Origin of the sequence: Hathewaya proteolytica DSM 3090 (assembly GCF_900142225.1) — a bacterium.
Taxonomy (GTDB): domain Bacteria; phylum Bacillota; class Clostridia; order Clostridiales; family Clostridiaceae; genus Hathewaya; species Hathewaya proteolytica.
The window spans coordinates 1-57671 of sequence record NZ_FRAD01000018.1 but is presented as its reverse complement, the minus strand read 5'-3'; the positions used below and the strand labels follow the sequence as shown (position 1 = coordinate 57671).

51 protein-coding genes, 1 tRNA gene and 2 other annotated features (1 of these 54 running past the window's edge) are annotated in these 57671 nt (G+C 34.7%); of the genes, 6 read left to right on the top strand and 46 right to left on the bottom strand.

Features of this window, described 5'->3' with window-relative positions; all coding sequences use genetic code 11:
• The 19 genes from BUA73_RS10410 to BUA73_RS10320 form a co-directional block, all read right to left on the bottom strand.
• On the bottom strand, positions 1–654 hold the 5' portion of the coding sequence (locus BUA73_RS10410) for a CD0519/CD1768 family membrane protein (protein ID WP_072904067.1). 513 nt of this gene lie to the left of the window's left edge; only the first 654 of its 1167 coding nucleotides appear in the window; it begins with the start codon at positions 652–654; its stop codon lies beyond the left edge, outside the window.
• A gap of 80 nt (positions 655–734) precedes the next feature.
• Positions 735–1370 carry a cyclodeaminase/cyclohydrolase family protein gene (locus BUA73_RS10405; RefSeq protein WP_072904066.1) on the bottom strand — a complete coding sequence of 212 codons (636 nt, stop codon included), beginning with the start codon at positions 1368–1370 and terminating at the stop codon, positions 735–737.
• Between the two features lie 132 nt (positions 1371–1502).
• The gene (locus BUA73_RS10400) at positions 1503–2651 is read right to left on the bottom strand and encodes a glycosyltransferase (protein WP_072904065.1); all 1149 of its coding nucleotides are present in this window, start codon (positions 2649–2651) and stop codon (positions 1503–1505) included.
• Positions 2642–3949: a glycosyltransferase gene (locus tag BUA73_RS10395; protein WP_072904064.1), complete on the bottom strand. Its 1308-nt coding sequence runs from the start codon at positions 3947–3949 to the stop codon at positions 2642–2644. The genes BUA73_RS10400 and BUA73_RS10395 overlap by 10 nt, the downstream gene beginning before the upstream one ends.
• A gap of 18 nt (positions 3950–3967) precedes the next feature.
• Positions 3968–4681: a WecB/TagA/CpsF family glycosyltransferase gene (locus BUA73_RS10390; protein ID WP_072904063.1), complete on the bottom strand. Its 714-nt coding sequence runs from the start codon at positions 4679–4681 to the stop codon at positions 3968–3970.
• Between the two features lie 25 nt (positions 4682–4706).
• Positions 4707–5360, bottom strand: a complete 654-nt coding sequence (locus BUA73_RS10385) for a sugar transferase (protein ID WP_072904062.1) — start codon at positions 5358–5360, stop codon at positions 4707–4709.
• A 17-nt stretch (positions 5361–5377) separates the two neighbouring features.
• The gene (locus BUA73_RS10380) at positions 5378–6793 is read right to left on the bottom strand and encodes an oligosaccharide flippase family protein (protein ID WP_072904061.1); all 1416 of its coding nucleotides are present in this window, start codon (positions 6791–6793) and stop codon (positions 5378–5380) included.
• Between the two features lie 21 nt (positions 6794–6814).
• The gene (locus tag BUA73_RS10375) at positions 6815–7999 is read right to left on the bottom strand and encodes a glycosyltransferase (RefSeq protein WP_072904060.1); all 1185 of its coding nucleotides are present in this window, start codon (positions 7997–7999) and stop codon (positions 6815–6817) included.
• A gap of 35 nt (positions 8000–8034) precedes the next feature.
• Positions 8035–9255, bottom strand: a complete 1221-nt coding sequence (locus tag BUA73_RS10370) for a glycosyltransferase family 4 protein (RefSeq protein WP_072904059.1) — start codon at positions 9253–9255, stop codon at positions 8035–8037.
• A gap of 26 nt (positions 9256–9281) precedes the next feature.
• Positions 9282–10808 carry an O-antigen ligase family protein gene (locus BUA73_RS10365; protein ID WP_072904058.1) on the bottom strand — a complete coding sequence of 509 codons (1527 nt, stop codon included), beginning with the start codon at positions 10806–10808 and terminating at the stop codon, positions 9282–9284.
• A 36-nt stretch (positions 10809–10844) separates the two neighbouring features.
• The gene (gene wecB / locus BUA73_RS10360; protein ID WP_072904057.1) at positions 10845–11903 is read right to left on the bottom strand and encodes a non-hydrolyzing UDP-N-acetylglucosamine 2-epimerase; all 1059 of its coding nucleotides are present in this window, start codon (positions 11901–11903) and stop codon (positions 10845–10847) included.
• A gap of 95 nt (positions 11904–11998) precedes the next feature.
• Entirely contained in the window at positions 11999–13471 is a 1473-nt protein-coding gene (locus BUA73_RS10355) for an O-antigen ligase family protein (RefSeq protein ID WP_072904056.1), read from the bottom strand.
• 22 nt (positions 13472–13493) lie between these two features.
• Positions 13494–14603, bottom strand: a complete 1110-nt coding sequence (locus BUA73_RS10350) for a glycosyltransferase family 4 protein (protein WP_072904055.1) — start codon at positions 14601–14603, stop codon at positions 13494–13496.
• Between the two features lie 23 nt (positions 14604–14626).
• Entirely contained in the window at positions 14627–15373 is a 747-nt protein-coding gene (locus BUA73_RS10345) for an N-acetyltransferase (protein ID WP_072904054.1), read from the bottom strand.
• A gap of 11 nt (positions 15374–15384) precedes the next feature.
• On the bottom strand, positions 15385–16500 hold the full coding sequence (locus BUA73_RS10340) for a Gfo/Idh/MocA family protein (protein WP_072904071.1): 1116 nt from the start codon (positions 16498–16500) through the stop codon (positions 15385–15387).
• 85 nt (positions 16501–16585) lie between these two features.
• Positions 16586–17902, bottom strand: a complete 1317-nt coding sequence (locus BUA73_RS10335) for a nucleotide sugar dehydrogenase (protein ID WP_072904053.1) — start codon at positions 17900–17902, stop codon at positions 16586–16588.
• 64 nt (positions 17903–17966) lie between these two features.
• Positions 17967–19814 (bottom strand): polysaccharide biosynthesis protein, encoded by a 1848-nt coding sequence (locus BUA73_RS10330; RefSeq protein WP_072904052.1) that lies wholly within the window; start codon positions 19812–19814, stop codon positions 17967–17969.
• Between the two features lie 89 nt (positions 19815–19903).
• On the bottom strand, positions 19904–20803 hold the full coding sequence (gene galU / locus BUA73_RS10325) for a UTP--glucose-1-phosphate uridylyltransferase GalU (RefSeq protein WP_072904051.1): 900 nt from the start codon (positions 20801–20803) through the stop codon (positions 19904–19906).
• Between the two features lie 17 nt (positions 20804–20820).
• Positions 20821–21897 (bottom strand): tetratricopeptide repeat protein, encoded by a 1077-nt coding sequence (locus BUA73_RS10320; protein WP_072904050.1) that lies wholly within the window; start codon positions 21895–21897, stop codon positions 20821–20823.
• A gap of 405 nt (positions 21898–22302) precedes the next feature.
• Here BUA73_RS10320 and BUA73_RS10315 point away from each other — a divergent pair, with 405 nt between their 5' ends.
• Complete coding sequence (locus BUA73_RS10315) at positions 22303–23766, top strand: aminotransferase class I/II-fold pyridoxal phosphate-dependent enzyme (RefSeq protein WP_072904049.1); 1464 nt, start codon at positions 22303–22305, stop codon at positions 23764–23766.
• A gap of 67 nt (positions 23767–23833) precedes the next feature.
• Here the strand turns inward: BUA73_RS10315 and BUA73_RS10310 are convergent, their stop codons facing one another.
• The 15 genes from BUA73_RS10310 to ytxC form a co-directional block, all read right to left on the bottom strand.
• The gene (locus BUA73_RS10310; RefSeq protein WP_072904048.1) at positions 23834–24682 is read right to left on the bottom strand and encodes a hypothetical protein; all 849 of its coding nucleotides are present in this window, start codon (positions 24680–24682) and stop codon (positions 23834–23836) included.
• Between the two features lie 23 nt (positions 24683–24705).
• Positions 24706–25725: an alpha-hydroxy-acid oxidizing protein gene (locus tag BUA73_RS10305; protein WP_072904047.1), complete on the bottom strand. Its 1020-nt coding sequence runs from the start codon at positions 25723–25725 to the stop codon at positions 24706–24708.
• A gap of 2 nt (positions 25726–25727) precedes the next feature.
• Positions 25728–26195 (bottom strand): 2-thiouracil desulfurase family protein, encoded by a 468-nt coding sequence (locus BUA73_RS10300; protein WP_072904046.1) that lies wholly within the window; start codon positions 26193–26195, stop codon positions 25728–25730.
• 10 nt (positions 26196–26205) lie between these two features.
• Positions 26206–28563, bottom strand: coding sequence for an endonuclease MutS2 (locus tag BUA73_RS10295; RefSeq protein ID WP_072904045.1), 2358 nt, complete (start codon positions 28561–28563; stop codon positions 26206–26208).
• A 62-nt stretch (positions 28564–28625) separates the two neighbouring features.
• Entirely contained in the window at positions 28626–31004 is a 2379-nt protein-coding gene (locus tag BUA73_RS10290) for a U32 family peptidase (protein WP_072904044.1), read from the bottom strand.
• 51 nt (positions 31005–31055) lie between these two features.
• Positions 31056–31709 (bottom strand): cell division protein ZapA, encoded by a 654-nt coding sequence (locus tag BUA73_RS10285; protein WP_072904043.1) that lies wholly within the window; start codon positions 31707–31709, stop codon positions 31056–31058.
• 121 nt (positions 31710–31830) lie between these two features.
• The gene (pheT, locus tag BUA73_RS10280; RefSeq protein ID WP_072904042.1) at positions 31831–34209 is read right to left on the bottom strand and encodes a phenylalanine--tRNA ligase subunit beta; all 2379 of its coding nucleotides are present in this window, start codon (positions 34207–34209) and stop codon (positions 31831–31833) included.
• A gap of 59 nt (positions 34210–34268) precedes the next feature.
• The gene (gene pheS, locus BUA73_RS10275; RefSeq protein WP_072904041.1) at positions 34269–35288 is read right to left on the bottom strand and encodes a phenylalanine--tRNA ligase subunit alpha; all 1020 of its coding nucleotides are present in this window, start codon (positions 35286–35288) and stop codon (positions 34269–34271) included.
• 43 nt (positions 35289–35331) lie between these two features.
• Positions 35332–35557 (bottom strand) — a binding site (T-box leader).
• Between the two features lie 82 nt (positions 35558–35639).
• The gene (locus BUA73_RS10270; RefSeq protein ID WP_072904040.1) at positions 35640–36437 is read right to left on the bottom strand and encodes a TrmH family RNA methyltransferase; all 798 of its coding nucleotides are present in this window, start codon (positions 36435–36437) and stop codon (positions 35640–35642) included.
• 13 nt (positions 36438–36450) lie between these two features.
• A complete protein-coding gene (locus BUA73_RS10265) occupies positions 36451–37110 on the bottom strand; it encodes a potassium channel family protein (protein ID WP_072904039.1) in 660 nt (219 codons plus the stop codon).
• Positions 37111–37123: 13 nt separating this feature from the next.
• Positions 37124–38497, bottom strand: a complete 1374-nt coding sequence (locus BUA73_RS10260; RefSeq protein ID WP_072904038.1) for a TrkH family potassium uptake protein — start codon at positions 38495–38497, stop codon at positions 37124–37126.
• Positions 38498–38643: 146 nt separating this feature from the next.
• Complete coding sequence (gene rplT, locus BUA73_RS10255) at positions 38644–39006, bottom strand: 50S ribosomal protein L20 (RefSeq protein ID WP_072904037.1); 363 nt, start codon at positions 39004–39006, stop codon at positions 38644–38646.
• Positions 39007–39036: 30 nt separating this feature from the next.
• The gene (gene rpmI / locus BUA73_RS10250; RefSeq protein ID WP_072904036.1) at positions 39037–39234 is read right to left on the bottom strand and encodes a 50S ribosomal protein L35; all 198 of its coding nucleotides are present in this window, start codon (positions 39232–39234) and stop codon (positions 39037–39039) included.
• Between the two features lie 22 nt (positions 39235–39256).
• On the bottom strand, positions 39257–39778 hold the full coding sequence (infC, locus tag BUA73_RS10245; RefSeq protein WP_072904035.1) for a translation initiation factor IF-3: 522 nt from the start codon (positions 39776–39778) through the stop codon (positions 39257–39259).
• 63 nt (positions 39779–39841) lie between these two features.
• Positions 39842–39957: a sequence feature (ribosomal protein L20 leader region), on the bottom strand.
• Between the two features lie 82 nt (positions 39958–40039).
• A complete protein-coding gene (gene ytxC / locus BUA73_RS10240; RefSeq protein WP_072904034.1) occupies positions 40040–40945 on the bottom strand; it encodes a putative sporulation protein YtxC in 906 nt (301 codons plus the stop codon).
• A 172-nt stretch (positions 40946–41117) separates the two neighbouring features.
• Here ytxC and BUA73_RS10235 point away from each other — a divergent pair, with 172 nt between their 5' ends.
• On the top strand, positions 41118–41867 hold the full coding sequence (locus BUA73_RS10235; protein ID WP_072904033.1) for a DUF6873 family GME fold protein: 750 nt from the start codon (positions 41118–41120) through the stop codon (positions 41865–41867).
• Here BUA73_RS10235 and BUA73_RS10230 read toward each other — a convergent pair.
• The 12 genes from BUA73_RS10230 to BUA73_RS10175 form a co-directional block, all read right to left on the bottom strand.
• Positions 41846–41921, bottom strand: a tRNA-Cys gene (locus BUA73_RS10230). The genes BUA73_RS10235 and BUA73_RS10230 overlap by 22 nt on opposite strands.
• A 67-nt stretch (positions 41922–41988) precedes the next feature.
• Positions 41989–42870 carry an Hsp33 family molecular chaperone HslO gene (hslO, locus tag BUA73_RS10225; protein WP_072904032.1) on the bottom strand — a complete coding sequence of 294 codons (882 nt, stop codon included), beginning with the start codon at positions 42868–42870 and terminating at the stop codon, positions 41989–41991.
• Positions 42860–43612 carry a class I SAM-dependent DNA methyltransferase gene (locus BUA73_RS10220; RefSeq protein ID WP_072904031.1) on the bottom strand — a complete coding sequence of 251 codons (753 nt, stop codon included), beginning with the start codon at positions 43610–43612 and terminating at the stop codon, positions 42860–42862. Before BUA73_RS10220 ends, hslO begins: the two co-directional genes overlap by 11 nt.
• 52 nt (positions 43613–43664) lie before the next feature.
• Positions 43665–43910 (bottom strand): alpha/beta-type small acid-soluble spore protein, encoded by a 246-nt coding sequence (locus BUA73_RS10215; protein WP_072904030.1) that lies wholly within the window; start codon positions 43908–43910, stop codon positions 43665–43667.
• Positions 43911–43982: 72 nt separating this feature from the next.
• Positions 43983–44432: a hypothetical protein gene (locus tag BUA73_RS10210; protein ID WP_072904029.1), complete on the bottom strand. Its 450-nt coding sequence runs from the start codon at positions 44430–44432 to the stop codon at positions 43983–43985.
• 143 nt (positions 44433–44575) lie between these two features.
• Positions 44576–46279 carry a peptide ABC transporter substrate-binding protein gene (locus tag BUA73_RS10205; RefSeq protein WP_072904028.1) on the bottom strand — a complete coding sequence of 568 codons (1704 nt, stop codon included), beginning with the start codon at positions 46277–46279 and terminating at the stop codon, positions 44576–44578.
• 219 nt (positions 46280–46498) lie between these two features.
• A complete protein-coding gene (locus BUA73_RS10200; RefSeq protein WP_072904027.1) occupies positions 46499–48205 on the bottom strand; it encodes a peptide ABC transporter substrate-binding protein in 1707 nt (568 codons plus the stop codon).
• Positions 48206–48573: 368 nt separating this feature from the next.
• Positions 48574–50277, bottom strand: coding sequence for a peptide ABC transporter substrate-binding protein (locus BUA73_RS10195; RefSeq protein WP_072904026.1), 1704 nt, complete (start codon positions 50275–50277; stop codon positions 48574–48576).
• Positions 50278–50444: 167 nt separating this feature from the next.
• On the bottom strand, positions 50445–51404 hold the full coding sequence (locus BUA73_RS10190) for an ABC transporter ATP-binding protein (protein WP_072904025.1): 960 nt from the start codon (positions 51402–51404) through the stop codon (positions 50445–50447).
• Positions 51404–52429 carry an ABC transporter ATP-binding protein gene (locus tag BUA73_RS10185; RefSeq protein WP_072904024.1) on the bottom strand — a complete coding sequence of 342 codons (1026 nt, stop codon included), beginning with the start codon at positions 52427–52429 and terminating at the stop codon, positions 51404–51406. The genes BUA73_RS10190 and BUA73_RS10185 overlap by 1 nt, the downstream gene beginning before the upstream one ends.
• 17 nt (positions 52430–52446) lie before the next feature.
• A complete protein-coding gene (locus tag BUA73_RS10180) occupies positions 52447–53391 on the bottom strand; it encodes an ABC transporter permease (protein WP_072904023.1) in 945 nt (314 codons plus the stop codon).
• A gap of 16 nt (positions 53392–53407) precedes the next feature.
• Positions 53408–54331, bottom strand: a complete 924-nt coding sequence (locus BUA73_RS10175; protein WP_072904022.1) for an ABC transporter permease — start codon at positions 54329–54331, stop codon at positions 53408–53410.
• A gap of 310 nt (positions 54332–54641) precedes the next feature.
• Here BUA73_RS10175 and BUA73_RS10170 point away from each other — a divergent pair, with 310 nt between their 5' ends.
• The 4 genes from BUA73_RS10170 to BUA73_RS10155 form a co-directional block, all read left to right on the top strand.
• Positions 54642–55634 (top strand): aspartate-semialdehyde dehydrogenase, encoded by a 993-nt coding sequence (locus tag BUA73_RS10170; protein ID WP_072904021.1) that lies wholly within the window; start codon positions 54642–54644, stop codon positions 55632–55634.
• Between the two features lie 11 nt (positions 55635–55645).
• Positions 55646–56527, top strand: a complete 882-nt coding sequence (dapA, locus tag BUA73_RS10165; protein WP_072904020.1) for a 4-hydroxy-tetrahydrodipicolinate synthase — start codon at positions 55646–55648, stop codon at positions 56525–56527.
• A gap of 9 nt (positions 56528–56536) precedes the next feature.
• Positions 56537–57295, top strand: a complete 759-nt coding sequence (gene dapB / locus BUA73_RS10160) for a 4-hydroxy-tetrahydrodipicolinate reductase (protein ID WP_072904019.1) — start codon at positions 56537–56539, stop codon at positions 57293–57295.
• Positions 57296–57411: 116 nt separating this feature from the next.
• A partial coding sequence (locus BUA73_RS10155) for an HTH domain-containing protein (RefSeq protein WP_341465312.1) occupies positions 57412–57671 on the top strand: 260 nt, incomplete at its 3' end.

Sequence of the window (57671 nt, the reverse complement as noted above, 5' to 3'; positions counted from 1 at the left end):
ACTGCCTTCTCTAACTTCTCTATAATTAATTGTATCTATGTTGCTGTCTTCTTCTTGAACAGCTGGTAATTCGGTGCCATACTCTTTCTTTGTATGGTGAATCATAAGTCTACAGCTTATAACACTTCCTACCACGGCACCTACGTTACCGATAAGTGCTGATAAGATGTAAGTTTCGCCCTTTGGCCCAGTTTGTCCAATCATGAAAGCAGTTAATATTAGTCCCATACCAAAGCTTGTACCTAGGTTTGTCAAAGCTGGAACTTGATACTTTTTAAAATATCGAAGGAAAACCTTATTGTCTGCCAACGTTATTATAGCTGGATTATCTGACAAATAAGTTGTAAGTATACCAAGTGAAGCAACACCTGGCAGATCATATAGCGGCTTCATCAAAGGTGAAAGTAATTTGTTGATAAGACTTACTACACCAAATTCTGATAATATTGATGCTGCTGCCCCTGCAATAACAGCTAATGCAGTGATTTTTAATACAGTATTAACCAACAAGTCAAATCCTGTTTCCATAAGGGTATTGAACATATTTGGCGCACCCATAATACTTCCAAGTATTATAAAAAAGCCAAAGAATACCACAGTACAGATAAAACCTTCAAGCCCTATGGCTTTTTTATAATGTTTTTCTTTTTCCATAATAAATCCCTCTCATTTTTTTATCGTTGTTTAGTTTTGTCATATATATAAAGTTTACTTTATACCAATACTACACATAGCTATTTTAGTCGCTCTTCCACCATATTCATAATTCTGCTTTTTTTGATTTCTCCTACTTTTAGTACAGATTGGCACTTATTTAAAACTTCACTCTTTAACTTATCATCTTTTATACCAGATAAGTTGATTTTTATATTGATAATGGAGCTTTCCACCGCTGCATGAAGCATGATAACAGACACAGCCGCGTCGGATATAACTCCTTTGTTTCCAAACTCAGCGGCAACAGCTATAAGATCATAAACTTTTTCGCATTCACTTATGGTCTCCAAAGGTGCTTTTATAGCCTTTTCATAGCCTTTTTCTATGGCCTCATTTCGTTTTTGCTTCTCTTCCTCTGTTTCCTTTGGCATAGAAAATACCTTAATGAACTCGCTGAAAACGTTTGCGTCGTCATTCATAAGCTTTATGAACTTATCAACATATTTTCTACATTCACTATAACAAAAATCAAATTTATCTTTGTCATCTTCTGACAACTCTCGATAAATTTTTTTGCCCACAGTGAGAGAAAATACCATACTGCTAAGAGCACTACCTAGAGAAGCGGCTAAACCAGCTATGCTTCCTCCTCCTGGTATTGGTTCATTTGAGGCTAATTTTTCTACAAAAGATTTAACGCTTAAATTTTCCATAACTTTACCCCTGTCTCCTTAATTCAAATCCCATTATATAATAATATTAAATCGGGTTTTTTTCAATATGTAAAATTATTTTTTTTATAAATATCTAAATTTATTTCATACTTATAAAATAGTATCATACTTCTACATTTTTCTACACACCTTATTATATAGTGAGAAAATTATTTTTGCAACAGTATTAGAAGAGTATTTATTCATAGTTTCTTTACAAATTTTTTCTGAAGAATAATTTTGGATGTTATTTTTCATATAAATTAAGGCATCTCTAAGCAAAATTCCGTTGTTTTTTTCTATTATTATTCCATTATAGGATTTTATAATATTGTCGGCGCCACCATTATATAATCCGATAACTGGTTTTCCGCAAAACATGGCCTCAATATAAACTACACCAAAAGTTTCATAGGGAGAGGCTAGTACGAAAGCATCACATTTGTTCATCTCTTCAGCCACTTCCTGCCTGGAAAGAGCACCTATTAAGTGGATCTGGGACTCCATATGACTATCTCTTATAAGGTTTTGCAATGTTTCTTTTTCACTTCCATCTCCACCTATTACAAGGTGCTCACTTCCACCACGAAAAGCCTCTGTAAAAGCAATTATGAGCTCTTTCATTCCCTTATTTCCCTCTAAATAACCCAAGGAAAAAAAGGAAAATTCATATTCCTTCTCCACAGGAAAAGGAATAAACAACTTATTGTTCACTATATTGGGTACCACCTCTATGTCATTTCTTTTAGTGAAATCTTCCAATTCACTTTTTAGACCATTTCCCACAGCTATAAGGATATCCGCTCCCATATAGGCATTGTATACATGTTTCTTATAGCTATTTCTTAAATGCTTTGCCTTAATTAATGATGAATGTTCTGTTATAACAAGAGGAATATTGTATTTTTTGCTTATATACAATGCAGAAATACCTGCCCACATGGAAGATTGAGCGTGAATGACATCTACCTTTCCTTGCTTTCTCACCACTTCTTTGTATAGGCTATCCATTCTCCTATTGAACAATTGAAACATCAATGGATTCTTGGGTAAAAAATTGTACCCCTTATACCTGTAGGTATTTAGTCCATCCTCTACTTGAAAGGAAAGGCCTTTTTTTTCACCAATTCGCCCCAGCTTTGTTATAGGAAATATTTCATTATAAGCTACTGTAACCTTAATGCCCTCTCTTTGAAGAGCTAAGGCTTGCTCTTTAAAAAAACTTCCGTGTACCTCATTTGATTTACTAGAGTACCACGAGGGAATAAACATTACATGCATCTGGCCGCCTCCTGCAATATTCCATTAAGTTTGTAAGTCACATTTTTCCATTCATACTCCATAATTGGCTCACTATCTCTATTATCCTGAACTTTTTTAATAACTTGATTTAGTCCCCTAAGGATATCTTCACTGTTATTGTTTACCACAGTACACTTTTCTACACCCTGTGTTACAGATTTAACAGGATCTTTTTCATCACCTAATATGACAAATATATTGTTTCTAGTGCCGTAATAATCGTATATTTTTCCTGGAATTTGGTTTGAGTTTTTGTTGCCAAGTAATATTAACACTTCACTGTGAATCATATAGGCCAGAGCTTCTTTATATGGTACTCTTTTTTTTACTGTGATTTTATCTACAGACTCAAGTTGTGATTTTATGCTCTCATCATCAATATTTCCATAAAACATTATATTTAACTTGTTGTACAAACTTATATTTTTTTTCTGCAGTTCTTTTAATGCCATTATAAAGGGTCTTACATCTCTTAATTTTGTAAAGATTTCCCCTGTGTGCACCATATTTATGCAGTTTTTCTTTACTCCTTCTGGCGGATTATCCTTTAAAATTTCCTCATATTTATTAATATCAAATCCTCGTTGAACTAAGTATGTATTTTCCTTAGGTATATTGTATAGTTTTATAAATTCATCTCTATTTCCCTCTGAAACAAAGACAAATTTGTCACCCATAGATACTACTTCTTTCTCCATTTTCTCTTCTCTTAACTTCCTAAGATTTGGCATAGAAGACCTATTGGGGTCCCTAACCCAGGGATCGCTGTAGTACTGCACCCATGGAATATCCTTAAAACATTTTTTTATCCTAAGAGCGCAAAGATGGCTAGATGGGGGTTCGTGCATGGAGAATATAACTTGAAAATTTTCTTTTGCCATTAATTTCACCATATACTCTGACGCCCTCTTAGACCAACTATAATACATATCCGGAGACACTAAAGTATTTTTCATGCTCTTTATTATTCTCTTTATCTTTTCTCTATTGCTATTTTGAATCTTATTCCCGTTTATTTTTTCAACTACACCCTGAACTTTTCTAGGCATAACCTTGTTGAAAAGCTTTCCCCCAGAAATACTGTGAACCTTGACTCTCTTATCTAGCATACTTAAAATATACTCATCAAAGTAAACCGAATCTTTTGGGAAATCCACCGTAAGCAAAGTAACACTGTTTCCCTCAATATCCACCAGGTTATTGAGATAATACAGTGTTCTTATGGATGCAGAATTGTTTATAAAGGGAGAGTAACATGCTATAAATAATATATTCACACTTATACCTCCTTATTTTTACTTATATCGCTTTACAAGATACAAAAATTTTGGAATACTAGACAACCTTCCAATTCTCTTTGGATCCACAATTGTTCTGTATAACCATTCCATGCCCATATTTATCATAAACTTAGGAGCTCTCTTCACTTTTCCACTTATACCATCAAAGCTACCTCCAACTCCCATAAACACATTGGCAGGAATAACATCCATATATTTTTTTATGAACATTTCCTGCTTTGGACAACCCAAGGCTACGAAAACAGCATAAGGTTTACATCTTATTATTTCCTCTACAATCTCTTCTGCATCCTTGTCGGAAAAATAACCATCCCTATAGCCCGCCACCAAAATTCCCGGGTGCTGATGTTTTATCTTCTCTACACAACACTGAACCACGTCCCTAGAAGCTCCAAGAAGGTATACTGGCTTTTGAAGGCGTGCAGATTTCTCAAGAACTGCCTGCATAAATTCAATACCGGCGATTTTTTCCTTCACGGGGCACTTTATCATTTTGGATGCTAAAATTGTTCCCACTCCATCAGGTATTATAAAAGCTCTATTGGATGAGAATTCTTTACTTAATATCTCATCATTAAAACCAGCATACAATACTTCAGGATTTCCCGATATTATATTTACCTTTTCGTATTTATCTATCTCATCTAAAGCTTCATTAAAGCTTCCTCTAAAAACCTTGAAGCCCAATATGTTTGCATATTTATCCATCTTTTTTCACCTTTATGTTTCTCTTTTAAAAAGCGCCATCTTTTTTTAAAACTGAAGTCACTGTTTTAAATAATATTTTTACATCATTCCAAATTGAAAAATTTATAATATAAGTAACATCATAATATACTGTTTTACCTAATTCGATTTCTCCCCGCCCACTTATTTGGGCAAGGCCAGTTATGCCAGGAGTCACCAAAAGCCTTTGTTTGTATTCCTCTGGATAATACTTAACCACCTCTGGTATTTCAGGTCTAGGCCCCACCAAGCTCATATTGCCAATTAAAACATTAAATAATTGTGGTAGCTCATCAAGGCTTGTTTTTCTAAGAAAAGCACCTGCTTTTGTTATCCTGTCATCATTTTTGTTTTGAAAAACGAAATTGCTCAAATCCTTTTCATCGATTTTCAACTGAGACTTTTTCTCTGCGTCCGGCACCATTGTTCTAAACTTATATATGGTAAAAGCTTTTCCGTCTTTTCCTATTCTCCTCTGTTTAAAAACGGCATTGCCTTTGGAATCTATTTTTATCCATAACCACAATCCAAACAATAAAGGAGATAAAATTATTATTCCTATTAATGATAATAATATATCAAAAATTCGTTTTATCATAAATTGAATTTTTTTATTGTCTATATTCTTAACTTTTTCCACCTTTGGCACTTCAAATTCCATGTTTTACTCCTTTAATATTAATGATTTTTTCTCTTATTTATTATAGCTTTACCATAGGAAAGGATCATTACCAATTCTCTATAATTCACAATAATTATCAAAACTGACAATGCTATATTTAACCATACATTGTTAATGGTTATACTAGCAAATCCAAGGGCTACCATACACAAAATATCTAGGGCATACAAGGTAACCTTGAATTTAAACCAAAGCTTTCTAGATATAATGGTTCTCATCCAAAAGAAGACTATATAGGCAAATCCTGTTGCTATAGAAGCACCAACAGCTCCAACCTTTGGAACCAAAAGTATATTGCATAGGAAGTTCACCACCACAGCAGAAATTGATACTAATATATTATACCAAGTCTTCTTGGAAAATGATATTCCAAGACAGGTTGCCTCCGAAACTGTATACATTACCGGTAGTAAAACTAAAAATGGAACTACCTTTGCCGCAGCCATATACTCTGGTGATAAAATTTTTATTATAATATCCTTAAATAACACTATGCCAGTAAACATAAAGGTCATAATGCACATGAGCATATTGCTTACTTTTATGAACTTCTCTCCCGGTACTTTATCCTCATACCATTTAAAAGCAGTAGGTGTCCAAAAAGTACAAAACGCACTTTGCACTATGGCAACTACACTGACTATTTTCATAGCAGTTGAGTATATTCCAACCTCATGAAAATTGGACCAATGCTTTATGGCCACCTTATCCATAGAATTTAAAATGGCTATGACCACAGTGGCAGGTATTAGGGGCAATCCATACTTAAACATTTCGTGAAGAAGTTTTTTGTCTAAGGCGATTTTTTGAATCCAATAATCTTTTGTAAATAAAAATTCCACAATACATATTGCAAGTAAGGTTAAAAAAGTAACAATTATAATTGATTTATATGTACTTTCAATGCACATCAAATAAGGTATAAGCACCAAAGCATAAATTAACTTATTCATAATATTAAAAAATGAGTACAATTTAGCTTTTTCCTGCATTCTGATGAGCAATAGATTAAACCTATCTATTACTGTTAAAGGAAGGGATATAGCTAGTAAAGCCATAATAAACCCATCCACTTCACCAATTATCATGACAGACATCTTTTTATAGACTATCATTCCCATGGCGCCAATTATAATTGACACAGCTAAAGGAGGTAAGGCTGCATTTATAAATAATTTTCTTTTATCTTCTTCAGAGTTAAATTGTCTTGTAAAAGCCTGATCTAAGCCTAGAAAAATAAGCATACTGCTGACACTTAACACCATGGCATAAATTGACACCTTGCCACTTTCTGCTGGTGATATAAAATAAGTTGTAAGTGATACAGTAAAAAAGTTAATTACAGCCGATAAAACAGGCCCCATTGAAAAACCTATAAACCTCTTTATAAACTGTTTTGGACTATCACTCATATAAACCCTCCTACTCCCTCATTATGCCTTTAAGCTCTCGTATATACGCAATAACTCTTCAGCCGTCTTTTTCCACGTAAATTTCTCTATTACAGTTTTTCTAGCATTGTTTCCAATAGTATCTCTTAATTCCTCATGGCTGAGCAACAATTGCAAGGTTTCTAAAAGGTCTTGACTTTCCTTGGGCTTTACAAGAAAACCATTTTCTCCATGTATTATGGCATCTTGTATACCTTGCCCTTTTATGCCTATGACAGGCTTACCTTGTAGCATTGCTTCTATGTACACAACACCAAAGCCTTCTTGGTAGCTAGGCAAAGAGAACACACTGCATTTTTTCATCCACCTTAACACCTCTTCATGGCTCAATCTTCCTAAGAAAATCACATTGTTGTAAAGATCCAGTTCCTTCACCATTTCTTCAAGTTGCTGACCTTGATTTCCACTGCCAATTATGTAATATTTTATGTTGTCATAGGTTTTTTTTAGCTCTTTAACGGCCATGATGTTGTACTTTATTCCCTTGGTTTCCACCAAATTTGACGCGCTTAGTATGTGAACATCCCTTGGAATATGTTTCAGCTTTTCTACATCTTCACCCTCATTGTTTACATCGATACCGTTAAAAACAATATGGGTCTTACTGATAAATTTTTCATCACTAATTGTATTTCTAAGCTTGCTACTCACCACAATTATCTTATCTGCTTTATTTAGAACTTCATAAACCTTCTTCTTTAAGATTTCACTTTTTTTAATGGTATACTGAAAATCCTGACCATGTACAGTTACCATAAAGGGAAGCTGTAGCTCCTTGCTCAATCTCATTCCAGCATACCCATCTGGTAGGGCTACATGGCAGTGAATAAGGTCAAATTTCTTTGTTTTATGTAGATTATGTACAAGTTTCTTTATGGCATTATAAATCCTCTCTCCAGAGGAGGCAAAGGCTATGCCCTTTGGGTACTCTATGTACCTTGGATAATGAACTTCTATTCCCTCCGCCACCTCTTTGTGGGGTATATTATCATAAGCTTTCCACTTGTTGCTTATGATATTCAATGGGAAGCCTGCCCATGGTATAGGACAAATAACAGTAATATCACAGCCCATTTTTTTTAGCTCCTGTACCTGTTTTTTTACGAATATACCAGACATTTCATTGGCAGAGGATGGATACATATGTGATATAACTAAAACCTTCATGGACAAAATTCCCCTTTCTAAGTTTCCTGTGTTTATTATTTTAGATTTTTAATTATATTTTCTAACTTTCTAGCTATGTTGTCTCTAGAGTAGTGCTCTTTTACATAGGCTCTTCCATTTAAGCCTAATTCTTTTCTAAGATTTTCATCTTTGTAGAGTTTTATAATAGCCTGAGCCATGGCTTCAGGATTTTCAGGTTCTACAACAATTCCCGCTTTAGCGTTGTTTATGAGTTTTTCTGCCTCACCCTCTGCAGAAAGAATTATTGGAAGTTCTGCTGACAATGCCTCAAACATTTTTGAAGGCAGAGCACCCTTAAATATATCAAGCTTTTTAAGGGGTATTACTGTGGCATCCATGGAAGAAATAATTCGTGGCATCTGTGGTTTAAGCTGCATAGGAAGAAACATAACATTGTTCAATTGTTTTTCCTTTACCATACTTATTAGCTTATTTTTCTCGGGGCCCTCTCCTATGAATACTATCTCAATATCCTTGTATTCTTTCACTTTATCTGCCGCCTCTATTACAGTTTCTAACCCTTGAGCTAATCCGTGTATTCCCGCATAGCAAATAGCAAATTTATTCTCTAAGCCCAACTGGCGCCTAAAATTTTCATCTCTTTTATCAGCCCTAAAAAATTCCGTATCTATCCCGTTAGTTATAAGGTGAACCTTATCCTTTGAAAAGCCTCTGTTTACAATGTTATCCACTATACCTTGAGTCTGACCTGTAACGGCATTAGCTTTTCTGTAGCAAAACTCTTCTAACCACGTTGACGCTTTTATAAGCATCTTATTGTGTAAAACATCTAGCTTCACAGCAGACTCTGGCCATAAATCGGAAACATTAAATATGAATTTTGCCTTCATCTTTTTAGCTATTTTATATCCTGACCACCCTAGAAATAAAGGTGGTGACTCCGTTATAACCACGTCAGGCTTTTCGATGTGCTTCATCCCCGTAAAAACCGATGAAAAAGTAAATGATAGGTAGTTTCTAAGCCGTTTTGTAAAGGATTTTTCCTTTGTAGTATATATGCTAGTTCTATGTATTTTGATGCCTTCCATTTCTTCTTCCATATATTTTTTATTCTTATATCCTTCAAAAATTTCTCCCCTTGGGTAGTTTGGCATGGCAGTAAGTATGCTTACATTGTGTCCAAAACTTTTAAGATGCTTTGCAAGTTCAAATATCCTATTCTGAGGAGCTCCCACTTCTGGAGGACAGTATTGAGTCAAAAATAATATATTCACTTTTATTATCACCTCTAACATTTATGTTATGCTGTCTTTTTATCTGTATGTAACTTATGAGTTTTTTTCTTGTAGCAATCCAATATGGAATAGCTCAATGCTATACCTATCCAAAATGGTGGGAAATGAATTACGGAGCTAGGGCCAAATACTAGAAAAATCATGGCTACTGCTAAAATAAATCCTGATAGATAATATCTATCTTTATTTAAATCCACTATCTTTCTCAGCCTAAATAGCTGATTTACAAAGCACAAATAAGTTATTATTGTGTACAACCCTATGAACACTCCAAAATCGCAGAGTATTTCCAGCCAAAAACAATGGACGTTGATTATGCCGTGGGTGTTATTTATTGTTTTAAGGTAATTAGGAGAATTCCCAACGCCAACGCCAAATAAGTTTTTATCTTTAAAAACTCCGTGAATTGCCACATTGTACATCAAAGTTAGTCTTACACTGTCAGAACCTTCGTTTCCAATAACTTTATTTGACGTCACAATTTCTTTTTCCAATTGTTCTTTATCTGGCTTTGCTTCACTCTGCAATTTGTCCTTTATTATTGTTCTTATTTCTGCTACCAAAGGGATTTTCGCAAACTTCCCAGTATAATAGCCCATTCTAGGGAACATAGAAAATATTACAAAGGTGCCCACAATTAGAATTCCATAAATAACAGAGTACTTTATGGTTTTGTATGCAAATTTTTTATTTCTTTTTATATTAATTATTCCAAAAACCAATAGGACAAATATACATATAAAGAAGGTGAGCAAGGCAATTCTAGCTCGTGAAAACACAATGTTTACAAGAGTCATCAATAGATTGATAAGGGAAATCAAGGTGAATTTCTTGTTTTCCTTGTAAAACAAGTCCGCTAAACTTATTATGAATGCCATAATCAAAAAGATAGCGTAATTGTTTGGGTTATAGAAAAACGTAACTGGTATTCTTAAAGCCTCCTTGTATGTCATGCCATGGTCTACAAAGTGATTTGGCAATGCAAAGTCAAAGCCCAAAATTTCCAGTATACCTATTACTAGAATTCCCGATACAAGATATGTGATAAATCTAAAGGTGTCCTTAAGTTCCTCTTCTCTTTTGTTTTCCAGAATAATCATGGCTAGCATGGTAGCCCCCACTGCATACCTAGTTATGTATTCCAAGGATGTTTTTACGTTCATTGCCCAAAGAAGGCTTAAAACCATATAAACACCAAATACGAAAAAGAAAATTCCATACATATTGAGTTTTTTTACAGAAAAAGTTTTTAAACTCATGAGAATAGATTTGTAATTATTTTTTGTATAATGTATAAAATACAATACAAAGGCAATGTTGTAGTTTATTTTATGACCTAGTATGGCAATGGCAAAATACAAACTAGATAAGTATAGAAACTTTCTGCAATTGCCCTTGCATTTGAAATATATACCAGTTATATATGCTATAGAAAACAATGCCACAAAAATGCCGTTCTTTTTTAACAATGTACAAAGTAACATGGAACTTAACAGTATTATGAAATTAATTTCTGTTTCATGTTTTTTCACTAGTATCTCCCCTTATTTTATGTATGCAACATGACCTTACACCATGTTGCATATATGTTCTGATATTTTAACGGCGGCTTTACCATCACCAAATACAGCCTTTTGCTCTTCCCGTGGAATAAAATTCACTATACCATCCACAATTTTATCTTTGTCTGTTCCAACAACTATATTCCAGCCGTTATCTACGGTTTCCACCCATTCCGTTTCGTCCCTCATTGTTATACAAGGCTTTTTCATAAAAAATGCCTCTTTCTGCACTCCACCGCTATCCGTTACGATTTTTTCAGCATTCATCTCTAAGCTGATCATTTCCAAATATCCTACGGGTTCGATTATCTTAATATTGTCAGCAAATTTAAGATTGTAGTCCTCTATGTATTTTTTAGTCCTTGGGTGCAATGGAAGAATAACTTTTTTATTGCACTCATTTAACGCAGTAATTATGTTTTCTAGCCTACTCACATCATTGGTATTTTCAGCTCTATGAATTGTAGTCAGTATATAAGGTTCATTGTAAGCATCTAGACTCTCCATAAAAGCTCTTTTTTCTTCTGCCTTTTTCTTAAAATGAAGAATTGCATCAAACATTACGTCCCCAACATTATGAACGCCCTTTTTTATTCCTTCATTAAACAAGTTATTTTCAGCTGTATTAGTTGGAACGAATAGAAGCTTTGATAGATGGTCAGTAAGTATCCTATTTTGCTCTTCAGGCATACTCATGTTGAAACTCCTCAAACCAGCTTCAATATGGGCTACAGGTATAAGCAGCTTGCTAGCACACAATGCCCCAGCCAATGTAGAATTTGTATCACCATAGACTAAAACTGCATCTGGTTTTTCCTTTAAATATATTTTTTCTAATTCTATCAGCATTTTTCCTGTTTGTTCTCCATGTCCACCAGAACCTATGGCCAGATTGTAGTCGGGTTTTGGAATGCCAAGCTCTTCAAAAAAAATATGTGACATATTCTCATCGTAGTGCTGACCCGTGTGAACAAGTATCTCTTCATGTTTTTCTCTTATAACATTGGAAACTGCCGCAGCCTTTATAAACTGAGGCCTAGCACCTATTACGGTTAATATTTTCATATAAATATATTCCTCCTTTAACACAGTATCATTATTGTAAATTTCTTGATTTTCGTTTTTTATTATGGATAGCCATTGCTAAACTCCACCTGAAACTAAGAATCCTTTTTATAAACACTGCAAATAGAATACATTATTCCAATAGAAATAATAAAAGGAGTAAAGCTTATAACAAAGCTAGGTCCAAATACAAGAAATACGTTTGCAACAGTGAGGGTTATGCCACTTAAATATAGATCATCCCTCATAAGATGGACTTTCTTCCGCAATTTAAAATAGTCTATAAATAACATGACGTATATGTACACTGTGTATAAAAATATAGGTATTCCAAATTCACACAGTATCTCAAACCACAGCGAATGGATATTAAGTATACCGTGAGTATTGCCCACTGATTTTATGTAGTTTACTGAGTTCCCTACGCCAACACCAAAATAATTTTTATCCTTTACGATGCCTTGAACCACCACATCATGAATAAGAGTTAACCTTATGCTGTCAGAGCCTTCTTGACCGATGACAGGATTCTTTTCTATTTCTTTGTACTCATCTTCAGTGGAGGAGCTACCCATCAACTTGCTTATTTCAGCCACTACAGGAATTTTGGCAAACTTACCAGTATAATAAGACATGTTGGGGAAAATAGAAATACAAATAAATATAAAACATATTAAAGTTATGTGTTTTATTGCAAATGTAACGCCCTTTTTGGCAAATTCTTTGCTTCTTCTCAAATTTATCAGAGAAAATACCGCTACAAAGGAAAGTGCCAGTATGCAAGATATGAAGGCTACCCTTGACCTAGAAAAGATTATGTTTATTATGATCAAAATCACATTAATCAAATTAATTATTTTCATGGCACCGGTTTTTTTATAAAATACTTGCCTAAAAGACATAATAAGGGCAATTACTAAAAAAACTGCATAGTTGTTTGAGTTATAGAAAAAGGTTACTGGAATCATTCTAGCCAGTTTGTATACTATATTTTTATCTTCAAAGTGGTTTGGCAAGCCAAAATCATAGCCGGTAATTTCAATTAGGCCAATTAGCAAAACACCTAAAACCACATAACTAGCCATATCAAAGGTTTCACTTAGCTCCTTCTTGGTCCTATTTTCAAAGATTATCATTAATATCATGGAAATGCTTATAGCATATTTTATTAAATAATCCACCGCAGAATGTTTATCCATGCTCCAAAGAACACTAAGCACCATATAGCAGCAGAATACTATAAGAAAAATACCATATTTATTTAGGTTTATCTTAGGTTTAATGGCTTTATGTTCTTTTATAATATTCCACTGTTCTTTTAGGAAAAGTATAGCGTATAATACAAAGGCTACATAGTAATTCTTTCTGTGTCCAAAGGAAAAAATGGCAAAGAACAAGCTGGTAAAATACATTAATTTTCTGCTGTTGTCTTTAAACTTAATGTATATAATCACTACATAAAGCAAGGAAAAAGCATAAATAATTGGCATATCTCTTTTCATAGCATAGCTTACAACGAGAGCAAGGATTGTTATAATCAAGCATATTATAGAATCTTTATTTTTCAATGGTTTGTACCTCATTCTAAATTTATTTGTCTAGTTCATCGTAAAGTTGGAACAATTTTCTCTCGCAGATACCCCAGTTGTACTCCAACTCTACAGCCTTTGCCCCATTCTCGCCGTATCTCTTTACTAATTCCCTATCCTTAGCTAATTCTTCTATACACATAGCGATTTTTTCTGGATCCTCTGGGTCAATTACCTGTCCGCACTTGTATTTATCCACAATTTTTCTCATCATAGGAAAATCACTGGCCAGAACAGCTGTTCCACTCATCATATACTCAAAGATTTTTACCGGCTCGGAGTTGATGTATCTCCAATTGCTAGGTTGAAGCAACACAAATCCCACATCAGCTTTCTTTAAATAATCATACACCTCAATGTGAGGTATTCTCCCTGTAAAAACAATTTTTTTATCACTTAAATTTTGACTAACATAAGTCTTTACCTTATCTTCTAAAGCTTCAGTCTCAAAGGGACCGATAAAATAGTAAGAACAATTATTATTTTTTACAAGTTTTATCCCTTCAAGAACCTTTAAAATTCCCCTATCCTCTCGAAGTCCACCTACATATATGAAATTTGTGCTATCAGGGCATAAGGTTTTTTCAAGTGAAAGATCTAACACCGGATAGTTTGGAATCAGGGCCACGTTTTTATTGTATGCCTTGAATTTATCCACTAGAATTTGATTTACACTAATTATATAGTCAGCTTTTTTTCCAATACTTTTTTCATAGGAGTATAAAAGTTTTTCTATTAAACCCCTACCAACTGAAAAGTGCTCTGCAAATCCTTCTGGATGATATTCGTGGGAATCGTATATTATTTTGCAGTTCAATTTCTTTTTTAATTTTACAGCCACTTGAAAGGAATCTGGCTCATGGGCATGGTATACATCAGCATTTATCTCCATGGCCAAGTCATAGATTTTTTTCATAGGTTCAAACCTATTGTACCAAGATTTTCTTTTAGGAAATACCTTGACTTTTATATTATCTTCTGTGGTAAAATCCTTTTCACCAGGAGCTATAATGTATATCTCATCATATTTTTTCTTCAGCGACAAAATTTCTTTGTAATAAATTCTATTATCAAATATCTGATGTCCTGATGTTAACATACAAATTTTCATGGTTTAACACCTCAAAGTTAATTCTATTGATTTTTCAGCAGTTGATCCTCGGGCACATCTCTCACTTCTTTAGCTGGACTCCCAAGGCATATCTTGCCTTTGCCAACATCCTTAGTTACAAGGCTACCAGCTGCCACAAAGCCATCCTCATTTATTGTCTTACCAGGCAAAATAACCGCTCCTACCCCAATTCTTCCACCTTTTTTTACAGTTACACCTTTAAACTTTCCAAATCTCTCTTTTGAACGAGCAGCGTAATTGTCATTTGATGTGGCAACACAAGGAGCAATAAACACGTAATCCTCCACAGTGGAGTATGCCGTAAGGTACACATTAGTTTGAATCTTACAGTTAGAACCCACTGTGCAAAAATTTTCTATGGTGGCTCCCTTGCCGATAATAGTTTTTTCACCTATTATCACATTTTCTCTTACCACTGCAAGGTCTGCAATTAGAACGCTTTCTTTTATGTGTGACCCTGCGTAGACAATGGCCCCCGCTCCTATCATAGATTTACTTTCTATAACGCAAGGGGGCAACTTCTCCTCGTCCTTAAATATACTGTTGGCAGCTCTCATAGGTTCTTTTCCCAACACAGCGTTGTCATCCATGCGCACATTGTCACCTATTACACTGCCCTCGTGAATTACCACATTGTTGCCAATGACACAGTTGTCTCCCAAAGTGCAATGGTCCTCAATCACCACAAATTTGCCCAATATAACGTTTTTCCCTAAACTAGCACTTTCAGATATATAATTATATTCCATATCTCTACCTCTTATTTATAATCTTTTATCCTTTTCATATCAGTCATATCTGTGCTTGCAAAATCTTCAATTGGAAACTTCACTGGCATGCCTGTTTTTCTAGATTTGTATGCTGCAAGAATTATCTCCATACCTTTTTTGCCTTGTTCTCCATTTATAAGAGGCTCCCTATTTAAGTTAATAGCATCTATCATGTCTTTAAATAATGGAGTGTGTCCAAAGCCATAAACAGAGTCTGGATCATCCTCTTGAGCTTTCAATATTTCTAATTCCTCATTTTCTTTAGAATCTTCAAATCTCCATGTTTCCACCTTGTTAACTGCTAGGCCACCTATGCACACAGTTCCTTTTTCACCGAATATGCTTAGTGTTTCCTCTAGATTTTTAGGATATACACAGGCACTACCCTCTACAATGCCAATAGCGCCATTTTTAAACCTAATGATTATAGCCCCAAAATCCTCTGCTTCAATTTCTCTTAAAAAAGTATCACATTGAGCGTACACCGTATCCACTTCTCCACCCATCATCCACTGAAGAAGATCTATATTGTGTATGCACTGATTCATAAGCGTTCCACCATCTTGAGCCCAAGTTCCTCTCCAAGGTGCCTGCTCATAGTATGGCATGCTCCTGTTCCAAAGTATTCTCGCTGTTCCGTTAACTAATCTTCCAAACCTATTTTCTTCTATAGTTTTCCTCAATTCCTGAACAGGCTTGTTAAATCTATTTTGATGGCTTACACAAAGCTTTACATTGTTTTCTTTAGCGCATTTTATCATGGCTTCTGCATCATTTACAGATAAAGCCATAGGCTTCTCCACAATTACATTTATTTTCTCCCTCATGCAATCCATAGCTATCTCTGCATGATAACCACTTTCAGTGGCAATGGTAACTACGTCAATATCTTCTGTCTTAATCATTTCTTTGTAATCTGTGTACACCTTAACTTCATAGCCATGGCCCATTTTTTCTGCATAGCTGTTCGCCTTTTCCTCAGCTTTTTCACCTATGACATCGCAAACTGCAACTAGAGTGGCTTCCTCTTTATTGCAAATCAACGCCTCCACGTGCTTATATGATATTCTTCCACAACCTATAATCGCAAATCTCAACATTTGAATTTTCCCTTTCATTTTAAAATTAGAAAGAATATCAACCTTTTGTGAGTTGATATTCTTTGCTGTAGAATATACTACATCTTCCACATTAAAGTTTATTAATTTTTTCTCTGTTGTTTACAACATCCTTAGTGGCATTTCTTGTATCGTAAAGCAGCTTTGATTTTTCTACTATATATTCGTATTCATAATTACTGTGATTTGTTGTAATTATAACTATATCAGCTTCCTCAATGGCTTTTTTATAATCAACTGAAGTGTATACTTTTCCATTGTGCTTGAATGTTGGTATATAAGGATCGTTTACAACCACATCAGCACCAGCCTTTTCAAGGTTTTCTATAACCTTTAGAGCAGGTGATTCTCTCATGTCATCTATATCATTTTTATATGCAACTCCAAGTAAGGCAACCTTCGCACCATTCAAAGATTTCTTGTGCTTATTTAGAAGTTTCATTGCATTGTCTACAACGAATTCAGGCATAGAATCATTTATTTCTCCTGCAGTTTCAATAAGTCTTGTGTGATAATCATATTCTCTAGCCTTGTATGTCAAATAAAATGGATCTAATGGTATACAGTGTCCACCTAAACCTGGGCCTGGGTAAAATGGCATAAACCCATAAGGTTTTGTCTTAGCTGCTTCAATAACTTCCCATATATCTATACCCATCTTTTTGCAAAGTATGGCCATTTCATTTACAAGACCTATGTTTATATGTCTAAAAGTATTTTCTAAAATTTTTTCCATTTCAGCCACTGCTGGAGATGAAACAGAGAACACCTCTCCCTGCAATACTGACTTATACAAAGCTGCTGCAACCTCTGTACATTCTGGTGTGCATCCACCTACAACCTTTGGTGTATTCTTTGTTTTAAACTGCTTATTGCCTGGGTCAACTCTTTCTGGTGAGAAGGCTAAGAAGAAATCTTCTCCACACTTAAGTCCACTTTCTTCAAGAATAGGTTTAACAATCTCTTCTGTAGTTCCTGGATATGTAGTGCTCTCAAGAACGATAAGCATACCACTGTGAATGTATTTTGCCACATCTGTGGTTGACTTTACAACATAAGATACATCTGGCTGCTTAAACTTATCTAAAGGTGTTGGAACTGCTATGGCAATAGCATCTACATCCTTTACAAAAGAGAAATCAGTTGTTGCCCTTAATTTTCCTTCGCTGACAAGTTTGCTAAGATCTGAATCTACTATGTCGCCTATATAGTTTTTACCTTCATTTACCATGTTAACCTTTGTGTCTTGAACATCAAAACCAATTACATCGAAACCAGCTTTTGCTTTTTCCACTGCTAAAGGCAATCCAACATAACCAAGTCCCACCACTCCAAGTTTAGCAGTCCTATTATTTATTTTATCCATTAATGTTTCTCTTAATTTTGACATTATTACTCCTCCTAGAATATTACGTTAGTGTAATATAAATTATTTAAATATATATTTATTTAAATTAATCTTTTCTCTTATATGTTGGAACTTTTTCTTCCATCATGGTTTTTATTTCATCTGCTCCGTATTGAGCAACTTTAGCAAAATCCTTTATGGACTTTTCCACAAACTCCATACTGTACTCCATGGGTTTTTCTATAAATATTTTTTCGTGTTTAGTAGAGTCTAAATCTGCAATATTCATAAGAAGTTCCTCGTATAACTTTTCACCAGGTCTGAGCCCCGTAAACACAATTTTTATTTCCTTGTCAGGCTCAAAGCCAGAAAGTCTTATTAAATCTTTTGCAAGATCTAACATCTTAACTGGTTTTCCCATGTCTAAAACAAATATTTCTCCTCCATTTGCCATGGCACCTGCTTGAATAACCAGCTGTGCAGCCTCTGGAATAGTCATGAAAAATCTATTAATTTCTGGATGTGTTACTGTAACAGGCCCACCGTAAGATATTTGTCTTTTAAAAAGTGGAATTACAGAGCCATTGCTGCCCAACACATTTCCAAATCGTACAGCCACATATTCCGTTTTGCTTACTTTATCAAAGGCCTGCACCATGATTTCACAGAATCTCTTTGTGGCACCCATTATGTTGGTAGGGTTTACAGCTTTGTCAGTACTAATCTGAACAAATCGCCTTACTTTAAATTCATCACAGCACTTTAAAACATTGTAAGTACCTATAATATTGTTCTTTATTGCCTCTGATGGATTGTTTTCCATTAGTGGCACGTGCTTATGAGCTGCTGCGTGAAAAACCACGTATGGTTTATGCTTTTTAAACACTTCATCCAATTTTGCTTTGTCTCTTATGGAAGCTATTATAACGCTCTTATCTTGTTTTGGATAAGCATGATTTAGTTCCATCTGAATATCGTATATATTGTTTTCATATATATCGAGAAGTACCAATTTCTTTGGTTTAAACTTCACAATCTGCCTGCACAGTTCTGAACCTATAGAACCTCCAGCACCGGTGACTAAAACCACCTGATCCTTTAAATATTCATTTATATTTGTGTCGTCTAGCTGAATTTCCTCTCTTCCAAGTAAATCATCAATGCTTACATCTCTCAACTTGCTCATGTTGAAATTTTCATCAATAACCTCATCCATACTAGGAAAAGTTTTTAACTTACACTTACTTTCTTTGCATATGCTCATTATCTCTGTTTTTGTGTTGTTTTTTACAGATGGCATGGCAAATATAATTTCGTCAACGGATTCTTCTTTTATAACATTTAAGATTTTATTTCGTCCACCTAATATAGGGATGTTGTTAATTCTTTTACCTATTTTGTATTCATCATCATCTATCAGCCCAACCACATTGTAATTTAGCCCTGGATTTCTCTGTACTTCTTTTACAATAAGGGCAGCTGCGTCTCCTGCTCCAATTACCAACAAATTCTTTTTTGGTTCCTTGCATTGATTTTGACATCTCTTTTCCTGAAGTATTCTAAACAAAAGTCTAGTTCCACCAAGGCATACAACTGATAAGAGCCAAAATATAATATGTACTGTGAATGGGAATCTGTAATAAGTACTTTTCAGCAATTTAAAGTTTATAAAATAACTGTAAACAATGAACACCAGGTTGGATAAGGATACAGAATAAATTATAGATAAAACTTCCTGGATAGAAGCGTATTTCCATAAACTATCATACAAATTAAATACCTTATTGAAAAACAGTGTAATAAGGGTTACGGGTATTATGGATAAATTTAAAAATCTTACGTACTCTTTAAATGCCGTTGAAAAGCCGAAATCAAATCTGATAAGCAATGATAAATACAACGAAGCAATAATAAGGATCACATCGATTATTATTAGCTTTTTATCTCTTTTCATCTCTTCACTTCCTTGTTAGTATAAAACCTACATATATTTTTATCACAAAATACGCAATTAATCAACTATATGTATTTCATAATTTTCCCTTACTTTACTTCATTGTATAATGATGAGAATTGTTCTTTGTCTTTGATGGTCTTAAGGTACTCCATAAATTCGTATTTTAAGTCATCTCTACCTAAGGCAAACTCAACAGTAGCTTGCAAAAATCCCATCTTATCTCCCACATCATATCTTCTTCCTTGGAAATTGCACGCATATACTTCTTGCATCTTTAGAAGTTCTTGTAGTGCATCTGTAAGCTGTATTTCATTATTTTTTCCTGGAAGGGTATTTGAGAGAATCTCAAAAATCTCCGGTGTTATTATGTACCTACCCAATATAGCCACATTTGAAGGGGCTTCTTCCGGACACGGTTTTTCCACCATATTTTCAACCTTATATACCCTATTTTCTATCTTTTCACCTTTAATTATTCCATATTTCGATACATTTTCGTGAGAAACTTCTTGAACTCCTAATATTGTTCTATTGTATTTCTCGTAGCAGTCCATAAGTTGCCTTAAACAAGGCTTTTCACTTTTAATTACGTCATCACCTAACATTACTGCAAAAGGCTCATCTCCAACAAAAATCCTAGCACAATTTATGGCGTGACCTAGGCCCTTTGGCTCCTTCTGCCTTATGTAGTGAATGTCTACCATATTGGATATATTGCGAACTATCTCTAATAAATCATCCTTCCCACTGGCTTGCAATTGTGCTTCTAATTCAAAGGATTTATCAAAGTGATCCTCTATGGAGTTTTTATTTCTCCCTGTTATGATTAGAATTTGTTCAATACCAGATTGAACAGCTTCTTCGATGATATACTGGATTGTTGGTTTATCTACTATTGGTAGCATTTCCTTTGGCTGTGCCTTTGTCGCCGGTAAAAATCTAGTTCCTAAACCTGCCGCAGGTATTATGGCCTTTTTTATTTTCATATTTACTCCTCCCAAAATTAAAAGCTATTTTCATTCTTTAGATAGTCTTCCAATTCTAAAACGATCTCATCCTGAGGGGAAATCTTTTTTGCCTCCTCAAGAAATTTTGATGCATTTTCATAGTCTTTAATATTTAAATAACACATAACCACATTGGTGCATATTTCCACAGTTCTTGATTCTCTAAAAGCTCTTTCAAAATACTTAGCAGCTTTTTCAAACTCTCCAATGCTAGCATAATTTATGCCGTATTCGTTTATTACCTCTATAAGCGCCTCATCCCTAGTATAAGCTTCATTTAGATAATATATTGCCTTGGCATAGTTCTCCATAGCCCTGTACGCCACTGCAATGTAGTAATATATATTGGCACTATCTTCAAACTCATCTACTAAAGGGATCAACAATTTAAGGGCTTCCTCAGGGTTTTCTGTGCATAGCTCTTTTCCCTTATTGTATGTATTGATGTTTTCCAACTCTTTTTTAAATTTACTTACTCCTTGGTTTTCCTCTCCACCTAGCTCAAAGTATCTGTATAAAACCGCAGTAGCCTTTTCAAACTCTCCCTTGTCCCGGCAAACTAAGCTCTCATACAAATAAGGTGTGGCGTAGTTAGGTATCTTTTTTCCTTCGTCTATGACATAAAGTTCTTCCTCTTCATACTCTTCGTATTTTTCCCTTAATCTTTCTAAAAGCACAAGAAGCCTATCATACACCTCTGTACTAGGCTCTATCCTTGAAAGACCCTTTGTAAGAATATAGGCATCTTCTATTTCTTCATCCTTTACTTTATGATAAATTACATTTTTTATAAAAGGCACACTGTGATCTGTACTTTCAATGAATTCCTTATACATTTCATTAAACCTAAAATCTTTGTCAGCTCCTAAAACGAAGAACATGCCTTCAATAAAAAACGACATTGGGATATCTTTTATATTTTCACCGTTTTTTACTCTAGACGTTATTGATGATGATTTTACTGGAACATAAATATTTTCTTTTACCACATAATTTCCTATTTGCCTATCCTTCTTTAGTTCCAAAAATAACATTTTTGACAACTTATCATTTAGTCTGTTTCTAATATCCATATTATTCCTCACATATTACAAATTGTTTAATTACAATACATTAATATAATACCATAAAAAATTGAAAATTTCACCGTATAACAATTAAAAAATGTGACAAAGATATTATATAGTGCTTTCTTCTTGTAATAATAGTTAATTAATAAATTAAATTGAATAAATACATTTTAAATTCAGTTCTAAACGTGAGGATTTAAAAGAATTACTATGAAAAATAAATTTAATTTAAAATAGCTTGATTTTATGTGTGAAAAGTGTATAATTAATATGTTTTTTAGTAGTTGTGTTTTTATGTATGATTATGTTCTAGAAAAATAGGCAATACTTAAAATATAGCTTTTAGCATTTAAAGCATAAATATTCACACTACCTTAAAGCGATTTTATTAGAAAGTGGGTGTTATTAGTGTACAAATATAACCAAAATGAAACTCCTTTATTTGATGCATTAAAAGAATATGTAAACAGAGACACCCTTCCTTTTCACGTGCCTGGTCATAAGAAAGGTAAGGGTATGGATGAAGAGTTCAAAGATTTTATGGGAGATAATCCGTTTAAAATTGATGTTACTGTCTTTAAGCTAGTGGACAGCCTCCACCATCCAAATGGTCCAATAAAAAGAAGTCAAGAACTAGCTGCCGATGCTTATGGTTCTGATGCTTGTTTCTTCTCTATTCACGGTACTTCTGGTGCCATACAGGCAATGATTATGTCTGCTGTCAGCGAAGGGGAAAAAATTATTGTACCGCGCAACATACATAAATCCGTAACAGCAGGTATTATACTAAGTGGAGCCATCCCTGTATATATGCAACCTAAATTGGACAAAACTTTAGGAATTGCTCATTCTGTTACACCCGAAACAGTAAAAGAAACTTTAGAGGAAAATAAAGATGCTAAAGCTGTTTTAATTATAAATCCAACTTATTATGGAGTAGCAACAGACATAAAGAAAATAGCTGATATCGTACATAGCTATGGCATTCCCCTTATAGTAGATGAGGCCCATGGTCCACATCTGAAGTTCAACAAAAAACTTCCTATAAGTGCCATGGATGCTGGTGCAGATATGGCTGCCCAGTCTACCCATAAAATAATTGGAGCTCTGACACAAGGTTCACTGCTACAGGTAAAAGAAGGATACATCAGCGTTCCAAGAGTTAAGCAAGTGTTGAGCCTCCTTCAAACTACATCTCCTTCTTATATAGTTATGGCTTCTTTAGACTGTGCAAGAAGACAAATTGCTACACAAGGCGAACAATTACTAGATAACTCTATAGAATTGAGCAATTATGTAAGAAGTGAAATCAACAAAATGCCAGGACTTTATTGTTTTGGTGAGGAAGTTCTTGACGGCAAAGGTGCTTATGCCTTTGATCCTACAAAGATCACAATCAACTGCAGAGATTTAGGCATGACAGGCTATGAATTAGACAGTATTCTTGCAGATAAGTATCATATACAGATGGAATTATCCGATTTATACAACACATTGGCTGTAGGCTCCTTTGGAGATACAAAAGAGGGCATGGATAGATTGCTTTCAGCTTTGAAAGAGATAAGCTATGAATACTATGGAGAAGGACAAAAAAGAAAGGCTGATTTCTTAGACATACCTGAGATCCCAGAGCAAATGCTTAGACCTAGGAAAGCTTTCCAGAGCCACACAAGAATTGTGAAATTAGAGGATAGTATTGGGGAAATTAGCACGGAATTTTTACTTGCTTACCCACCAGGTATTCCAATCTTATGCCCTGGTGAAAAGATCACTAAAGAGATTGTGGACTACGTAGCTGAACTAAAAAGAGTAGGATTATATGTTCAAGGTACTGAGGACCCAAAAGTAGACAATATAAAAGTAGTAGAATAATAAATTTAAAGCTGAGGGTATATAATCCTCAGCTTTTCTAAAATAAAAAGACGGGTTTAGCCCCGTCTTACAATGTCCTTATACCATCATACCTGTTTTCTATATTAGACTTAATTATTTCATCTAACTTCTTATCATATTGGTTGGAGCTCAGATTTAATACAGGCTTGTATGTATTTACTACTTTAACCATGTAGTATAGGTTATAAGTCAATTTTCCGAAGTTTATTCTTCTTCCACTAAGCCACCTAACTTTAATCTTTCGCTCGTATTTCTTGCACACGGTTAGAGCCTCATTTAGGGTTTTTTCGTGTCTATATAATTTTTGGATTCTTATAAAATTGCTCAAGAGTACATTTTTGTAATCAGATTTGAATTTGTCTAGAATTTCTTCTGTCACCACATTGTTATTTTGCTTAACAGCTTTCTCTACATTGTCCAATAACTTTTTAATAAATTCATTGTCCTCACCCTTAGATGCATAGAATTCCTCAAAAACTTGCTTTAACTCCATATACATATTTTTCGTTATAACATTGTTTTCCAGTATTATTCTAAGGGCTTCTACCATGCCTACTCCATCTTTTTTATCTCTCCCAAGGTCTCCATCATCCTTTAAAAGCCTACTAAGAGAGAGGCTCCCTTCAGAATCCAAAAGAATCTCTGTCATGTATGAAATCTTACTTAATTTTTTTAAAACTTCTCTGTTAGTTACAAGCTCATTTTGTTCGTCTACAAAAATGCTTCCCGTTATAGTTCCTGTAATTTTCTCCAGGTATTTTTTATTGAATATTACTTCCCTATATTTTTTTTCGCTAACAGCCATAAAATCTGATATGCGCATTTTCTCAAATCTTCTTTTATATTGTTTTAACCCTTTAGCTTCATTTTTTGCCACATCTCTATAAAAACCCATAGCCTTACCTGCCTTTACAGTAATTATTCTCTATATATTATACTTTCATTTATACTAGCAATATCTTGACATCCTGTCAATATCATTGCGGACTTTAATTCGCCTTTTATCTTTTCCACGTACTCCCTTACTCCCTGTGCGCCACCGCCAAAAGATGCCCATACAAAAGGCCTTCCAATAAGCACGCCATCAGCACCTAGAGCTAAGAATTTAAGAACATCTACTCCTGATCTAATACCGCCATCAGCTAATATGGTTATCTTGCCTTTTACAGCCTTGCTTACCTCTGATAAAACTTCAGCCACTCCAGGCATAAAGTCTAAAACTCTTCCACCGTGATTTGAAACTACTATGGCCTTTGCACCAAGTTCTACAGCCATCTTTGCTTCTTCTGCACACATTACCCCCTTTACAATAAAGGGCAGTTTTGTACAATCAATAATTTCTTTTATCTCATCAAATTCCTTGGGCATAACAGGCTTTCCATGAAGAGCTAAAGTTATAAGTCCACAAGCATCTATGTCCATTCCCACAGCAAAAACGCCTGCATCTTCTGCTTTTTTGATTTTTTCAATAACTACATTGTTTTTCCATGGCTTTATAAAGGCGATACCATTTCCATCTCTTTTTTTAAGTTCTTCTAGGTTCGTTGGCAGAAAAGTATCCACCGCAGTATCTCCAACCATTGGATAAATACCGCTTTCCAAACATCCATCTATGACCATGGATATATATTCCCTCTCAGTCAGTTTTCCGCCCATATTTAAAGTGGTACCAGAAACCGGAGCTGCGAATACTGGTACAGACATCTTTTTCCCAAATAGTTCTGTTTCCATATCAGGATTTTTAGCATTGTGGATAGTCTTCATATTAAGTTTTATTTTAGATAGACTTTCTACATTGTTTTTAAAGGAAGTCGCCGTTCCCAATCCACCCATGCCTGGAACTTCACCAGCACAAGCTACCCCATTACATACCTTACATACCCTACAGCTATTATTTAAATTTTTTCTTGCCTCTCCCATCAACTCTTGAAAACTCATGTTCATTCCTCCAAATTAAATATTTCCTCTACACTATTCTCATTATACACTTTTATTCCATTTTTTAAAAACAAGGCCGCTGTTACACCATTGCCTTGTTTTAATTGACCTGAAAACTTCCCATCATATATTTTCCCACAACCACATGAAGGACTTTTAGACTTTAAAATAGCACTATCTGCACCTACAGCTTTGGCAATATTAAGAGCTTCCTCAGCACCCTTTAAAAACTGTTCTGTACAATCCTCACCCTTGCAATTCACAACCTTAGCCTTATGGCAAAGTACCTCTTCCCCACCGGAATTGCTTATCTCACAAGGAAGCCTAGGGGTGGAAAGGCCGCCCATTTGCTCCGGACAAATTAATACAGCCTTTTTCTCCCTAAAAAGTTTTGCAACTTTTTCATTGTAATTGTTTTCTCCATTATATTTGCAGTTTACACCACATAAACAAGCGCTTACAACTACCATCTTTTTCTCCTTATTTGAGAGTCACTACAGTGACACCTATGCCACCCTCTCCATATTCTCCAAGTCTAGAAGATTTAACATGAGGATGAGTTTTAAGCATATTTTGAATAGACTTTCTCAGTATTCCAGTGCCTTTTCCGTGAATCAAAGTGACTTCTTTTAATCCTGCCAAGTACACTTCATCCAGGTACTTATCAGCTGAATACAAAGCTTCTTCTGAGTCCATTCCCCTAAGATCCACAGATGAAGATACACTGCTGCTTCTTAGTTTAGCTTCTCGTCTCTGTATTTTCTTATCTCTCTTTATTTCATCTTTAGTAAGGGTCTTCAATTCACTCAAATTCACCTTGATTTTCATTATACCCGCCTGCACGAGCAAATCTCCTTTTTTGTCAGGCTCAGTAATAACAGTAACCTTTTCATTTATCCTTATTAAGGTATACTCTTGCCCTGGCAATGCTTCGCTTACATTTCCGATTTCTTCCTCATAAAGAGTTTCATCTTCTAAGTTTGAAAGTTTTCCTTTTACTTTTTCTCTTTGACTTTCTAACTTCTTTCTAGCTTCAGAAAAATCTTGAGAGCTCTCTAGCTTTCTAACCTCTTTTAGTATTTCATCCACATCACTCTTAGCATTTCGAACAATTTTTCTTGCCTCTTCTTTTGCATCCTGAATAGCTTTTTCCCTTATATTCTCTACCTTTTCAAGTTTTTCTTCATACTTTTCCTTTAGTTTTCTTGCTTCATCTTTTAAAAGCTCATTTTTCCTAGCGTACTGCTCTGCCAAAATATTCTTTTCTTGAAGACTGCTTATAAGATCTTCAAATTCCATATTATCGTGAGATATATTTTTCTTTGCAAAATCGATTATATATCCTGGCAAGCCTAACTTTCTTGAAATTTCAAATGCATTTGATTTACCTGGTACCCCAATTAAAAGCTTATATGTAGGTCGCAAAGTATTTACATCAAACTCAACACAGGCATTTTCCACATTCATGGTTTTTAAAGCATAAGCCTTTATTTCACTGTAGTGGGTGGTAGCTAGTATTTTACACTTCCTTTTGCGAAGTTCTTCAAGAATAGCCACAGCCAATGCCGCTCCTTCTGTAGGATCAGTTCCAGCACCTAGTTCATCAAATAGGACAAGAGAATCTTCCTCTGCCTTATCCATTATTTCCACAATATTTGTCATATGGGAGGAGAAAGTAGATAAACTCTGTTCTATACTTTGCTCATCTCCAATGTCCGCAAAAACCTCTTTAAAGAAGCCTATTACGGAGTTTTCATCTGCCGGTATTAAAAGACCACTTAAAGCCATGAGTTCGATTAAACCAAGTGTCTTTATTGTCACCGTTTTACCGCCTGTATTTGGACCGGTTATTATTAATGATGTAAAATCCTTACCCAAATATATATCATTTCTTACCACTACACTTGGATCGATGAGAGGATGTCGTCCCTTTACAACATCTATAATGCCCTCCTCACTTACCATAGGCTTAGTGCACTCAGTACTATAGGCATATTTTGCCTTGGCAAATATAAAATCCAGCTCCCACACGATATTGGCATCATTTTCCACAGTTTTAATGTTAGTAAAAATTTCTTTTGTAAGTGCAGCCAAAATTCTATCTACCTCTGCCTTTTCTTTTAGCATGAGTTCTTTTATTTCATTATTCAGATCAACTAATCCCATGGGCTCTATAAATAAGGTAGCACCGGAGGCACTTTGATCGTGTACTAGTCCTGGGACTTGGCCCTTGCATTCGCTTTTTACAGGAATAACATATCTATCGCCTCTCATGGTATATAGGTTTTCCTGAAGGTATTGTCCATAGCTTCTTACCATGGATCCTACCTTTTGTTTCACATTGGCATTTTTATCTTTTAAAGCTCTTCTAATGGAATACAATTTTTCGCTGGCTCTGTCGCTGACCTCATCTTCACTTATTATGGCATCAAAAATTTTATCCTCTATTCTTTTTAAGGGGATAATTCCACAGACAATATCGCTAAGTACTTTATAAGGATCCTCACCCTCTTTTACTGCCACGTACTCTGTAAAACGCCTAGCACACCTTAAAACATTGGCTATTTTTAAAAGAGCCTCTCCTCTTAATGTTCCACCCTTTGCAGCTCTATCAATGTCTTCCCTCACATCGTATAGGCCCTCCATAGGAGGCATGCCCTTTTTATTTATTAAATTTACAGCTTCATCAGTTTCTTCAATGTGTTCTTTCACATCGTGGATGTTATCATAGGGCTTTAGATTGTCAATTAACTCTTTACCAGCCCCAGTAGACGCATTTTTTCTAATTATTTCTTTTATCTTGTTAAACTCTAAAACTCTTAATCCCTTTTCATTCATATAGGCTTACCCATTGTAAAATACAATAGGCAATTCACCACCTTTCTTGAACCTCTCATACTCTATTCAACGCCTCTTTTGTAGTGACCCTTAGTATAATTTTCACCACAAATCTCACCTTTACCGTGTAACATATTTTGCAAAATATGTTTAACATCATCATAAGATTCAAAAGTAAAGTCCACTTTAAAATTTTTTATACCCATTTTTATTATTTCATCCTTAAAGGATATTATGTTAGTTATATCTCCATTTAAAATGTAACTCCTACAATATATGTCGTTAATTATAGGAAACTCCACCTTCATTCTGTCTTTTAAATAAAACTCTCCTTCTCTGCAAGGTGCACTACAATGAGATTTGCAATCTTTGTTTCCAAAATAAGCTCCCACAGGACAATATTCGCTTACCATGAGTTCACATCTGCCATATAAGTTTATTCCCATATTTACCGTAGCCCTTGTATTACTGCATATGCTCTTAATCTCACTTTTATTTAGCTCGCCGCTTAAGTACACACCGTGAAACTCCTTGAAGATATCCCCCATATAGGAGTTAAATATATTGCTCTTGTAATCTAGAATTATCTTTGTCACCTTAGAATACCTTGAAGCAATACCCATATTTGATGTAATAATACCCTTTAAATATGGCAAATATCGCTTTATAATAACACAACAATTTTCGTATTCACTGTCCTTTATAATGCTGGGCACCCTTATAAAAATACTATTTTTCTCAAAACTGTCTATGCTGATAATACTATTTTTTACGAAAGGATTTATACAAATTTCTACACAGGTATTGTTTTCTTTGTTAAAATCAGAAACAGCCTTTAATTGCTCCTCTGAAATTACAGTTGCAACAAACTCCGGCATAGAACTTATATTATGGTTTATCATGGTATCATTTACCTTTATACCTTCTATTCCCTTGCTGCTTTCCCTTTTACTTTCTTTATTTCTATACTCCATTATTGCATCAATAAGATCTCTTCTTACTTGGTTAATGGCGCTTACTGCCATAAATCCAGGCTGAAACTTTTCAAACTCAACCTCTGTTACCTCAAATGGCGTATTGCCACATTTTCTCAGTTTTTCTTCTATGCTGTCCTTGGATAATGGTTTTTTTAATGCACTTTCCACCATTGGTCCTCTTACAGTAAATTCGTGTTCAAAGATATGTGTGCTTAGCTCTATGGCTTCGTGACAATTAAATTTCACCTTAAGCTTTATAGGATACTTCCTCACAACTTCCTTGTAATATAGAGATAGTGCCTCATTTAAGTTATTGTCGGATGTCTTGTAAAGTCTATCCCCTATCTTATACCTACAGGGTTTTAACAATACCCTACTGCCCTTTTCAGCCCTTGGAACTTCCACCTTGTTTTCCTCAATAGAAGATATTACAAGGCCCTCTTCGCCAAACCTTATACCATCTTTTACACTTATGTCTTCTCTAAGCACAACTGTTTTATCATTTTCCACAGTGCCTAAATATATTCCCATATTCTTAGGAAAATTCACCGCCATCATATCCTTGCCGTGGTTGCCGTATAAATATGCCTTTGAAAATCCCTCTCTATTGAAAAGCTGGGCCAAAATTTTTTTATCTTGCTCTTCACAGTATTCTTCTCCTAAATAGTACTTATCTATGGCATTTCTGTATGCCTTAACCACACCTGCCACGTACTCAGGTTTTTTCATACGCCCTTCTATTTTTAGTGAAGAAGCCCCACTTTCTATTATATCGCCTATATTTTCTATAGTACATATATCTTTAGGACTCATTATGTACCCACTTTTTGATTCCATGGTTTTCTTGTTTAATATACTATAAGGCAACCTACAAGGCTGAGCACATCTTCCCCTGTTGCCACTTCTGCCACCTATCATACTGCTCATCAGGCATTGACCTGAATAGCACACACATAACGCACCATGAACAAAAATCTCTGTCTCCACTTTCAAATCCTTTGATATATATTCAATTTCCTTTAAGGAAAGCTCCCTGGACAACACAATTCTTTTAAAGCCATAGTTTTCATAGAACTTGGCACCCTCACCGTTATGCACTGTCATCTGAGTAGAAGCATGGATTTCCATTTGTGGTATATTTGCCTTTAGAAGAGATGCCAAACCAAGGTCTTGTATTATAACAGCATCTACACCTATGTGATATAAAAATGATACATACCTTACAGCGTCCATTACTTCATTTTCTTTTAAAAGTGTATTTACCGTGACGTACACCTTAACACCATAGAAATGGCAGTATTCCACAGCCTCTTCCATGGTTTCATCCGTAAAGTTTGAGGCATAAGCTCTGGCAGAAAATCTATTGCCTCCTAGATATACTGCATCTGCTCCGCTTTGCACTGCAGCCTTCAAACTCTCCATACTTCCTGCCGGTGCTAGCAATTCTATTTTTCCTTTGGTCATATATTTCACCTGCCCTTATAAATTTAAAAGGATAAGTTTAACCTTATCCTTTTAAACTTTCTTATATAATTTGTTCTCATTCTTAAGGTTTTTTATTTCCTGTACATACTTCTTGGTTTTCTGCTCCATAAATTTATTCTGCTCTATGGTGCTTATTAACTTCTTCCTAAGGGCTTCATTTTCCTCCATCAAGATATCTATGGCATTAGACGATGTTTCACTGATTTCAGGTTGTTTTAATTCCTTAGTTTCTGATTCTAATTCATTTACCCTAGATTGCAATTGAATGTTTTCTTCTTGAAGTAGTGAATTTTGCTTCTGCACATTTTGGATGTCCTGTTGAAGATTATTGCTGGATTCCTCTAATTGGTTAATATTTTCCCGCATATTTTTAATAGCATTTTGCGATTTTTCAAGTATATCAAGCAACTGTTCATTCTTTTTTATAAGCTCCTCATTGTTTTCCTTGAGAGATGCTGCGGTGTCGTCCACTTTATCCTTCTGGGTTTTAAGCTTTATCAATTCATCCACAATGTTTATGGCAGCTAACACAGAGAGCTCACTTGTTCCCAATTTGTTATTGTTGCTTTTTATGGCTCTTACTTTCTCATTGACATAATCAGCTAATACTTTTATGTATTCAACGTCTTCAGATCCTGTAAGAGAATATTCCATTTCGTTTATTTTAACAGTAACAACGTTCATATTGTAACACCCCATACATGTTTTATTACATTATATAATAACATATATTACTGATTTAATAAACCTATATTAATTTAATTAATTGTTTTTATTACAAAAAATTAATTTGTTTTACTATTTATTATCTTAGCTCTGCCCCGATTTTATGTTCTACTGCTCTCAATATCTTGCTATGAACCTTGTTTACTTCTTCATCTGTAAGAGTTTTATCTGCAACCCTGTAGATAAGAGCAAAGGCCACGCTTTTTTTGCCTTTTGGTATTTGCTCACCCTTGTATACATCGAAAAGTTCCATACTCTCTAGTAGGTTCCCTCCTGCTTTTACTATGGTATCTTCAATTTCCTGTACAAGAATTTCGTCATCCACAAGAATTGCAATATCCCTAGTTACAGCTGGATATTTTGGAAGAGGAGTATACTTTTTATCCAATACTGAGTTTTCAAATAGTATATCTAAATCCAGCTCAGCTATATAGCACCTCTCATCCATACCATAGTTCTCACATACATCTGGATGTATTTCTCCAAATACTCCCACATACTTATTTTTTATATACATGGCAGCAGTTTTTCCAGGATGGAAGCTTGGGTTTTCACTTTCTCTTTTAAGAGTTACATTATTCACATTAAGACCTCTTATAAGTTCCTCAATTATACCCTTTAGATTTAAGTAATCCATTTTTCCATACATACCAATAGTCACAATGTTTCTTTCCTCAGGTATTTTATTCTCATCTTGATTTTTAATGTATACTTTGCCGATTTCGAAAAGTTTTGCGTAGGCGTTATTTCTTGAGTAATTTCTACACAAGGATTCCATCATGGATCCTATAGAAGTGGTTCTCATTACACTAAAGTCTTCCCCAAGAGGGTTTTTAATCTTAACCACATTTCTAAGACTGCTGTTTGTATCTATGCACAATTTATCGAATACCTTTGGACTGATAAAAGAATAGCTTATAGCTTGATTTAATCCTTCACCATTTAAAACATTTATGACTTTCTCATCTAACATTTCCTTCTCAGTTTTGCCGCTTTTTACAGATTCACAATGAGGTAAAGTAGATGGAATTTTGTTGTATCCATATATTCTTGCCACTTCCTCCGCCACATCTTCTTTAATGTTGATATCACATCTAAATGTTGTCACATTTACCTTTAATATGTTCCTCTCTATTTCGGTTGTAAGTTCAAGACTATCAAGGATTTTCTTCATGTCTTCTGCTGAAAGATCTATGCCAATAAATTTATTAATCCATTTGTAATCTACCTGAACAAAGTGAGGTTCAATTTTGTCGTTGTAAACATCTATAACTCCACCAACAACGGTACCAGCATTAAGCTCTTCTATTAAATGACAAGCTCTTTGAAGGGCAACTTCTGTATTGTTAACATCAAGTTCCTTTTCAAACTTTGTGGAAGCCTCAGTTCTTAAATTCAATTTTGAAGAAGTTTTTCTTATGGCTACATTGTTAAAGCTAGCACATTCTAATATTATTTCTGTGGTGTCTTCCCTAACTTCAGAATTTAAGCCACCCATAACTCCAGCAATAGCAATAGTTTTATCATTATCTTTTATACAAAGCATAGTGTTATCCAATTTTCTCTCTATTTCATCTAAAGTAACAAATTTCTCATTATTTTCGGCTTTTTCCACCACGATTTTTCCAGAAGTAATATGCCTTCTATCAAAAGCATGCATAGGTTGACCAAGCTCTATCATGACAAAGTTAGTAATGTCAACTATGTTATTTATAGGTCTTACACCATATTCTATAAGTCTATCTTGCATCCATTTAGGTGAAGGAGCTATCTTTACATTTTTAATTGCCTTAGCCATATATCTCTTGCAATCTGTATCCTTAACTTCAACCTTTAATATTTCACTTATATTGCTGCTTTCATCCTCTGAATATTGAAGACTTGGCATCTTATAACTTTCTCCTATGGTTGCTGCAGTTTCCCTAGCAATCCCAATGATACTCATGCAATCTGGTCTGTTAGATGTTATTTCTAAGTCTATTACTGCACTTTCCATATTTAGAATTTGTTTTATATCTTTTCCCACAGCAGTATCCCTTGGAAGTATCATAAGTCCTTTTATTTCTTTTCCATCGGCGATACCAAGTTCTTCTTCTGAACAGAACATACCATTTGACATCACGCCTCTTAATTTTCCCTTTTTGATTTTTACTCCTCCGTGAAGAGTAGAACCGTGAAGTGCTACTGGAACCACATCATTTTCCTTCATATTTGTAGCAGCTGTTACAATCTGTATATTTTCTTCCTCTCCTATGTTCACAGAGCAAATAGCCAGTTTATCTGCATCAGGATGCTTTTCTATGCATTCTATCCTTCCTGTAACCACATTTTCTATTTCGCTTCCAGAAATAATTACTTCTTCTACCTTTGAACCTGATAAAGTTAGTTTGTCACCTAATTCCTTTGGTGATATATCTATATTAATATAATCTTTTAGCCAGCTATATGGAACCTTCATATGTCTCCTCCTAATATTTCCACAATTATTTTTATTATTTTTTTAAATACCTTTTAACTTTAAAACTGATTTAAAAATCTCATATCACTTTCATATAAAAGCCTTATGTCATCTATGGCATAATCAAGCATTACCATTCTATCAAGACCAAAACCAAAAGCAAATCCACTGTACACCTCTGGGTCTATGCCACAATTTCTTAAAACTTTTGGATGGACCATGCCACAACCCAAAATTTCAATCCAACCTGAGCCCTTGCATACCTTACAGCCCTTTCCTCCGCATACGAAACAGGTAGCATCCATCTCAGCTGATGGTTCTGTAAATGGGAAATGATGTGGTCTAAACTTTGTCTCCATTTTGTCTCCAAACATCTTTTTCATAAAAGTATCCAATGTTCCCTTAAGATCCGCCATGGTGATGTTCTTATCTACAACAAGTCCTTCAATCTGATAAAATATAGGTGAATGAGTAGCATCTAAATCATCGGAACGATATACCTTACCAGGCGCTATCATCTTTATAGGCGGTTTTTGATTTTCCATGGTTCTAACCTGTATACCAGATGTTTGAGTTCTTAAGACTAGGTTATCATTGATGTAGAAGGTATCTTGCTCACCTCTTGCTGGGTGATCTTTTGGGATATTTAGGGCTTCAAAATTGTAGTGATCGTACTCTACCTCAGGCCCTTCCTCTGTAACAAATCCCATGGATTGAAATATATTTTTTATTTTATCTAAAGTCAGTTCAAGAGGATGTTTTTTTCCTAGTTCGTGTTTAATTCCTGGCATAGATATGTCAATGATTTCATTCTTTAATTTTTCCTGTTTTTCTTTATTTTTTATATTGCATATCTTTTTATCAAGATTTTCTTCTATACATTCTCTAACGTCATTTGCAAGTTTTCCGATTATAGGTCTCTCTTCTGCTGTCAAACCACCCATACCTCTTAATATCTGAGTCAGTTCACCTTTTTTTCCAAGAAATTTTACTCTTATGGTTTCTAGCTCTTCTTTTATTAAAGAGTTACTTATTTGTTCCACAGCACTATTCTTTATTGCCTCCAGTTTTTCCTTCATAATTTTTCCTCCTTAAAAATATATAAAAAAAATAAGCCCTCCCCTAAGGGACGAACTTTCCACGTGGTACCACCCTAATTAATCTGCATTAAATTTCACAGCAGACCTCAAAAACTATTAACGGTGTAATCCGCCACTAACTACTACAATTTCATAAGTGGAGCTCCAAAGCGAACTTCAAAGGACATTGTCTTAAATGAGCTTTCAGTCTATGACTCATTTTCCCTGAAAGAATACTTCCTTTTACTTTTCTTTTTCATAGCTTTTAAAAATAAATATTAAACTATGTTTAATTATATACATAATTAATTGAAAAAACAAGAGGATTTATCAATCTTCTTGTTTTTATATTTAGGAATTTTGTCTTACAATTTCGTACATTAGTATACCTGCTGCCACTCCAACATTCATTGACTCTGCGCCGCCAGGCATAGGTATCTTTACCAACTCATCACTAATTTTAAGTATTTCAGAGCTAATGCCATTGCCCTCGTTGCCAAGAACAATGACTAAGGGTTTTTTGCAATTAATATTGTAAAAATTGTTGTTTGTGTCTAAAGATGAGCTTATTATAGTGTAACCCATATGTTTTAAAACCATCAAATAATCGCTTTCCATATCACAAATTACAGGAAGGTGAAACACAGAACCCATGGAAGATCTCAAAGTCTTTTCATTGTATAAATCCACAGTTCCCTTTCTTAAAATTACACCTAAAGCACCTGCTGCGTGAGCCGTTCTAATTATGGTGCCTAAGTTGCCTGGATCCTGCACGCAGTCCACAAAAACATAAAATCCTTTTTTTTCTTTTGGAGAAACAAGAGTAAACTCACTGTTTGTTTTTGCCACTGCCAATATGCCCTGAGGATTTTCCGTAGAGCAAATCCCTTTAAAAAGGTCATGGGGAACTAAGTTCACTGATACTGAATCATCTACACCTTTTAATATGGAGTTTATGCGTTCATTGTCATATTGATCCTTTGAAACGAAAATATATTTTAGAGGAAACTGTGTTTTCACAGCCTCCTCTACAAAGCGAATACCTTCTGCAATAAAAAGCCTTTCAGCATCTCTATATTTTTTGTCTTTTAATTTCTTCACCTTTTTTAGAACTTCATTGTTTTTGCTCTCTATGTTTTGATATCTCACTTTAATCTCCTTACTACTTTATATTGTTTTCAAATTTTGTAAGGTCCTCTATACTTCCAATAGCCACAATGACATCGTCCTCGTTTAACACCTCATTGGCACTTGGAGCCACATCTACTTCATCATCCCTTTTTATAGCAATGACGTTTATTCCATAGATTATACGAACATTAATTTCTTTAAGAGTTCTGCCCCACCAGTCCCTAGGACATCTAAACTCTGCCAAACTGTGTTTAGGTGACAACTCTATATATTCTAGTACATTGGAGTAGGCCAATCCATGGGCTACTCTAATTCCCATATCCTTTTCAGGGAAAATAACTTTGTCTGCACCAACTTTTGTTAGAACCTTTGCATGCATAGAGTTAGTTGCTTTTGTAACTACCATTTTAAGCCCTAACTCCTTTAAAAGAATTGTAGCCATTATACTAGCTTGAATATCTGAACCTATACTAACTATACCAACATCAAAATTTCTTAGTCCTACTTCTCTTAAAGCAATTTCATCTGTGGCATCTGCTTGTATAGCATGAGTCACATTATTTGCTACTAACTGTATTCTTTCGTCATCGTGATCAATAACAAGAACGTCGTTGCCAAGCTGATATAAAGTTTCAGCTATGGACGTTCCAAATCTTCCAAGTCCAATTACCACATACTGTTTTTTGCTCATAATATACTCTCCCCTATCCCACAAGTATCTTTTCTTCAGGATATTTTATTTTTCCCTTAATAGATCTTCTGCTTGAAAATGCAAGTATTATAGTTAGTGGTCCCAATCGCCCAAAATACATACATATGGCAATTACAATCTTGCCCATAGAGCTTAACTCTGGAGTTATTCCCAAAGTAAGTCCCACAGTTCCAAAGGCAGAAACCACTTCAAAAACGATTTGTTCTAAATTGAATCCATGCTCCGTTATAGCCAAAGCAAAGGTAGCACTAATTATCAATAAAAAGCTCATTATTGCCACTAAAATTGCTTTATACACAATATCCTTTGTGATTCTCTTGTGACATATTTCTACGTCCTCTCTACATCTTATAGTAGATATCATGGCAAAAATAAGCACAATAAGAGTTGTGGTTTTTATACCTCCCGCAGTGGAACCAGGAGAACCGCCTATAAACATGAGCACTGTAGTCAAAAACTTTCCTCCCACAGTCATTTTATCCAAAGCTATGGAATTAAATCCTGCTGTTCTTGGAGATACAGAGGCAAAAGTAGCGTTGACAACCTTATCCTTAATATTCATAGGCCCTAGGGTTTGCACATTATTTCTTTCAAAAACAAACATAAAAATGGCTCCCCCTACTATAAGTATGAAAGTAGTAATTAAAACTAATTTGGTGTGGAGGGTAAATCTACTGGATTCCCTGTGGTGGTACAATTCGTTCCACACATAAAACCCCAGACCTCCCGAAATAATTAAGAAAGAAATGGTCATGATAACCACTGAATTGTCATAATAGGAAGTAAGGCTGCTGAAGTTTCCCATAAGATCAAATCCAGCATTGCAAAAAGCAGATATGGCATGAAATACACTATATGCTATGCCTTTTCCCAATCCAAAATCAGGTATAAACTGAGTGGCTAGTATCATAACACCAATTCCCTCAATAGAAAAAGTAAAAATTAATATATACTTCGTCATTTTTACTAACCCCTGTAGGGTTAAGCTATTCATAGCTTCCTGCATAACAAGTCTTTCCTTCAAGGTAATTTTCTTTCCTACCAGCATGAACACAAGTGTGGCAAAAGACATAAAACCAAGACCGCCTACTTGTATTAAAATAATTATAACGCATTGACCAAAAGTACTCCAGTACGTGGCAGTGTCTTTCGTTATAAGGCCAGTAACACAAACAGAAGAAGTTGAAGTAAATAGACAGTCTACAAAGTTTGTGGCCTTGTTGGCAGCTGAAGAAATCGGCAGTGTAAGTATTATAGCTCCTATTAAAATTACCAGAGCAAATCCTATGGCTAGTATCTGCACTGGCTGCAATATCATCTTTTTTCGACGTTTAGCCTTTTTAAAAAAGCTTTCCTCGTTTCCCATATAAGTCTCCATTCCATGCTAAATTTTAGCACACTAAAAATATATCACATATAGTATACCACTTAATTTAATATTTTCAACATAAAAAAATGCAGCCAAAAAAAGCTGCATTTTAGATGTACCAAAGTATATTTAAACAATGATGCTTATTTAGATTCTAATTGTTTTTTTGCAACTTCAACTAATTCTGCAAAAGCTTTTGCATCGTTAATCGCTATTTCTGAAAGCATTTTTCTATTGATATCTACTCCAGCTAATCTTAAACCGTTCATAAATCTTGAATAAGACATTCCGTTCATTCTTGTAGCTGCATTTATTCTAGCAATCCAAAGTTTTCTAAAATCTCTCTTCTTTAACTTTCTTCCTGTAAATGCATTGCTAAGTGCTCTTATAACAGTAGCGTTAGCTGTTCTGAATAACTTGCTTCTTGAGCCATAATAACCCTTTGCAAGCTTTAATACTTTTTTATGTTTTTTACGAGCGTTTAAAGCTCCTTTTACTCTTGCCATCTTACTACCTCCCTAAGTTCCATTCTTAAATTATAAATATGGTAATAACTTCTTCATTACTTTTTCTTGACAGTCTGAAACTAAAGTTGCTTTTCTTAAGTTTCTTTTTGTCTTCTGGGACTTAGAAGTTAATAAATGTCCTTTATAAGCTTTAGCTCTCTTTAACTTTCCAGTTCCTGTTTTTTTGAATCTTTTAGCTGCACCTCTACAAGTTTTCATTTTTGGCATAATTAATTCCTCCTTACATGGTTTATTTCTTAGGAGCTATAATTAAAATCATATTTCTACCTTCTAATTTAGCTGCTTTTTCAACCACACAAACATCGTTAACTTTTGAAAGAAAGTTTTCAAGAATTTTTGCACCGATATGAGTGTAGTCAGCTTCCCTGCCCCTAAATCTAACAGTTACTTTTACTTTATCTCCATCTAGTAAAAATTTTCTAGCATTGTTAGCCTTGATTAAAATGTCATGATCTTCTATAGTAGGACTAAGTCTTATTTCCTTTATATTGATGACCTTCTGCTTTTTCTTTGCTTCTTTTGTTTTTTTAGATTGCTCGTATATAAACTTTCCATAGTCCATTATTTTGCAAACTGGTGGAGTAGCTAAAGGCGATATCATAACTAAGTCCTTTTCTCTCTCCTCAGCAATCCTCAAAGCTTCTGATGATGATATTATACCTAACTGCTCACCATCGTCTGACACAACTCTTATTTCCTTTTCATTTATTTCTTCATTTAGCAATATATCCTTCTTGCTTATATTAGACACCTCCTAAGGTTTTCCTATTTCCAATCTTTTTTTTAATACAGCATATAAAGATTGGAAAATTGTTTAAAATAAAAAGAGACGACACAAGCCGTCTCTCGTATATAGTACTAGACTAATATTCAAAGATAACCTAACTAGCTATGCTGCAAGGTGAGAAACGACAATTTCTACTTGAATTATTTAAACAACATATTTATTCTACTCCACACTTACTCTTTTGTCAATAGTTTTTTTATTTTATTTTCATCTCTGACATGGGGATTAATTGTACTGTTTGTAAATCCTACAGAACTCGCAGCCATGACAAAATGCCACTCTGTCTATAAATATATCTTTAATGGTGTTTATAAGCTCATCATCGTGGTTATTGTCGCAACCATGAATCACTATCCTCTTTGGAACATTTGTTATCAATCCACCTATGATAAGGTCGCTTTCATTTATAATTCCACTTATCTTTTTGTCCTTTAAAGGCAATTGTCCTATTATATCATCTCTTATATCTTCACCCTTTTTATTTAGTAAATAGTAATTTTTATCCTTTGTAACTATTATATTTAACTCACTAATCTTGCATTCTTGCATGGTGACAAAATACCGCAATAGTTTTATAAACTCTTTATACTCTTTTTCAACAATAAAATCCTCAACTAATTCATCGGTAATATCTTTGAATTCATTGTACACTTCATTCTTTCTAAAAGTAATAAATCCATTTATATTAAACTCTCTGTTGTCATTTAGACAATTCAAAATCTGTGTTATTATTTGGTTTTTTCTATTTATATAATTTATGCCCTTAGGCTCTATTATTATTTTATCACAATTTAAGGTTTCGTCAGCTCTTCCTATAAGATAATTTATTTCTTTTTTGTTTAGGAAAAAGTATTTTTCCATTAAAAATTGTTTAAGAATACTTTCTGTATATAACTTGCTCATAATATAATATATTTCCATAGACAAATACAAATTTATACTTCTTCTAATGCTGTTGTTTTCCTCTTCATTGTCTGTTACAGAATATATTTTTACTATGTGGCTCCCATCCTCTACCTTTTCCTCTATTCCTACGTTTATCTTTTTTACCTGTAGCATACTTTTTACGTCTTTGATAATATCAATAAATTCATCCATACTATGATCATATATAATTGTGTCTAGTAACATTCTACTCACTCCTTTAATCATATTATGTGTGATTTTAATTTCCGTATTCAAAATTCATTTGCTAAAAATCGACAATATGGAAATGTTTAAAATCCTCTATAAATGCAGTACAATTAAAGTAGCGAATATTATATATGTATTTTAAAATTATTAAATTCAGGAGGTTCCATAAATGGCAAAGTACACTTTTGTAGATTCTAGAATTTCCAATGAGGAATATTCCGCCCTATCATATTATTGTCCCAATATTATTAAAGTGCCAAGTAGCAGCCTTCTATATCCATCAGTATGTGGGCACCCTGATATGCTACTTCACATCTTAGATGCTAATAGACTAATGGTTCACAAAGATATGGATGAGGCCTTCGTAGATACCCTTTTAAACTACGGCTTTGAAGTAATTCATTCCGCTGAAAGCTTAAGTTATAAATACCCGGGGGATATTATACTCAATGCCGCCTCTTCCAAAAGTATGTTCATTCACAATTTAAAGTACACGGATGAAAAGCTTATGGATATAATGAAAAAAAGACAAGATTACAATAAGAACTTTACCATGATAGACGTACCCCAAGGTTACACAAAGTGTTCTCTAGCAGTGTTAGGTTATAATTGTTTTATAACTAGCGACAAGCCAATTTACAACAAACTACATAGTATGGGCTATAATATTCTTTATGTACCACCAGGCAACATACTTCTCCCTGGACTTGATTATGGCTTTATAGGAGGTTGTTGTGGAATCATTGATGACAATACAGTAGCCTTTTATGGAAATCTTAATTTCTATAAGTACGGAAAAGAGGTCATAAGTTTCTTAAAGAAATGTGGTATTGATATACTTTATCTATCAAAAAGCAACCTAGTAGATAGAGGAAGTATTTTAAGTTGTGATTTTAATGGAGGCACCACCCGGATTTGAACCGGGGGAATAAAGGTTTTGCAGACCTCTGCCTTACCGCTTGGCTATGGTGCCCAGTTTCTCAAAATTAATAGCTGCTACACAATATATTTTATTCTGTAACAGCTATTTTGATACACAATTATTTGATTTCGTTTAAAAGATTTTTAAGGTCCTCAGGTGCGAACTGATATTCCGTGCCACAGAATTCACACCTAATATTTTCACTTTTATCGTCTATTATTATGTTCTCCAGTTCACTTTTACCAATGCTGATAAGGGCTTTTTCCACTTTGTCTCTACTACAATCGCATCTATACTCTGGTGTAGATGTCTCCAATACCTGAAGTTCCATGCCATCAAATATGAATCTTAAAATATCAACCATTGACTTTCCTTGGCTTATCATTTCAGTCACTGCAGGTGTTTCCTCTAGTCTATAAGTTATAACATCTGACAAAAGTTCATCGGAGTTAGGAAGCATTTGAATTATAAATCCACCTGCAGCCTTTATGCTTAAATCTGTGTCTACTAGCACACCCAATGCAACAGCTGATGGTGTTTGTTCTGATACAGTGTAATAGTAAGCAATATCCTCAGCAATTTCACCTGTATATATTGGAACTCTTCCTATGTATGGTTCCCTTAGCCCCATATCCCTCATAACTACAAGCTCTCCATCTTTTCCAATGATTCCAGCAACATCAAGCTTATTTTTATCATTTAGCGGAAGGTCTACTTTAGGATTTCCCATGTAACCTTTTACATGGCCATCACTATAGGCAGTTACAAGCACACCACCTGCTGGTCCCTTTCCATCTATCTTAAGTGAAAGTTTGTCCTTATCACTTTTAAGCATGGATCCCATAATGACTCCAGCTGTAAGCATTCTTCCCATGGCTGCCGATGCCGTAGCAGATGTGTTGTGAATCTTAACCGCTTTATTTACTAACTCTGTGGTCACCGCTCCTAGTATTCTTACTTGTCCATTGCAAGCGGTAGCTCTAATCAATTCATCTTTCATTACAATTACTCTCCTTTTGTACAATATATAAAATGCGCTCTGAATTTATATTTGCCTTGTTGTTACTGTAACCATCTAGCACTTGAAGGATTCTAAATCCTGTATCCTCCAAATACTTTGTCACCGCCTCCGAAGTATAGGCTCTTTCCTGGTGGCTTTCATCAAACCTTCTATACAGTTCCCCTTCCCTTACAAAAAAAGTTAGATCCATATAGATTATATCATCCTCACAGTTGTTCTCCCACATATAAACTACATTGTCATCATCGTAATTAAATATATTATTGCCCATGATGTTCATAAGTTTATAGTAAGAATTCATATCGAAAACGAACAAACCCTTTTCATTCAAGTGATTATATACACTTTTAAAATATTGTTTTAATTCATTGTCTTTTAGAATGTAATTGGTGGAGTCTAAAATACATGTTGCCACATCGAACCTTCCATGGAGGTTTAGATTTATTATATCCTGGCATACAAAGTTAATGTGTTTCCCTCTTAATTTCTCCTCTGCCATTGTCAGCATATAATCAGATAGATCCACAGCAGTGGTAGATTTAAACCCTTTGTAAAGATATTCTGTAATATTTCCAGTTCCACAAGCAAGATCCACATAGCTATCCCTTGCTATGTTGTACTCATGGCATTTTTTTAGAATGAAGTTGCTCCACTCTTCATAGTTTATATCCTCGCATAGCAATTTATCGTATATAACTGATAATTCCTTATAAGTGCCCATAACCCTCTCCCTCTTTCCATGAAAATATTATATTTCACTTTAAGATTTCTGTCTACACAATGTCCTCATTTTTAGGTAAATTCATAATACGCTTCTTTTTCGTCATTATACCTCCTATACGTCCCGTTTCCTCCGCCGTAAGCCCAGACCATCCCAACTTATCAACCTTTTCCTTAAGCCCAAGCTCCTCAGCAATTTCATATTTTAAAGCTTCCCTCATTTTCTCCATAGGTGTAAGCTCTCTGTTTAATTTTATCTTCATTTTTATCTTTTTCTTTAAGCTACTACTTTTCGACATAAAATAACCTCTCCATATTATACTAAATTAAAACTTCAAAACTTAGTATTTACTACGAAAAGGTTTTTTATTCTAATTATTAAACTTTTCCTTCACCTTGTGTAGCTCAATAATCATAGGTGTTAACTTTTCATTTGCCTGTTGAAAAAGCGCTATGGCATTGTCTAAATCGATCTCCGGCACAAATTCACCCTTGCCGTCTCCATGACTGTATATCATAACGACTTCATCTTCTTTATTGATTATAAATTTTAAGCCCTTGAAAGTGGAATTCAAAGCATTAATCTCTTTTAACACAGAATGTCGAAGAATCGCACCCTGGACCCCAACAAAAGGAGAGACAATCTCAAAACTTCCATCCCCATGAAGGCAAACCGTATACTCAAATTCACCCATCAACCCTTTATAAAATGATTTATAATATGAACTTCCATGGGATTCATCCTCCATGCAGCTAAAAGCAGGTCTCAACTGCAATTTTTCAAGAAAGTTTTCAAATTTTTCTACGTTAGCGTTCATCATCTCTATACCAACCTCACTTTTGCATTTATTCTGTAATTATCAGCAATAGCTTCGTTTATAATACCATATTTCCGTACTTTATTCAATGAAAAGCTAATATAAAAAAGAGTGTTTTCTAACAAACACTCTTTTAGTAGCAATAACTATTTTAAAGCTTCCTTACCAGAAATATAGACTCCCTGAAAATCTTCAAATCCAAAGCTTGGTCTTGCATAGTTCTTAACATAATCCCATGTAAAGGCTGTATCATCATTAAAAACAAGAGCTGCAATAGCCGGATCCTCTACGCAAAGTATTCTCTCTGCCTTTGCATAGTATTCTGCAGCTTTATTGGCATCAATTTGTTCATGGGATTTTTTCATATACTCATCATAATCCTTATTAGAGTACTTTGCATCAGTTGCATAATATCCACCTGTAACAAAGGTATCAAGGAAGTTAGATGGGTCATTCCAATCAGCAAACCATCCACCTATACCAATCTCATAATCACCTTTGCCCACTTTGTCAAAGTAAATAGTGCTGTCCATTAAATCAGCTTTTATAACGATACCTAAATTGTTTTTTAGTTCCTCTATGAAAAAGTCAGCAGTGTCCTTGTCTTTTTGCTGTGTTCCACCTATAGCAATCCTTAACTGAATTTGCGATGGATCATCTGACTTTCCAAGTTCTTGTAAACCTTTTTTTAACAATTCCTTTGAATTCATCTTTGAAATTTCAGATTTAAGATCTCCTGGTGTATACTTATTTCCTGCGCAAGCTATAACAGGGGGAACAAGCCCATATGCTGGTCTTCCCAAATTATTTACTATTGAATCAACGTAATTCTCACGGCTAAAACCACTAGCTATAGCCTTTCTTATATTAGTATTTGCCAGATATTCATTTTTGCAGTTAAACATCAAGAAATCCGTGTTTTTGCCTGGCTCATTTGCACTAATTACGTGCTCTATATCTTTCACTCTTTCTATGACATCGGACTCACCAAAAGCAGTCCTATCTATCTGCATTGCTTCTAAAGCAGATAACTTAGAGTTCTCATCTTCTATTTTGTTAAATGTTATTTTATTTATATACCTAGTATCCTTGTTCCAATAAGTTTGGCTCTTTTCAAAAACCATCTTACTCTTTTCCTCATACAATGTACACTTATACGCACCATTGCCCATGATAGAGTCCACAGTTTTGCCCATTTCAATTCCGTACTTTTCAACATAATCTTTTCTAACAGGTTTTAAATTTGGATGAAAGCAGTATTCCAAGAAGTATAAACACGGCTTCTCCAATGTTACAACAAACTTATTTCCATCTGCTTTTACTCCAAGCTCCTCTGGACTTTTTTCACCTTTTTGTATAGCTGTGGCGTTTTTAACCACATCATTTAATAGCTTTCCATTTTTAACACAGTGGCTTTTAGGGTCAACTAACCTTCTCCAACTGTACACGAAATCCTCAGCTGTGACTGGTTTTCCATCGGCCCATTTAGCATTATCTCTCACGTAGAAAGTATAAGTGAGTCCATCATTGCTTACTTCCCACTTTTCTGCCACACCTGGAACTACCTTTTCAAAGCCTTCACTGGTTTTGAAGTTTCTAACTATTCCCTCATAAATGTATCCTTCAGGCACCCACTCATTATCCCTTGTGGTTACGCCTGGATTGACTTGCACACCAGGAACTGAAGCAAAAGTTAGTTCTTGCACCTTATCCTTGTGATTTTCATCTTCTATCTTATTGTTAGTTTCAATTGTTGTAGCACTTTCCTTTTTACTACCACAAGCTGACATTAATGTTGACGACATAACAGTGAGTGATAGCATAGTCAATAATAGTTTTTTACTCTTCATGAGAATCCCCCTATATTTTTTTTACATTGGGACACATTTCCTAGGTCCTTATTAATAATACTAAATAGTAAAATACAGTTCAATATTACTGTATTTACATTTAGTAAATTATATATTAACTTTGTATAAATCTATTATTGATTTAACAGGAATTTAACATTATATTCATTAGACGTTAAAAAAAAGAAAGATGCTTTCACATCTTTCTTTTAAGATTTATTATTTCATATCTTCTTTACCAGAGATATAGATTCCTTCGAAATCTTCGAAACCTAAGTTTGGTCTGTTTTCATATCCTTTTACGAAGTCCCATGAGAATGTGTTGCTTGCACCAAATTCAAATGAAGCTATTGCTGGGTCATCGATACAGATAATTTTTTCAGCCTGTGCATAGAATTCAGCAGCTTTCTTTGCATCAGTTTCGTTGTGAGCTTTTTCTATTAAAGCATCGTAATCTTTGTTTGAATATCCAGCTTCAGCAGCATAGTATCCACCAGTTATAAATGTATCAAGGAAGTTTGAAGGGTCATTCCAGTCTGCAAACCATCCACCATAAGCGATTTCATAATCACCTTTTCCAACTTTGTCATACATTATTGTGTAGTCTACAAGGTCAGCTTTTATAACAATACCAAGATTTTTCTTGAACTCATCGATGAAGTATTCAACTGTATCTTTTTCATTCTGAGTTGTTCCTCTTGTTACTATTCTTAACTGAATCTGAGATGGATCTTCAGATTTTCCAAGTTCTTTTAAGCCTTCTTTTAAAAGTGCTTTAGCATCTAATTTAGAAATCTCTGATTTAAAATCACCAGGGTTGTATTTGTTACCACCACATGAAATTGTAGGAGGTACCATGTTGTAAGCTGGCTGGCCTAAACCATTTGCTATAGTATCAATATATCCTTCTCTACTAAATCCATTTGCTATTGCTTTTCTAATATTCTTGTTTGCAAGGAATTCGTTTTTGCAGTTGAACATGAAGAATGTAACGTCTGTTCCCTGCTTAGATATATTCTGTACGTGCTCCATAGATTTTAAGTTAGAAACTAGGTCTGAATCTGATAAACCTACTCTGTCTATCTGTTTTTCTGTGAATGCTGAGTACTTAGGATTTTCTTCTCTCATATCAAGGAAGGTAATCTTCTGAATATCTCTTGTATCCTTATTCCAATATGTGTCACTCTTCTCAAATACCATTTTATTTTTTACCTGATAGAAAGTACATTTGTAAGCTCCGTTACCCATAATTGATTCAACAGTCTTACCCATTTCTTTACCGTATTTTTCAACGTAGTCTTTTCTAACTGGTTTTAAGTTTGGATGGAAGCAGTACTCTAAGAAGTACAAGCAAGGTTTTTCAAGTGTTACGATGAATTTGTTTCCATCAGCTTTAACACCTAATTCTTCTTTTGCTTTAGTTCCCTCTTGGATTTCTTTTGCATTCTTAACTATACCATTTAAAAGTGAACCATTTTTTGCACAATCACTCTTAGGATCTACAAGTCTCTGCCAGCTATAAACAAAGTCTTCTGCAGTTACAGCCTGTCCATCTGCCCATTTAGCATTATCTCTTAATGTAAATGTGTAAGTAAGACCATCAGAACTCTTTTCCCATGATTTAGCTACACCTTCTTTTGGAGCATCTACGCCGTCTTTGTTTTTAGCGTTTCTTACAAGACCTTCGTAAATGTATCCTTCTGGACCCCACTCAGTGTTTGTTCTTGTAACACCTGGGTTAACCTGTGCACCTGGAGCTGAAGCAAAAGTAAGTTCCTGCACTTTGTCTTTTTTCGCATTGTCCTTGGCAGTTGTATCTACTTCTGGTTTCTTTTCCTCTGTTTTCTTGTCTCCACAACCTACTAGCAATGTTGATGATACCATAGTTAATGCTAATACAGTAGACAATAATTTCTTGCTTTTCATAAATGAATTCCCCCTTGAATTTTTAGATAGAATTTATCATTTTGTCTTATGAACTTAAAAATATAATACTCTTAATTTTGTAAAACATCAATACAAAAAGCGAATTTAATTATGAACAAATTGTTAATTTTGTTTATTTTATATGATGTAAGACTAAAATAAATATTTTTTTATATCATTACGAACCCTTATTTTTCAGTCTTTCTCTTAAGTTTTTCTCTGTTTTTAGCTCACTATTTGTTAATTTTATTAACGTAAATTCATGTATTTTTTTTTAATCGGCGTAACCTTTTATTCACTTTTTTACTTAAAAAATATGAGATAAATATTACAAAAAAAGACGTCGTATGACGTCTTTTTTTGTAATACTATTTTAAATCTTCTTTTCCAGAAATGTAAATATGTTCAAAGTCTTCAAAGCCTAAGTTAGGTCTTGTATCGTAACCCTTTACATAATCCCATGAGAATGTATTTGTAGAAGCAAACTCAAATGAAGCTATTGCTGGATCATCTATACATAAAACTTTTTCTGCTTTTGCATAAAATTCTGCAGCTTTTTTTGCATCAGTTTGTTTGTGTCCCTCTGCCATATATTCATCAAATTGCTTGTTGAAATAACCAGTTTCACTTGAATGATATCCGTTAGTTACAAATGTATCTAAGAAGTTTGATGGATCATTCCAGTCAGCAAACCATCCGCCATAAGCGATTTCATAGTCACCTTTGCCTAATTTGTCGTACATAATTGTGTAGTCAACTAAATCAGCCTTTATTGTGATTCCAAGATTTTTCTTGAATTCTTCAATAAAGTACTCAGCTATATCCTTTTCAAACTGATTTGTACCTCTAGTAACGATTCTAAGCTGAACCTGAGATGGGTCTTCTGATTTTCCAAGTTCTTTTAGACCTTGTTTTAATAATGCTTTAGCATCCATTTTATTTATTTCAGATTTGAAATCGCCAGGATTATATTTTTCTCCACCACATGATATAGTAGGAGGAACCATATTATAAGCTGGATTTCCTACACCTGAATTGATTGTCTCAATATATTCTTCTCTGCTGAAGCCCGCAGTAATAGCCTTTCTAATATTAGCATTAGCTAAATACTCGTTTTTGCAGTTAAACATAAGGAATGTAACATCCGTACCTGCTTTAGATATGTTCTGCACGTGTTCCATGTTTTTAAGCTCACTTACTAAATCTGGTTCAGTGAAGCCAGCTCTGTCGATCTGTTTTTCAGTAAATGCAGTAAATCTTGCATTATCTTCACGCATGTCAAGGAATGTTATTTTCTGTATATCTCTAGTATCCTTGCTCCAGTAATTTTCATTCTTTTCAAATACCATTTTATTCTTTAACTCGTAGAAAGTACACTTGTAAGCGCCGTTACCCATGATAGATTCAACAGTTTTACCCATTTCTTTACCATATTTAGTAACGTAGTCTTCTCTTACTGGTTTTAAGTTTGGATGGAAACAGTATTGAAGGAAATATAGACATGGAGCTTCAAGCGTAACGATAAATTTGTTGCCGTCAACTTTTACGCCCAGTTCTTCAGGTTTCATTTCGCCCTTCTGTATTGCTGTTGCATTTTTAACTATTCCATTTAAAAGTCCACCGTTTTTAGCACAATCGCCCTTTGGATCCACTAGTCGTCTCCAGCTATATAAGAAATCATTTGCTGTAACTGGCTTTCCATCAGCCCATTTTGCGTTATCTCTGATATGGAATGTGTATGTTAATCCATCTTCACTAACATCCCATTTCTCAGCTACACCTGGCTTTGGAGCGTCAACGCCCTGTTCATTTTTTGAATTTCGAACAAGTCCTTCGTAAATGTATCCCTCTGGAGCCCATTCTGTGTTAGTTCTAGTTACACCAGGATTTACCTGTGAACCTGGCGCTGAAGCAAATGTAAGCTCCTGAACCTTGTCTTTTTTGTTTTCTGAGTTTCCTCCATTATCGTTGTTAGCTGCGCCGCTATTGTCTTTGTTTCCGCAACCAACTAATAATGTAGAAGAAACCATTGTTAAAGCTAATACTGTTGATAAAAGTCTTCTGCTTTTCATAAATGAATTCCCCTTTCAAATATTAATAAAAATAAATATAAATTTAAAATATGTGCGCTACCGAAATAGCGCACTATACACCTTGTTTAAATACTACTCTAATTTGTTGAATAAATCAACGAAATTGCAGTATTATTAACTTTATTTTAAAAATTAACTATAAAACTTTACACAATGTGACAAGCCACAAAATGGTTTTTTTCTATTTCTCTAAGTTGTGGTGTTTCCTGTGTACATATAGGTTTTGCGTATTTACATCTTCCAGCAAATCTACAACCTGGTGCTGGATTAATTGGACTTGGTACTTCACCTTCAAGTGCTATTCTCTTCTTAGTATGCTCTACATTTGGATCTGGAATTGGAATAGATGTCATTAAAGCCTGAGTGTATGGGTGAAGTGGATTAGCATAAAGCTCCTCACTTGTTGCCATTTCTACCATATGACCAACGTACATTACTCCTACTCTGTCAGATATATGCTTAACCATAGACAAATCGTGGGCGATAAACAAGTAAGTTAAGCCCAATTCTCTCTGTAATTTTATAAGCAAGTTTACTACCTGAGCCTGGATTGAAACGTCAAGAGCTGATATAGGTTCATCACACACTATAAATTCAGGTTCAATAGCAAGAGCTCTGGCAATACCTATTCTCTGCCTTTGTCCACCTGAGAATTCGTGTGGGAATCTAGAAGCATGCTCCTTATTTAATCCTACTAGGCTTAAAAGCTCATATATTCTATTTGTTCTATCCTGTCCACTCATTATTCCGTGGATGTCTATTCCTTCTGCTATAATTTCACCAACTGTCATTCTTGGGTTAAGAGAAGCATATGGGTCCTGGAATATAATTTGAGCCTTACGAGTAAATTTAACCTTATCACGTGTGTTTAAACTATGAACGTCTACACCATCATATAGAACCTCACCGCCTGTAGCTTTATACATGCCCATAACAGTTCTTCCACATGTAGTTTTTCCACAGCCTGACTCTCCAACAAGACCTAAAGTCTCTCCTCTTTTAATACTAAAGCTTACGTCATCAACAGCTTTAAGGATGGCATTTTTTCCAACTTTAAAATATTTTTTAAGATTTTTTACTTCTATTAAAACCTTCTCTTCAGCCATTATTCCATACCTCCTACACTTAGTGCTTCTGGCATCTCAATTTTTGGAGCCATAGGGTGTTTCAACCAGCAGCTTACTGAATGTGTATCAGAGATAGCTGTAACGTCTGGCATAGCATCCTTACATATTTGCATACAATACTCACATCTTGCTGCAAATGGACATCCTACTGGTGGCTGAACAAGATCTGGTGGAGTACCACCAAGAGAATATAGTTTTCCTTTATTCTCTGTTCCTAGTCTTGGTACTGATTGAAGTAGTGCCCAAGTGTATGGGTGTTGAGGATTGTAGAATATTTCATCTGTAGTTCCTCTTTCTATAATCTGTCCTGCATACATAACCTGAACCTTGTGGGCAACGCTGGCAACAACACCAAGGTCATGTGTAACAAGGATAACTGCTGTTCCAAGTTTCTTCTGAAGATCCCCAATAAGATCCATTATCTGTGCTTGAATAGTAACGTCAAGAGCAGTTGTTGGCTCGTCAGCAATTAGTATTTTAGGGTTACATGCAAGAGCTATAGCGATCATGGCTCTTTGTCTCATACCACCTGAGAATTCATGAGGGTACTGATTTGCTCTAGCCTTTGGATTTGGTAATTTAACAAGCTCTAAAAGTTTTACAGCTTCTTCTTCCGCTTCACTTGCTGACATACCTCTGTGAACTCTTAAGCTTTCAGCAATCTGTTTTCCAATTTTCATTGTTGGATTAAGTGAAGTCATTGGGTCCTGGAATATCATTGATATTTCAGATCCTCTATATTTTCTCATATCATTTTCAGATAATTTCAAAACATCTACATCCCCAAAGAATACTTCAGAACCTTCTTTTATCTCTGCAGGAGGTGTACTTAATATTCTCATTATAGCCTTAGAAGTAACTGACTTACCACAGCCTGATTCTCCAACTACAGCCAATGTTTCTCCTTTTTTAAGGTCAAAGGATACTCCCCTTACCGCTTTAACTTCTCCAGCGTAAGTGTGGAAGGAAACCTCTAAATTTCTAACATCTAAAACCTTTTCCATTTCTTATTCCTCCCTTATTATTGACGTAACTTTGGATCAAGAGCATCGTTCAATCCATCACCAAAAAGCTGGAAACAGAAAGCAACTAAACTGATGAACAAACATGGGAAGAACAATTGTAAAGGCTGTGTTCTGTACTTTGACTGTGCAGCCGATGCCAATGAACCCCAGCTTGTCTGTGGTGCTGGAACACCAAGCCCAAGGTAACTTAAAAATGATTCTGAGAAAATAAATCCTGGAACTGAGAACGTAACATCAACAAGTACTAATCCAAATGTGTTTGGAAGAAGGTGTTTTAAAACTATTCTTCCTGTGCTAGCTCCTAAAGATTGTGCTGCAAGAACAAATTCCTGTTCTTTAAGCTGCATTACTTTTCCTCTTACCATTCTGGCTGTGCCCATCCATGAAGTAATGGACATAGCTAATACAAGTGAAAATACGCTTTGTCCAAGAACCATGGACATCAATATAACTACAATCAAGTAAGGTATACTACTCAATATTTCAATAATTCTCATCATAATATCGTCTACAATACCGCCAACATATCCTGCTACACCACCATATGCGCATCCAACAACAACCATTAGGAATGTACATATTGCTGCCATAGCAACGGAAATTCTTCCTCCTGTTGCTATTCTTGAGAACATATCTCTTCCCATGTTATCTGTACCAAACCAGAACTCAGCAGTAGGAGCTAAGTTTTTAAACTGTGATCCACGATTCTGCTCATCGTATGGTTTTGTAAAGAAAGGAGCAAATATAACAAAAAGAATAATAAGCAATAACACAATACCAGCTATAAGAGCCATTTTGTTTTTCTTCAGTCTTCTCCATACGTCCTGCATGAAAGTCATACTAGGTCTTAATATGGCTTCAGATTCTTCACTATTTATACCTACTATTTCAAATTTATCTGGAGTTAACTCCAAATTTTTATTTTCAGTTGTCTCTGACATTATTTTCCCTCCTCAATTATGATAGTTTTACCCTAGGGTCAACAACACTGTATAGTATGTCAACAACTACTAAGGAAATAACAAACGCCATACTTGTAACTATGGTCATACCCATTATCATAGGATAATCGTTGGAGTTAATAGAATTTGTAAGTTCATCTCCAAGTCCTGGAATAGAGAATATTCTCTCTGTAACTAGTCCACCTACGAAAATACCAAGAACAGCTGGTGGAACCATAGTTATAATTGGTATTAAAGAGTTTCTCAAAACGTGTTTAAATGTCAGTGCCATCTTTGTAACACCTTTTGCTTTTGCAGTTACGATGTAATCTTCACCTATAACTGACAGAGTACTGTTTCTTGTGTATTTACAGTAAGTTGCTATACCACCAAATGATAGTGCTAACGCTGGCATGAAGTAACCACCAAAGGTACCCCATGAGAATACTTTAAACCACTTTAATATTACACAGAAGAAATATTGTACTAGAGATGCAAAAACGAAGAATGGAAGACAAATACCAATAAGAATCATTACACTCAGTAATTTATCGATCCATGTGTCCCTCTTAAATGCAGCGAGTATTCCTAGTGGTATACCTACCATAAGCTGTATTACAAGAGCAATAGAACCATAGGAAGCTGAAACTGGTGCATACTTACCTATAGTTTTGATAACGTTCTTTCCTGAGTCAACCATAGAATAGCCAAAATCAAAATGGAAGAAAAGATTTTTTAAATATTTTCCATATTGAACTATAAGAGGCTTATCCAAACCATAGTACTTTTTAAAGTTCTCGAGAGCCTGTCCTTTTAATTGCTTAGAACCTGCTGCCATTGGGTCACCTGGTTTTAAACGTATCATAAAGAATACGATGGTTATTATGGCCCAAATTGTAAAAATGGCCATTACCATTCTTTTAAGGATAAATTTTAACATTAAATACTCCCCCCTAAATTAATAGATGTTTTTAATTATAATTAGTATATTTTAATATAATTCTATAATACTTTATAACCATTCCGTAAAAGTTACAAAATTATTTCAAAAGTAATATAGAAATATTAACTGTGTAATTGGTCTGTATTTTCATAATACACATTGTATTACAGTTCGACATTTTTTTCAACATTGTAATTTTTACTTCAATGACTTTATTTTACATGATTTAATTTAATTTTTTTATACAATTTTTTGTGTTTAGGATATATAATAGTATTAGCATTACAATAATAAAGGAGGTACTTTTATGCTCAATGTTGCTGTAGTAGGAGCCACAGGCATGGTAGGAAGAAAAATCATGGATATTCTAGAAGAGAGGAATTTTCCTATATCAAATCTTTATTTATATTCCTCTGCAAAATCGGCTGGCTCCCTGTTAACTTATAAAGACAAAGAAATCCTTGTGGAAGAATTAAAAGAAGATAATATAAAAAATAAATCTATAAATATAGCCTTGTTTTCGGCAGGTGGCTCTGTTTCTCTTGAATTTGCACCTGTATTTGCAAAATACGGTGCCACTGTTATAGACAATAGCAGTGCTTGGAGGATGAATCCAGAGGTTCCTTTGATAGTTCCTGAAGTAAACCCAGAGGATGTTTCCTTGAGCAAAGGAATAATAGCAAACCCTAACTGTTCTACTATTCAAGCCATGGTTGCTCTTCACCCATTAAAGCAAAAATACGGCATTAACAGAATAGTTTATTCGACTTATCAAGCGGTGTCTGGAGCTGGAATCCAAGGTTACAATGATTTAATAGATGGTTATAAGGGAGTGGAACAGAAAAAATTTCCTTATCCCATAGTGGGAAATATGCTCCCCCATATTGACGTATTTATGGACAATGGTTACACAAAAGAAGAAATGAAGATGATTGACGAAACGAGAAAAATTCTTCACGATTATGATTTAAAAATAACCGCCACCACGGTAAGAGTTCCTGTGGCTTACGGCCATAGCGAAAGCATCAACGTAGAACTAAAATCATCTTTTCATATGGAAGATATTTATGAAATATTCAAAAACGCACCGGGTTTAGTTTTGCAAGACGACACTAAAAATCTTGTGTACCCTATGCCTCTTTACGCTGCTGGTAAGGATCCAGTTTTTGTAGGCAGATTAAGGAGAGATTTTTCATTGGATAACGGCTTAAATCTTTGGGTTGTAGCCGACAATATACGCAAGGGTGCAGCTCTAAATGCTGTGCAAATTGCTGAATTAGTGCTAAAAAAAGATAAGTAGGAGGGATAACGTTGAGTATTTTTAAAGGCTCAGGTGTAGCTATAATTACACCTTTTACGGAGAATGGTGTGAACTACGAAACGCTTAAGGAACTTCTTGATTTTCATTTAAATTCATCCACAGATGCCATAATTATATGTGGTACCACTGGAGAAGCTTCAACCATGACAGAGGCTGAAAGAAAGGAAACAATAAAGTTCACTGTAGACTACATCAATAAACGAATTCCAGTAATTGCAGGAACTGGTTCAAACAACACGGCATCTGCAATTGAGATGAGTAAATACGCACAATCAGTTGGAGTAGATGGTCTTCTTGTCATAACTCCATATTACAACAAAACTACACAGCAGGGTCTTGTTAAGCACTTTAAAGCTATTGACAATGCTGTATCAGTTCCCATAATCCTCTACAATGTTCCTTCAAGGACTGGTGTGAATATTCAACCAGACACCTTAGTAAAAATCATCGGCTGCTGTTCTAATGTGGTAGCTATAAAGGAAGCCAGTGGTGATATAAGTCAAGTTGCCAAAATCAGCGCTCAATGTGGTGATTCCATAGATATCTATTCCGGCAATGACGACCAAATCATTCCAATACTAGCTCTTGGAGGTTCAGGGGTTATTTCAGTATTTGCAAACGTAGCTCCAAAGGAGACCCATGATTTGGTTATGAGCTACCTTAATGGGGATGTTAAAACTGCCCTAGACATTCAACTTAAGTATTTAAGCCTTATGAATGCTCTTTTTATAGAAACAAATCCTATACCAGTTAAGACTGCCTTAAGCCTTATGAAGTACAAAGTTGGAGACCTAAGACTTCCTCTTTGTAACATGGGGGACAATAACTTGCAGATATTGGTAAACGAATTAAAAAAATGTTCATTAATATAGGAGGTAGCCATGACGAAAATAATTCTTAGCGGTTGCTTAGGAAAAATGGGAACAATGATCTCCAATTGTATAAAAGAAAATCCACTAGCTGAAATCGTGGCCGGTATAGATATAAACAATAAAGACCAAAACAACAATTATCCATATCCCGTATTTGACAATATTCTAAAGTGCAATGTGGAGGCTGATGTTATAATTGATTTTTCTAGACCTTCCTCCCTTAACAGCCTTATTAGCTTTTGTGAATTAAAATCTATGCCTATTGTATTGTGTACTACAGGGTTTACCGATGGACAACTTTCTCAGATTGGGGAACTTAGCCATAAGGTGGCTGTATTTAAATCTGCAAATATGTCTATTGGTATAAACGTTATCAACAGTGTACTAAAATCAATTGCCTCAAAGCTATATGATGACTATGATATTGAAATAATTGAAAAGCATCACAATCAAAAGGTAGACTCTCCTAGCGGTACTGCTTTGCTTCTAGCTGACACCATAAAAGACTCATTAAATAGTCCAGTGAATTATGTGGAAGGACGCAGTGGTATTTCTAAGCGCAATCACAATGACATCGGTATCCACGCAATTAGAGGTGGAAACATCGTGGGAGACCACACCGTAATTTTTGCAGGTACAGGTGAGTGTATAGAGTTTACACACAAGGCTATTTCTAGAGAGGTGTTTGCAATTGGTGCTATAAAAGCAGCAATTTTTCTAAAGGGCAAAGGGCCTGGCCTTTACAACATGGATGATTTACTAAAATAATTAAAATTTAAGGACATACCTCAAAATAAAATGGATCCTATAGAGTAGACAATAAAAAAAAGTCTACTCCTACAGGATCTTTTTTTGTACAATGTAATAGAAAGGTTGTGAATATAATGAGCAAGAAATTATTTTCTGATGAAGAGATTGATGTCTTATCAAAGAATAAATATGTAAAATCTGTAAGTAAACGTGGAATTACTTATACAGATGAATTTAAATCATTGTTTATTGCTGAATATAACAAGGGATATTTGCCAACTCAAATTTTTATTGATGCAGGCTTTGATATAGATATATTAGGTAATGATAGAATTTGGAGTGCAAGCAAAAGATGGCGTAAATCATACAGAGAATCTGGGGAACTAGGGCTTAG

What these genes read in the sequence shown, in the direction of transcription:
- BUA73_RS10405 (WP_072904066.1), bottom strand. Translation starts at nt 1,370, where the DNA reads ATGGAAAATTTAAGCGTTAAATCTTTTGTAGAAAAATTAGCCTCAAAT.
- BUA73_RS10400 (WP_072904065.1), bottom strand. Translation starts at nt 2,651, where the DNA reads ATGCATGTAATGTTTATTCCCTCGTGGTACTCTAGTAAATCAAATGAG.
- BUA73_RS10390 (WP_072904063.1), bottom strand. Translation starts at nt 4,681, where the DNA reads ATGGATAAATATGCAAACATATTGGGCTTCAAGGTTTTTAGAGGAAGC.
- BUA73_RS10385 (WP_072904062.1), bottom strand. Translation starts at nt 5,360, where the DNA reads ATGGAATTTGAAGTGCCAAAGGTGGAAAAAGTTAAGAATATAGACAAT.
- BUA73_RS10380 (WP_072904061.1), bottom strand. Translation starts at nt 6,793, where the DNA reads ATGAGTGATAGTCCAAAACAGTTTATAAAGAGGTTTATAGGTTTTTCA.
- BUA73_RS10375 (WP_072904060.1), bottom strand. Translation starts at nt 7,999, where the DNA reads ATGAAGGTTTTAGTTATATCACATATGTATCCATCCTCTGCCAATGAA.
- wecB (WP_072904057.1), bottom strand. Translation starts at nt 11,903, where the DNA reads ATGAAAATATTAACCGTAATAGGTGCTAGGCCTCAGTTTATAAAGGCT.
- BUA73_RS10350 (WP_072904055.1), bottom strand. Translation starts at nt 14,603, where the DNA reads ATGAAAATTTGTATGTTAACATCAGGACATCAGATATTTGATAATAGA.
- BUA73_RS10345 (WP_072904054.1), bottom strand. Translation starts at nt 15,373, where the DNA reads ATGGAATATAATTATATATCTGAAAGTGCTAGTTTAGGGAAAAACGTT.
- BUA73_RS10335 (WP_072904053.1), bottom strand. Translation starts at nt 17,902, where the DNA reads ATGTCAAAATTAAGAGAAACATTAATGGATAAAATAAATAATAGGACT.
- BUA73_RS10330 (WP_072904052.1), bottom strand. Translation starts at nt 19,814, where the DNA reads ATGAAAAGAGATAAAAAGCTAATAATAATCGATGTGATCCTTATTATT.
- galU (WP_072904051.1), bottom strand. Translation starts at nt 20,803, where the DNA reads ATGAAAATAAAAAAGGCCATAATACCTGCGGCAGGTTTAGGAACTAGA.
- BUA73_RS10320 (WP_072904050.1), bottom strand. Translation starts at nt 21,897, where the DNA reads ATGGATATTAGAAACAGACTAAATGATAAGTTGTCAAAAATGTTATTT.
- BUA73_RS10310 (WP_072904048.1), bottom strand. Translation starts at nt 24,682, where the DNA reads ATGGGTTTTTATAGAGATGTGGCAAAAAATGAAGCTAAAGGGTTAAAA.
- BUA73_RS10305 (WP_072904047.1), bottom strand. Translation starts at nt 25,725, where the DNA reads ATGAGTTTTCAAGAGTTGATGGGAGAGGCAAGAAAAAATTTAAATAAT.
- BUA73_RS10300 (WP_072904046.1), bottom strand. Translation starts at nt 26,195, where the DNA reads ATGGTAGTTGTAAGCGCTTGTTTATGTGGTGTAAACTGCAAATATAAT.
- BUA73_RS10295 (WP_072904045.1), bottom strand. Translation starts at nt 28,563, where the DNA reads ATGAATGAAAAGGGATTAAGAGTTTTAGAGTTTAACAAGATAAAAGAA.
- BUA73_RS10290 (WP_072904044.1), bottom strand. Translation starts at nt 31,004, where the DNA reads ATGACCAAAGGAAAAATAGAATTGCTAGCACCGGCAGGAAGTATGGAG.
- BUA73_RS10285 (WP_072904043.1), bottom strand. Translation starts at nt 31,709, where the DNA reads ATGAACGTTGTTACTGTTAAAATAAACGAAATGGAATATTCTCTTACA.
- pheT (WP_072904042.1), bottom strand. Translation starts at nt 34,209, where the DNA reads ATGAAGGTTCCATATAGCTGGCTAAAAGATTATATTAATATAGATATA.
- pheS (WP_072904041.1), bottom strand. Translation starts at nt 35,288, where the DNA reads ATGAAGGAAAAACTGGAGGCAATAAAGAATAGTGCTGTGGAACAAATA.
- BUA73_RS10265 (WP_072904039.1), bottom strand. Translation starts at nt 37,110, where the DNA reads ATGAGCAAAAAACAGTATGTGGTAATTGGACTTGGAAGATTTGGAACG.
- BUA73_RS10260 (WP_072904038.1), bottom strand. Translation starts at nt 38,497, where the DNA reads ATGGGAAACGAGGAAAGCTTTTTTAAAAAGGCTAAACGTCGAAAAAAG.
- rplT (WP_072904037.1), bottom strand. Translation starts at nt 39,006, where the DNA reads ATGGCAAGAGTAAAAGGAGCTTTAAACGCTCGTAAAAAACATAAAAAA.
- rpmI (WP_072904036.1), bottom strand. Translation starts at nt 39,234, where the DNA reads ATGCCAAAAATGAAAACTTGTAGAGGTGCAGCTAAAAGATTCAAAAAA.
- ytxC (WP_072904034.1), bottom strand. Translation starts at nt 40,945, where the DNA reads ATGTTACTAGACACAATTATATATGATCATAGTATGGATGAATTTATT.
- BUA73_RS10235 (WP_072904033.1), top strand. Translation starts at nt 41,118, where the DNA reads ATGGCAAAGTACACTTTTGTAGATTCTAGAATTTCCAATGAGGAATAT.
- hslO (WP_072904032.1), bottom strand. Translation starts at nt 42,870, where the DNA reads ATGAAAGATGAATTGATTAGAGCTACCGCTTGCAATGGACAAGTAAGA.
- BUA73_RS10220 (WP_072904031.1), bottom strand. Translation starts at nt 43,612, where the DNA reads ATGGGCACTTATAAGGAATTATCAGTTATATACGATAAATTGCTATGC.
- BUA73_RS10215 (WP_072904030.1), bottom strand. Translation starts at nt 43,910, where the DNA reads ATGTCGAAAAGTAGTAGCTTAAAGAAAAAGATAAAAATGAAGATAAAA.
- BUA73_RS10210 (WP_072904029.1), bottom strand. Translation starts at nt 44,432, where the DNA reads ATGATGAACGCTAACGTAGAAAAATTTGAAAACTTTCTTGAAAAATTG.
- BUA73_RS10205 (WP_072904028.1), bottom strand. Translation starts at nt 46,279, where the DNA reads ATGAAGAGTAAAAAACTATTATTGACTATGCTATCACTCACTGTTATG.
- BUA73_RS10200 (WP_072904027.1), bottom strand. Translation starts at nt 48,205, where the DNA reads ATGAAAAGCAAGAAATTATTGTCTACTGTATTAGCATTAACTATGGTA.
- BUA73_RS10195 (WP_072904026.1), bottom strand. Translation starts at nt 50,277, where the DNA reads ATGAAAAGCAGAAGACTTTTATCAACAGTATTAGCTTTAACAATGGTT.
- BUA73_RS10190 (WP_072904025.1), bottom strand. Translation starts at nt 51,404, where the DNA reads ATGGCTGAAGAGAAGGTTTTAATAGAAGTAAAAAATCTTAAAAAATAT.
- BUA73_RS10185 (WP_072904024.1), bottom strand. Translation starts at nt 52,429, where the DNA reads ATGGAAAAGGTTTTAGATGTTAGAAATTTAGAGGTTTCCTTCCACACT.
- BUA73_RS10180 (WP_072904023.1), bottom strand. Translation starts at nt 53,391, where the DNA reads ATGTCAGAGACAACTGAAAATAAAAATTTGGAGTTAACTCCAGATAAA.
- BUA73_RS10175 (WP_072904022.1), bottom strand. Translation starts at nt 54,331, where the DNA reads ATGTTAAAATTTATCCTTAAAAGAATGGTAATGGCCATTTTTACAATT.
- BUA73_RS10170 (WP_072904021.1), top strand. Translation starts at nt 54,642, where the DNA reads ATGCTCAATGTTGCTGTAGTAGGAGCCACAGGCATGGTAGGAAGAAAA.
- dapB (WP_072904019.1), top strand. Translation starts at nt 56,537, where the DNA reads ATGACGAAAATAATTCTTAGCGGTTGCTTAGGAAAAATGGGAACAATG.